53 protein-coding genes (2 of these 53 cut by a window edge) are annotated in these 57,671 nt (G+C 67.2%); 42 read left to right on the forward strand and 11 right to left on the reverse strand.

What is annotated here, in order from left to right:
* The 3 genes from HLA91_RS02930 to HLA91_RS02940 form a co-directional block, all read left to right on the forward strand.
* On the forward strand, positions 1-176 hold the final stretch of the coding sequence (locus HLA91_RS02930; RefSeq protein ID WP_170273418.1) for a YifB family Mg chelatase-like AAA ATPase. It extends 1,405 nt beyond the left edge of the window; the window shows 176 of its 1,581 coding nt (coding positions 1,406-1,581); the start codon falls outside the window, past its left edge; the stop codon is at positions 174-176.
* Positions 173-1,378 carry a DNA-processing protein DprA gene (dprA, locus tag HLA91_RS02935; protein ID WP_170273419.1) on the forward strand — a complete coding sequence of 402 codons (1,206 nt, stop codon included), beginning with the start codon at positions 173-175 and terminating at the stop codon, positions 1,376-1,378. The genes HLA91_RS02930 and dprA overlap by 4 nt, the downstream gene beginning before the upstream one ends.
* Before the next feature lie 183 nt (positions 1,379-1,561).
* Positions 1,562-2,569 (forward strand): tyrosine recombinase XerC, encoded by a 1,008-nt coding sequence (locus tag HLA91_RS02940; RefSeq protein WP_170273420.1) that lies wholly within the window; start codon positions 1,562-1,564, stop codon positions 2,567-2,569.
* Between the two features lie 15 nt (positions 2,570-2,584).
* On the opposite strand, the gene HLA91_RS02945 is transcribed toward HLA91_RS02940, so the two are convergent.
* Positions 2,585-3,253 carry an NAD(P)H-binding protein gene (locus HLA91_RS02945; protein ID WP_102162583.1) on the reverse strand — a complete coding sequence of 223 codons (669 nt, stop codon included), beginning with the start codon at positions 3,251-3,253 and terminating at the stop codon, positions 2,585-2,587.
* A gap of 71 nt (positions 3,254-3,324) precedes the next feature.
* A complete protein-coding gene (locus HLA91_RS02950; RefSeq protein ID WP_170273421.1) occupies positions 3,325-4,398 on the reverse strand; it encodes a D-alanyl-D-alanine carboxypeptidase family protein in 1,074 nt (357 codons plus the stop codon).
* A 398-nt stretch (positions 4,399-4,796) separates the two neighbouring features.
* On the opposite strand from HLA91_RS02950, the gene rpsB reads away from it, so the two are divergent.
* The 6 genes from rpsB (at position 4,797) to HLA91_RS02980 (ending at position 10,830) form a co-directional block, all read left to right on the forward strand.
* Positions 4,797-5,690, forward strand: a complete 894-nt coding sequence (gene rpsB / locus HLA91_RS02955; protein WP_170273422.1) for a 30S ribosomal protein S2 — start codon at positions 4,797-4,799, stop codon at positions 5,688-5,690.
* A gap of 51 nt (positions 5,691-5,741) precedes the next feature.
* A complete protein-coding gene (tsf, locus tag HLA91_RS02960; protein WP_170273423.1) occupies positions 5,742-6,569 on the forward strand; it encodes a translation elongation factor Ts in 828 nt (275 codons plus the stop codon).
* Positions 6,570-6,766: 197 nt separating this feature from the next.
* Positions 6,767-7,528, forward strand: a complete 762-nt coding sequence (gene pyrH, locus HLA91_RS02965; RefSeq protein ID WP_102162587.1) for a UMP kinase — start codon at positions 6,767-6,769, stop codon at positions 7,526-7,528.
* A 118-nt stretch (positions 7,529-7,646) separates the two neighbouring features.
* Positions 7,647-8,201 carry a ribosome recycling factor gene (gene frr, locus HLA91_RS02970; protein WP_170273424.1) on the forward strand — a complete coding sequence of 185 codons (555 nt, stop codon included), beginning with the start codon at positions 7,647-7,649 and terminating at the stop codon, positions 8,199-8,201.
* An 8-nt stretch (positions 8,202-8,209) separates the two neighbouring features.
* Complete coding sequence (locus HLA91_RS02975; protein ID WP_170273425.1) at positions 8,210-9,454, forward strand: phosphatidate cytidylyltransferase; 1,245 nt, start codon at positions 8,210-8,212, stop codon at positions 9,452-9,454.
* Positions 9,451-10,830, forward strand: coding sequence for an FAD-binding oxidoreductase (locus tag HLA91_RS02980; RefSeq protein WP_170273426.1), 1,380 nt, complete (start codon positions 9,451-9,453; stop codon positions 10,828-10,830). Before HLA91_RS02975 ends, HLA91_RS02980 begins: the two co-directional genes overlap by 4 nt.
* Here the strand turns inward: HLA91_RS02980 and HLA91_RS02985 are convergent.
* Both HLA91_RS02985 and HLA91_RS02990 read right to left on the reverse strand, forming a co-directional pair.
* Positions 10,814-11,038, reverse strand: coding sequence for a hypothetical protein (locus HLA91_RS02985; RefSeq protein WP_170273427.1), 225 nt, complete (start codon positions 11,036-11,038; stop codon positions 10,814-10,816). The two genes, HLA91_RS02980 and HLA91_RS02985, sit on opposite strands and share 17 nt — an antisense overlap.
* Positions 11,035-11,280: a hypothetical protein gene (locus HLA91_RS02990; protein ID WP_170273428.1), complete on the reverse strand. Its 246-nt coding sequence runs from the start codon at positions 11,278-11,280 to the stop codon at positions 11,035-11,037. The genes HLA91_RS02985 and HLA91_RS02990 overlap by 4 nt, the downstream gene beginning before the upstream one ends.
* A gap of 137 nt (positions 11,281-11,417) precedes the next feature.
* On the opposite strand from HLA91_RS02990, the gene rlmN reads away from it, so the two are divergent.
* The 4 genes from rlmN (at position 11,418) to HLA91_RS03010 (ending at position 15,317) form a co-directional block, all read left to right on the forward strand.
* Positions 11,418-12,767, forward strand: a complete 1,350-nt coding sequence (rlmN, locus tag HLA91_RS02995; RefSeq protein WP_170273429.1) for a 23S rRNA (adenine(2503)-C(2))-methyltransferase RlmN — start codon at positions 11,418-11,420, stop codon at positions 12,765-12,767.
* Between the two features lie 44 nt (positions 12,768-12,811).
* Positions 12,812-13,369: a DivIVA domain-containing protein gene (locus HLA91_RS03000; RefSeq protein WP_257995173.1), complete on the forward strand. Its 558-nt coding sequence runs from the start codon at positions 12,812-12,814 to the stop codon at positions 13,367-13,369.
* Positions 13,359-14,036 (forward strand): hypothetical protein, encoded by a 678-nt coding sequence (locus tag HLA91_RS03005; protein ID WP_170273430.1) that lies wholly within the window; start codon positions 13,359-13,361, stop codon positions 14,034-14,036. Before HLA91_RS03000 ends, HLA91_RS03005 begins: the two co-directional genes overlap by 11 nt.
* A gap of 105 nt (positions 14,037-14,141) precedes the next feature.
* Positions 14,142-15,317 carry a hypothetical protein gene (locus tag HLA91_RS03010; protein WP_170273431.1) on the forward strand — a complete coding sequence of 392 codons (1,176 nt, stop codon included), beginning with the start codon at positions 14,142-14,144 and terminating at the stop codon, positions 15,315-15,317.
* Positions 15,318-15,487: 170 nt separating this feature from the next.
* Here the strand turns inward: HLA91_RS03010 and HLA91_RS03015 are convergent, their stop codons facing one another.
* Positions 15,488-16,693: an acyl-CoA dehydrogenase family protein gene (locus HLA91_RS03015; protein WP_102162596.1), complete on the reverse strand. Its 1,206-nt coding sequence runs from the start codon at positions 16,691-16,693 to the stop codon at positions 15,488-15,490.
* Between the two features lie 81 nt (positions 16,694-16,774).
* Between HLA91_RS03015 and dxr the strand changes: the two genes are divergently transcribed.
* The 7 genes from dxr (at position 16,775) to HLA91_RS03050 (ending at position 26,638) form a co-directional block, all read left to right on the forward strand.
* Positions 16,775-18,013 (forward strand): 1-deoxy-D-xylulose-5-phosphate reductoisomerase, encoded by a 1,239-nt coding sequence (gene dxr / locus HLA91_RS03020; protein WP_170273432.1) that lies wholly within the window; start codon positions 16,775-16,777, stop codon positions 18,011-18,013.
* Positions 18,010-19,488 (forward strand): M50 family metallopeptidase, encoded by a 1,479-nt coding sequence (locus HLA91_RS03025; RefSeq protein ID WP_170273433.1) that lies wholly within the window; start codon positions 18,010-18,012, stop codon positions 19,486-19,488. Before dxr ends, HLA91_RS03025 begins: the two co-directional genes overlap by 4 nt.
* Before the next feature lie 137 nt (positions 19,489-19,625).
* Positions 19,626-20,930 carry a type III PLP-dependent enzyme domain-containing protein gene (locus HLA91_RS03030; RefSeq protein WP_170273434.1) on the forward strand — a complete coding sequence of 435 codons (1,305 nt, stop codon included), beginning with the start codon at positions 19,626-19,628 and terminating at the stop codon, positions 20,928-20,930.
* Positions 20,931-21,068: 138 nt separating this feature from the next.
* The gene (locus HLA91_RS03035) at positions 21,069-22,082 is read left to right on the forward strand and encodes a TAXI family TRAP transporter solute-binding subunit (RefSeq protein WP_170273435.1); all 1,014 of its coding nucleotides are present in this window, start codon (positions 21,069-21,071) and stop codon (positions 22,080-22,082) included.
* A 124-nt stretch (positions 22,083-22,206) separates the two neighbouring features.
* The gene (locus HLA91_RS03040; protein WP_239557023.1) at positions 22,207-24,411 is read left to right on the forward strand and encodes a TRAP transporter permease; all 2,205 of its coding nucleotides are present in this window, start codon (positions 22,207-22,209) and stop codon (positions 24,409-24,411) included.
* 145 nt (positions 24,412-24,556) lie between these two features.
* Positions 24,557-25,705 (forward strand): flavodoxin-dependent (E)-4-hydroxy-3-methylbut-2-enyl-diphosphate synthase, encoded by a 1,149-nt coding sequence (ispG, locus tag HLA91_RS03045; protein ID WP_102162601.1) that lies wholly within the window; start codon positions 24,557-24,559, stop codon positions 25,703-25,705.
* 57 nt (positions 25,706-25,762) lie between these two features.
* The gene (locus HLA91_RS03050; protein ID WP_259854630.1) at positions 25,763-26,638 is read left to right on the forward strand and encodes a GNAT family N-acetyltransferase; all 876 of its coding nucleotides are present in this window, start codon (positions 25,763-25,765) and stop codon (positions 26,636-26,638) included.
* A gap of 11 nt (positions 26,639-26,649) precedes the next feature.
* Here the strand turns inward: HLA91_RS03050 and HLA91_RS03055 are convergent, their stop codons facing one another.
* On the reverse strand, positions 26,650-27,051 hold the full coding sequence (locus tag HLA91_RS03055) for an RNA-binding S4 domain-containing protein (protein ID WP_311200209.1): 402 nt from the start codon (positions 27,049-27,051) through the stop codon (positions 26,650-26,652).
* A gap of 19 nt (positions 27,052-27,070) precedes the next feature.
* Positions 27,071-27,979, reverse strand: a complete 909-nt coding sequence (locus HLA91_RS03060; RefSeq protein WP_170273436.1) for an SDR family oxidoreductase — start codon at positions 27,977-27,979, stop codon at positions 27,071-27,073.
* 230 nt (positions 27,980-28,209) lie between these two features.
* Between HLA91_RS03060 and HLA91_RS03065 the strand changes: the two genes are divergently transcribed.
* Positions 28,210-30,039, forward strand: a complete 1,830-nt coding sequence (locus HLA91_RS03065; RefSeq protein ID WP_170273437.1) for a proline--tRNA ligase — start codon at positions 28,210-28,212, stop codon at positions 30,037-30,039.
* Positions 30,040-30,873: 834 nt separating this feature from the next.
* On the opposite strand, the gene HLA91_RS03070 is transcribed toward HLA91_RS03065, so the two are convergent.
* Both HLA91_RS03070 and HLA91_RS03075 read right to left on the reverse strand, forming a co-directional pair.
* On the reverse strand, positions 30,874-31,893 hold the full coding sequence (locus tag HLA91_RS03070; RefSeq protein ID WP_170273438.1) for an aminoglycoside phosphotransferase family protein: 1,020 nt from the start codon (positions 31,891-31,893) through the stop codon (positions 30,874-30,876).
* A gap of 2 nt (positions 31,894-31,895) precedes the next feature.
* Positions 31,896-32,873: a hypothetical protein gene (locus tag HLA91_RS03075; RefSeq protein ID WP_170273439.1), complete on the reverse strand. Its 978-nt coding sequence runs from the start codon at positions 32,871-32,873 to the stop codon at positions 31,896-31,898.
* A gap of 101 nt (positions 32,874-32,974) precedes the next feature.
* Here HLA91_RS03075 and HLA91_RS03080 point away from each other — a divergent pair, with 101 nt between their 5' ends.
* The 12 genes from HLA91_RS03080 to HLA91_RS03135 all read left to right on the forward strand — a co-directional run bounded on the left by HLA91_RS03080 (position 32,975) and on the right by HLA91_RS03135 (position 46,584).
* Positions 32,975-33,448: a ribosome maturation factor RimP gene (locus tag HLA91_RS03080; protein ID WP_170273440.1), complete on the forward strand. Its 474-nt coding sequence runs from the start codon at positions 32,975-32,977 to the stop codon at positions 33,446-33,448.
* A 155-nt stretch (positions 33,449-33,603) separates the two neighbouring features.
* Positions 33,604-34,587 carry a transcription termination factor NusA gene (gene nusA, locus HLA91_RS03085; protein WP_102162608.1) on the forward strand — a complete coding sequence of 328 codons (984 nt, stop codon included), beginning with the start codon at positions 33,604-33,606 and terminating at the stop codon, positions 34,585-34,587.
* Between the two features lie 66 nt (positions 34,588-34,653).
* Positions 34,654-34,905: a YlxR family protein gene (locus HLA91_RS03090; protein ID WP_165882585.1), complete on the forward strand. Its 252-nt coding sequence runs from the start codon at positions 34,654-34,656 to the stop codon at positions 34,903-34,905.
* A 131-nt stretch (positions 34,906-35,036) separates the two neighbouring features.
* Positions 35,037-37,793: a translation initiation factor IF-2 gene (gene infB, locus HLA91_RS03095; protein WP_170273441.1), complete on the forward strand. Its 2,757-nt coding sequence runs from the start codon at positions 35,037-35,039 to the stop codon at positions 37,791-37,793.
* A 93-nt stretch (positions 37,794-37,886) separates the two neighbouring features.
* Complete coding sequence (gene rbfA / locus HLA91_RS03100; RefSeq protein ID WP_102162611.1) at positions 37,887-38,327, forward strand: 30S ribosome-binding factor RbfA; 441 nt, start codon at positions 37,887-37,889, stop codon at positions 38,325-38,327.
* A gap of 142 nt (positions 38,328-38,469) precedes the next feature.
* Complete coding sequence (locus HLA91_RS03105; protein ID WP_170273442.1) at positions 38,470-39,270, forward strand: sulfite exporter TauE/SafE family protein; 801 nt, start codon at positions 38,470-38,472, stop codon at positions 39,268-39,270.
* A 174-nt stretch (positions 39,271-39,444) separates the two neighbouring features.
* Positions 39,445-40,338, forward strand: coding sequence for a VldE C-terminal domain-containing protein (locus tag HLA91_RS14025; protein ID WP_170273443.1), 894 nt, complete (start codon positions 39,445-39,447; stop codon positions 40,336-40,338).
* Between the two features lie 74 nt (positions 40,339-40,412).
* Positions 40,413-41,381: a tRNA pseudouridine(55) synthase TruB gene (truB, locus tag HLA91_RS03115; protein WP_170273444.1), complete on the forward strand. Its 969-nt coding sequence runs from the start codon at positions 40,413-40,415 to the stop codon at positions 41,379-41,381.
* Positions 41,382-41,468: 87 nt separating this feature from the next.
* Complete coding sequence (locus tag HLA91_RS03120; RefSeq protein WP_259797879.1) at positions 41,469-42,416, forward strand: bifunctional riboflavin kinase/FAD synthetase; 948 nt, start codon at positions 41,469-41,471, stop codon at positions 42,414-42,416.
* Positions 42,417-42,519: 103 nt separating this feature from the next.
* Positions 42,520-42,789 (forward strand): 30S ribosomal protein S15, encoded by a 270-nt coding sequence (rpsO, locus tag HLA91_RS03125; RefSeq protein WP_102162614.1) that lies wholly within the window; start codon positions 42,520-42,522, stop codon positions 42,787-42,789.
* Positions 42,790-43,073: 284 nt separating this feature from the next.
* The gene (locus tag HLA91_RS03130; RefSeq protein WP_170273446.1) at positions 43,074-45,299 is read left to right on the forward strand and encodes a polyribonucleotide nucleotidyltransferase; all 2,226 of its coding nucleotides are present in this window, start codon (positions 43,074-43,076) and stop codon (positions 45,297-45,299) included.
* A 76-nt stretch (positions 45,300-45,375) separates the two neighbouring features.
* Entirely contained in the window at positions 45,376-46,584 is a 1,209-nt protein-coding gene (locus tag HLA91_RS03135; protein ID WP_338076809.1) for a M16 family metallopeptidase, read from the forward strand.
* A gap of 31 nt (positions 46,585-46,615) precedes the next feature.
* Here the strand turns inward: HLA91_RS03135 and HLA91_RS03140 are convergent, their stop codons facing one another.
* On the reverse strand, positions 46,616-47,413 hold the full coding sequence (locus HLA91_RS03140) for an amidohydrolase family protein (RefSeq protein WP_170273447.1): 798 nt from the start codon (positions 47,411-47,413) through the stop codon (positions 46,616-46,618).
* 144 nt (positions 47,414-47,557) lie between these two features.
* Here HLA91_RS03140 and HLA91_RS03145 point away from each other — a divergent pair, with 144 nt between their 5' ends.
* The 5 genes from HLA91_RS03145 to HLA91_RS03165 all read left to right on the forward strand — a co-directional run bounded on the left by HLA91_RS03145 (position 47,558) and on the right by HLA91_RS03165 (position 50,490).
* Positions 47,558-47,782 carry a hypothetical protein gene (locus tag HLA91_RS03145; RefSeq protein WP_170273448.1) on the forward strand — a complete coding sequence of 75 codons (225 nt, stop codon included), beginning with the start codon at positions 47,558-47,560 and terminating at the stop codon, positions 47,780-47,782.
* A gap of 126 nt (positions 47,783-47,908) precedes the next feature.
* Complete coding sequence (locus HLA91_RS03150; RefSeq protein ID WP_102162619.1) at positions 47,909-48,535, forward strand: superoxide dismutase; 627 nt, start codon at positions 47,909-47,911, stop codon at positions 48,533-48,535.
* Positions 48,536-48,648: 113 nt separating this feature from the next.
* Entirely contained in the window at positions 48,649-49,242 is a 594-nt protein-coding gene (locus HLA91_RS03155) for a GNAT family N-acetyltransferase (RefSeq protein ID WP_170273449.1), read from the forward strand.
* A gap of 37 nt (positions 49,243-49,279) precedes the next feature.
* Positions 49,280-50,029: a 4-hydroxy-tetrahydrodipicolinate reductase gene (gene dapB / locus HLA91_RS03160; protein ID WP_170273450.1), complete on the forward strand. Its 750-nt coding sequence runs from the start codon at positions 49,280-49,282 to the stop codon at positions 50,027-50,029.
* Between the two features lie 14 nt (positions 50,030-50,043).
* Complete coding sequence (locus HLA91_RS03165; protein ID WP_170273451.1) at positions 50,044-50,490, forward strand: hypothetical protein; 447 nt, start codon at positions 50,044-50,046, stop codon at positions 50,488-50,490.
* Positions 50,491-50,513: 23 nt separating this feature from the next.
* Here the strand turns inward: HLA91_RS03165 and HLA91_RS03170 are convergent, their stop codons facing one another.
* Complete coding sequence (locus HLA91_RS03170) at positions 50,514-51,737, reverse strand: heparan-alpha-glucosaminide N-acetyltransferase domain-containing protein (RefSeq protein WP_170273452.1); 1,224 nt, start codon at positions 51,735-51,737, stop codon at positions 50,514-50,516.
* Between the two features lie 101 nt (positions 51,738-51,838).
* Between HLA91_RS03170 and dapA the strand changes: the two genes are divergently transcribed.
* The 4 genes from dapA to HLA91_RS03190 form a co-directional block, all read left to right on the forward strand.
* On the forward strand, positions 51,839-52,759 hold the full coding sequence (gene dapA, locus HLA91_RS03175; RefSeq protein WP_170273453.1) for a 4-hydroxy-tetrahydrodipicolinate synthase: 921 nt from the start codon (positions 51,839-51,841) through the stop codon (positions 52,757-52,759).
* A gap of 8 nt (positions 52,760-52,767) precedes the next feature.
* Positions 52,768-54,483: a ribonuclease J gene (locus HLA91_RS03180; protein WP_170273562.1), complete on the forward strand. Its 1,716-nt coding sequence runs from the start codon at positions 52,768-52,770 to the stop codon at positions 54,481-54,483.
* Between the two features lie 244 nt (positions 54,484-54,727).
* Positions 54,728-57,427: a DNA translocase FtsK gene (locus HLA91_RS03185; RefSeq protein ID WP_239557027.1), complete on the forward strand. Its 2,700-nt coding sequence runs from the start codon at positions 54,728-54,730 to the stop codon at positions 57,425-57,427.
* Positions 57,406-57,671, forward strand: partial view of an Ldh family oxidoreductase gene (locus HLA91_RS03190; RefSeq protein ID WP_338076722.1) — the 5' end (the start) only. It continues 847 nt past the right edge of the window; the window shows 266 of its 1,113 coding nt (coding positions 1-266); the start codon lies at positions 57,406-57,408; its stop codon lies beyond the right edge, outside the window. The genes HLA91_RS03185 and HLA91_RS03190 overlap by 22 nt, the downstream gene beginning before the upstream one ends.

Raw genomic sequence — 57,671 nt, forward strand, 5'->3', positions numbered from 1 at the left:
GATCCAGTGAGACTCACGTCCTCGACCAGGCACTCGAACGCGGTCTGCTGTCGATGCGCGGATATGACCGAGTGCTGCGGATCGCCGCGACCATCGCCGACCTCGCCGGCCGAACCCGCCCCGATGGCGACGATGTGCTCGCCGCGGCACTCCTGCGCATGCGGGAGGCACAATGACCACCGACACTCAGCGACTGGCCTGCGTCGACCTGCTGCGCCTAGCCGAACCAGGCGATGAGATCCTCAAAGCCGGCGTTCTCGCCCTTGGTGCCGAGCGGATGCTCGCGCTCATCCGCTCCCGGCAGTCCGAGGCCGTTCCGCAGCTGCATGAGGCATGCGAAGCCGTCGGTCTGCAGGTCCCGGGAGACAAGCTGTCGACGGTTCACGAGCGGTGGCGGATGCGCCTGCCCAGCCTCAATGCCGTCCAAGAGCAGCGGATCATGGCCCGGCTCGGAGCCCGCCTCATCCATCCGGAAGATGATGAGTGGCCGACACAGCTGACTGAGCTCGGCATCCACGAGCCCCTCGCGCTGTGGGTGCGCGGACCTGGGAACCTGCAGGAGCTGCTCACCGGTTCGATCGCACTCGTCGGAGCACGTGCCTCAACGCACTACGGTGAGCATGTCGCCGGCAGCATCGCCTACGAACTGGCCATGCGAGGACACACCATCGTCTCCGGCGGCGCCTACGGCATCGACGCAGCCTCCCACCAGGCGGCGCTCGCCGCCGCCGAGACACCCGAGGTTGGGACGGTCGCCTTCATGGCCGGGGGAGTGGATCGCTATTATCCGCGCGGCAACGCCGACATGCTCACCCGCATCGGCACTCGGTATGCCGTCGTGTCCGAAACGGCAGCCGGACAGACGGCTATGAGGCACCGGTTCCTCCTGCGCAATCGCCTGATTGCCGCCGCTGCCCAGGCCACCATCGTGGTGGAAGCCGGTTGGCGGTCCGGTGCACTGAATACTGCCAACCGGGCAGCTGAATTGCTGCGCACGGTCGGGGCGGTGCCCGGGCCGATCACCAGCCAGGCATCCGCCGGCTGCCACCGTCTCATCCGCGAGGGCCAGGCTGTGTGCGTTACGTCAGCCGATGACATCGCCGAACTCGTCGAACCGATCGACACCACCCGCAGCGAGACCGAGCATCAGCCAGCGCTGCGGATCACTGACGAGATGACCGCAGAACAGAGCAGGACCTACAACGTGCTGCCGACCTCTCGCGGGATCGAAGCGGCGACTGCCGCCGTCCGCTCGGGTCTCGACGCCCACACCGTCATGGCGGCGCTTGCCGCACTCGAACTGTCCGGGCACGTCGAACGCGAAGCCCACGGCTGGGTGAAGAAGCGCGCAGTCGTCACCCGAGGAGCGACCGGCTGACGCGGCTCGAATCCGGTGGCAGCGGTCAGCAGTCTGCCTGCAGATCAGTCGCCGGCACACGATGTCGCTCATACGACGTCATCTGGCCAGCCACTCCACGCTCAACGCTCGCGGCAGCGTCAGCTGCTCGTCGCCGGCGAGCCACCGGCTGGCCCGACAGCGTGGCTGGCTACACTGAGAAGCATGTCGACTTCCCCCGACACCGAGGCACAGCTGCCCGGAGAGTACGCTGAAGCGCTCGCCGCCTTCGCCGAAGAGCTGCGTGTGCACCGAAACGCGTCTGAGCACACCGTGCGCAATTACCTCAGCGATGTGCGCACCTTGCTGACCTTCCTCATCGACGACGATGGACACCTGCCGTTGGACGCCATTGAGCTGGGCAACTTGCGCCAATGGCTGCTCGCTCAGTCGCGCAGTGGAGCTGCGCCGGCGACCACTGCGCGGCGGATCGCAGCGGTGCGCGCCTTCTGCGCGTTCTGCACCCGCCACCAGCTCATGCGATCCAATCCCGCGCTGCGCTTGGCAAGCCCCCGCAAGGCCTCGCGGCTGCCGGCAGTCCTGCAGCAGCGCCACGTCGATGCCGTCATGCAGCACACTGAAACCGAACCCAGTGAGGTGACTGCTCGCACTGATCCCGAGGAAACCGGTGAGACCGAACGCTCCCCGAAAGACGAGGCGCTGCGGCTGCGCGATGCCGCACTGCTCGAACTGCTCTACGCCACCGGCGCACGCGTCTCAGAGATCGCGGCGCTGCACACGACGAGCATTGACACGGATCGCAGGCTCGTCACCGTCATGGGCAAGGGCAGCAAGGAACGCCGCGTGCCCTTCGGACTGCCTGCCCAGCGTGCACTGCGGGCGTGGCTGCAGCGCGGCCGGCCAGTGTTGGAGAACGACAGGACCGCTCGTGATGCTACAGCACTCTTCCTCGGTGCCCGCGGCGGGCGCATCGATGTCCGCCAGATCCGCTCAGTCGTCCACACAGCGACTGCCGGCCTGCCGGACTCACCGGAGCTCTCACCGCATGGGCTGCGGCACTCGGCGGCCACCCACATGATCGAAAACGGTGCTGACCTGCGCGAGGTGCAGGAGTTCCTCGGGCATGCCTCACTGAGCTCGACGCAGATCTACACCCACGTCTCCCTCGGACGGCTGGCCGAAAGCTACCGGCAGGCGCACCCCCGCGCCTGAACCGGCAGCAGCTTGTCAGGAGCCCAGCGTGGCCTTGAGGCTTTCGTGCATCGGGGTCTCACCGTCAATGATGTCGAACTCCCGGCCGATGGTGCGGCCGTCATCGAGGATCATCGCGATGAACTCCGCGACATCCTCACGCCGTGTCGTGGCCCCACGTTCGGTCCCGGTGGCGATGTCGAGGCAGCCGGTGCCAGGCTCATCGAGCAGCCGGCCCGGCTTGACGATCGTCCAGTCCAGGCCGCTGGCGCGCAGAGCATTGTCAGCCTCGCGCTTGGCATCCCAATAGGCGGCGAAGACCTCTTCGGTGCCTTCCGGCGTCGGACCGCCGGCGCCGATGAACGAGATCTGCACGAACCGGTCGATGCCTGCCGCGGCGGCTGCCTGCATCGCCGCGATCGAGGCGGCCAGGTCGACGGTGTACTTGCGGAAGATGCCAGAACCGCCACCGGCTCCGGCGGCGAAGATGACGGCATCGGCATTGCCGAACGCCTCCACCAGCTCAGCCTGCGAGGCCTTCTCCAGGTCGCAGACAACCGGCACAGCGCCGAGCTCTTCAAGTTCAGCAGCGTGCTCCGGGTTGCGGATGATCGAGCGGACTTCCATATCCGGGGTGACAATTTCAGTGAGGTGACGGGCGATCTTTCCGTGGCCGCCGACGACGGCGATGCTGTGAATGCTCATGCCAGCCACAACGACACACACCAGGCAGCTATTCCAGTTCTGACACGGCAGGGCAGTGGGTGGCAGCGACCCTAGTGCCGTCCCTTGTACTCCCAATGCCACGCTTCCGGCAGCGACCCGGACTGCCGGGCCCAGCTCGGGTGCACCCAGCCGAAGCGCGGGGCGTTGGAGCGCATCCACTCATGCTGCACAGTCCCGAATCGGTTGATCCCACCACCGAGGTCGACTGCCAGGCCCCAGCCGTGATTCGACTTGCCGGGCGTGGCGGCCATCCGGCCCTTGCGCCTTTTGAGGATCACCTGTGTCTGATAGTCCCGGTACGAGTCCGTCACCGAAATCAGCTGGCCGAAGCGCTGCCGGTAGGCATCGCTGAGCTCATCGAACGACCGCGCCGCGTCACAGCGCAGCCGATGCCCAGCGGCACGATCCAGCGGGCACAGCGCAACGGCTGGGATCCGGCCGTTTGAATGCCCTCCCCACGCACCAGCACCCGAGGTGCCGTCATCACCGGAAGCCTCCGGCATCTCCTCAGGGGCCTGCGCCTCAGGCAGCAGGATCGAGAAGTCCTGCGAGAAGAACGCAGCCGGATTCAGATAGTCCTTCGGCTTGCCGCTCGCCCACACCCCAACGTGCACGCACCCGTCATCACAATGACTCGGATCAGCAACTGTGCCGACCGGATGACCAGCCCACACCTCATCACCGGCTGTCAGATCCGTCTCGACCGGTTCGAACGACACGATGTGCCTACCGACATCCAGACTGAGCACCGGACGCCCGGCCACACTGCCAGCGAAGTGCACCGTTCCTGACCGCGGGGCGCGGATCGACTCACCCGGCAGCACCGCGACATCGATGCCGCGGTGGCCTGACTGCCAGTTCTGCTTCGGCTTGTCGAAGGCACGCACCACCTCAAACCCGGGCACCGGAGTCACCCAGTCACCGGAATCGGCTGCAGCTTCCGCCGCCTGTGCCGCCGCCGGGGCGATGATGACCACGGGCCGGCCGAACCTGTCAGGATCACCGGCCTGCTCTGCCGGCAGCCCGGCCGGCACGGCCACAACCCCGGCGAGGATCCCGCACACGGCGATCCACCCCAGCTGCTGCAGTCTGGCCCTGATCCCGGTGCGCTCACGTCCACTCATGCCCTCCACACTCATGCCGCGCACACACCCAGCCCACACCTCGGGCACGGCTGTGGAGGACGCCTCGCCATCCCCAGCACTCCTGGCACGCACGCCGGGACCATCCACACACCTCGGGCCCGGTGAGGGCAGGGGCGGCAGGTTTGGTCGCTGGCGGGGAAGATCGTAGACTACACATAGCAGAACTGTGTGCTCTTCAGCCCCGCGCCCGCGCGAGACTGATCAGGTGCAGATCTGACTACGCGCATCCGAGTACCCGCGGCGGGCCACCGGTGCAGATCCCATCCTCCGCGACACCGCACACACGTGTGCGGTGGCGTGCGGCTGAGCTGGGACTGTCGGCCCGACACGGCGGATGCCAGGCATCAACCGAATGACAATGAAAGGAGTGCGCCGGCATGGCCGTCGTCACTATTCGCCAGCTGCTTGACAGCGGCGTCCACTTTGGACACCAGACCCGTCGTTGGAACCCGAAGATGAAGCGCTTCATCTTCACCGAGCGCAACGGCATCTACATCATCGACCTGCAGCAGACGCTGGGCTACATCGACACCGCCTTCGAATTCATCAAGGAGACGGTCGCTCACGGTGGCTCGATCATGTTCGTCGGCACCAAGAAGCAGGCCCAGGAAGCCATCGAAGAGCAGGCCAAGCGCGTCGGCCAGCCGTACGTCAACCAGCGTTGGCTCGGCGGCATGCTGACGAACTTCCAGACCATCTCCGGTCGTCTGCGCCGCCTCAAGGAGCTTGAGGAGATCGACTTCGACGACGTCGCAGGCTCGATGTACACCAAGAAGGAACTCCTCATCCTGCGCCGCGAGAAGGACAAGCTCGAGAAGACCCTCGGCGGCATCCGCGACATGCAGCGCACCCCGTCGGCCGTCTGGATCGTCGACACCAAGAAGGAGCACCTGGCCGTCGACGAGGCGAAGAAGCTGGGCATCCCGGTCATCGCCATCCTCGACACCAACTGCGACCCCGACGAAGTCGACTACCCGATCCCGGGCAACGACGACTCGATCCGCTCGGTCGCCCTGCTCACCCGCATCGTCGCCGACGCTGTGGCAGAGGGCCTCATCAAGCGCCACTCCTCGGACGAGGGCGGCGAGAAGAACATCTCGGCCGTCTCCGTCGAGCCGATGCCGGAGTGGGAGCGCGAGCTCCTCGAGGGCAAGGGCGAGGACAAGGCTGAGGAGACCGAAGCCAAGGCCGAGGAGACTGCTGAAGCCCCGGCCGAGCAGCAGACCGAAGAGACCGCTGAGGCCGGCTCCACCGAGTCGACCGAAGCCTGAGCCGCATCCGCTCGTCTGACCCAGACCACCACGTCTCAACAAGGAGATCGCATGGCAAACTACACTGCCGCTGACATCAAGGCGCTGCGCGACCGCACCGGCGCCGGCATGATGGCTGTCAAGAAGGCTCTCGACGAAGCACAGGGAGATCAGGCCAAGGCCATTGAGATCCTGCGCGTCAAGGGACTGAAGTCCGCTTCGAAGCGCGAGGACCGCTCGACCTCTGACGGTCTCGTCGCCACCCACGTCGAGAACGGCGTCGGCACGATGATCGAGCTCAACTCGGAGACCGACTTCGTCGCCAAGTCCGACAAGTTCGGTCAGCTCGCCGACGAGGTCCTCAAGCTGGCAGTCGAGGCCAAGGCCGACAGCGCCGAGGCGCTGCTGGACTCCGAGGCCAACGGCAAGAAGGTCTCGGAATTCATCGCCGAGCAGGGCGCTGTCCTCGGTGAGAAGGTCGTGTTGCGTCGCGTCGGCCGTGTCGAAGGCAGCAAGGTCGACTCGTACCTGCACCGCACCAACCCGGACCTGCCCCCGCAGGTCGGCGTTCTCTTCGCCTACGAAGGCGATGACGACGAGGCAGCCCACGATGTCGCCGTGCACATCGCCGCTATGACCCCGACCTACTTCTCGCGTGAGGACGTCCCCGCCGACGTCGTCGAGAAGGAGCGCAGCATCGCACTGGAGACCTCGAAGAACGAGGGCAAGCCCGAGCAGGCGATCCCGAAGATCGTCGAGGGCCGCGTTAACGCGTTCTTCAAGGACAACTGCCTGCTCGATCAGCCCTTCGCCAAGGAGCCGAAGAAGAGCGTGCAGACCATCCTCGATGAGGCCAAGGTCAAGCCGCTGGGCTTCCAGCGCTTCCGCGTCGGCAGCTGAGCGACGCACTGATCGCTGACTGAAGGCGGCAGTCCCCACGTGGGGCTGCCGCCTTCGGCATGTCCGCACCCCGTGCCCGAGGTGGTGGTGACCTGCCGTGCCGCAGGTGGAACCGGGGGCGTGCGGACACGTTAGACTGATCGGTGGTGTGCCCTCAGAAAGGGCCGCCAGCCTGCCGCCTGACAAGGAAGAAAGCGATGTCGGAATCTCCAGTCCATTCCTCCAAGCACGACCAGATCTCCCCGGTGCGCACCGATCGCCGGCGCATCCTGCTGAAGCTCTCCGGTGAGGTGTTCGGCGGCGGCACCGTCGGCGTCGACCCCGACGTCGTGGCAGCGGTGGCCAAGGAGATCGCCACCTGTGTGCCGGAGGTCGAGATCAGCATCGTCGTCGGCGGCGGCAACTTCTTCCGCGGCGCCGAGCTCTCCCAGCGCGGCATGGACCGCACGCGCGCCGACTACATGGGCATGCTCGGCACCGTCATGAACTGCCTGGCCCTGCAGGACTTCCTCGAACAGCAGGGAGTCGACACCCGCGTGCAGTCGGCGATCCCGATGACGCAGGTCGCAGAGACCTACATTCCGCGCCGGGCGATGCGCCACATGGAGAAGGGTCGGGTAGTCATCTTCGGCGCCGGCGCCGGACTGCCGTTCTTCTCCACCGACACGGTCGCCGCCCAGCGCGCCCTGGAGATCCGCGCCGATGAGGTCCTCATCGCCAAGAAGGGCGTCGACGGCGTCTACACCGCCGACCCGAAGACCGACCCGACTGCTGAGCGGATCGACTCGATCACCTACCAGGAGGCGCTGCAGCGCGGCCTCAAGGTCGTCGACGCCACCGCCTTCAGCCTGTGCATGGACAACGCCCTGCCGATGCGGGTGTTCGGCATGCAGGGCGAGCACAACCTGCGCCGCGCGATCGCCGGTGAGCCGATCGGCACCACCGTGCGCGGCGCCTGAGCCGCCAGGCCCCCTATCACCCTGCCCGCCTGCCGTGCTGGTGGAGGCGGAGACAATAGAATAGACCTGAGGGACGACCAGCAGTTCCGCAACCGACCGAAGAAAAGAGTGCACCGCGATGCAAGCAACTCTCGCCGAAGCCGCAGAGAAGATGGACAAGACGATCGAGGCGACGAAGGACGACTTCGCCTCGGTGCGCACCGGACGCGCGAACCCCGCACTGTTCGCCCACATCGAAGTCGAGTACTACGGCACCCCGACCCCGCTGCAGCAGCTGGCGTCCTTCCAGGTGCCCGAGGCCCGCACTCTGCTCATCACCCCCTATGACCGCACCGCCCTCGGCAACATCGAGACCGCGTTGCGCAACTCCGACATCGGCGCCAACCCGGCCAACGACGGCAACGTCATCCGCGTGGTGCTCCCGGAGCTGACCGAGGATCGCCGCAAAGAATACGTCAAGATCGTCAAGGGCTACGCCGAACAGGGCCGCGTGTCGATCCGCAACATCCGCCGCACCGCCAAGGACGCCATCGAGAAGATGCAGAAGGACGGCGAGGTCGGTGAGGACGAAGCCAAGCGCGCCACCGGTGAGCTCGACGAGCTGACGAAGAAGAAAGTCGACTCCATCGACCGCCTCCTGGCAGCCAAGGAAGAAGAGCTGCTCGAAGTCTGAGCCCAGCGATGGCCCAGCAACCAGTCGACGGCGAGAAGTGGGAACTCTACACCCAGGAGTTCCCGCGTCGTCGTGATGCCATAAGAGCCGAGCGGGAAGCCGCCCGGACCGGGCAGCTGCCGGTCATCCAGCCGGCGCCCACACCGCCGGCTCAGCGGACGGGCAACACCGCCGCCGGGGCCGAAGCGCAACGGCAGGCGACTGAAGCGCAGCGGCAGGCTGCTGATGACGCGCAGCGCGTTGAGGAACAGTCCCAGGCGACCGAGACCCAGCCGCACGCAGTGGTCGGCTCCCCGCCGGCCTCGGCCTACGGACACGGGCTGGTCACCCCGACCCCGGAGGCGGAGAAGGCCGCCGAGGCCACCAGCGCAGATACCGCGACGGCAACCGACAATGCCCCGGGATCGGCCACCGCCGCCGAACCGGAGAAGAAGGACTACGGGCGCGCCGGGCGCAATCTGCCGGCGGCCATCGCCGTCGGCGCGGTGCTCGGCGGGGGAGTGCTGGCCTCGCTGCTGTTCTACCCGCCGTCCTTCGTCGTCATCGTGCTCATCGGCGTCATCGTGGCGATGTGGGAGCTGGCCAACGCGCTCTCACGCTCCGGCTCCGTTGTCGCCCGCGTACCGACCGTCACCGCCGCAGGCCTCATGATCCTAGCGACCTACCTGGCCGGCCGTGAGGCCCTGTGGGTGGCTTTCACCGTCGGGGCCGGAGCGATCCTGCTCTTCACACTCCTCGAACGCCGCCCCAATCCGGTCAAGGACGTCTGCTTAAGCCTCTTCGCACTCACCTATGTGGGGCTCATGGCCTCCTCGGTCGTCTTCATCCTCACCCAGCCGGACGGCAACCTGCTCGTCATCCTCTTCCTCGCCCTCGTCATCGCCAGCGACATCGGCGGCTACACCTTCGGCGTGCTATGGGGCAAACACCCGATCGCCCCGAAGATCAGCCCGAAGAAGTCCTGGGAGGGTTACGCCGGCTCCGCCGTGTTCTCCACCGCCGTGGGCATCTGCATGGCGCTGTGGGCCTTCGACGCCCCAATCTGGACCGGCGTCGTCCTCGGCACGATCATCCCGGCATTCGCCACCCTTGGTGACTTCTCCGAATCCATGATCAAACGCGACCTCGACCTCAAGGACATGGGCACCCTGCTGCCCGGCCACGGGGGAGTGATGGACCGCCTCGACTCGATACTCCCGACCGCCCCGGTCGCCCTCGTCCTGTTCACCTTCCTGCCTGGATTCATCACATGAGCCTTCTTGCCTCCCTGTCTCAGGTCCTCCCGACCGAGACGATCATCACCGATGCCGACATCATGGCCTCCTACCTGCACGACGAGGCCGAATGGGCGCCCTACGGCCAAGCCCTGGCGATTGTGCGCCCGCGCGAAACCGCCGAAGTGGTCGCCGCCGTGCGCTGGGCGATCGAGCACTCGGTCGCCGTCGTCGCCCGCGGGGCCGGCACCGGGCTGTCCGGCGGGGCGAACGCGCTGGAGGGATGCCTGGTCATCAGCTTCGACGCGATGAACCAGATCCTCGACGTCGACCCGGTCGAACGCACCGCCCGGGTGCAGCCCGGCGTCGTCAACAATGACCTGCGCGCCCGGGTGGCAGAAGACGGCCTGTGGTACCCGCCGGACCCGGCGAGCGCCCCCTGGTCGACGATCGGCGGCAACGTCGCCACCAACGCCGGCGGACTGTGCTGCGTCAAATACGGCGTCACGAGCGAATACGTCCTCAACCTCGAAGTCGTCACCGGCACCGGCAAGCTCGTGCGCGTCGGCAAGACGACAGCGAAGAACGCCGCCGGCTATGACCTGCGCGGCCTCATCATCGGCGCTGAGGGCACACTCGGCATCGTCACCGAGATCACCGTGCGTCTGCTGCCGCTGCCGCAGGACTCCCGGGCGATCGTCGGCTACTTCGACAGCCTCGTTGACGCCGGCCAAGCCGTCGCCAACGTCACGGCTGCCGGCATCATCCCCTCCGCGCTCGAACTCGTCGACTCCTACTGCCTCAAAGCAGTTGATGAGTGGAAGAACATGGGTCTTTCGGCCGAAGCCGAGGTGCTGCTGCTGGCTGCCACCGACGTTCCCGGTGCTGCCGGGCAGGCCGAAGCGGAGGGCATCGTCGCCGCCTTCGAATCCGCTGGCGCCACCTTTGCTGCCATCAGCGAGGACGCTGAGGAAGCCGATGCGTTCTTTGCCGCCCGCAGGCTCGCCTATCCGGCTCTTGAACGGCTCGGCCCGGTGCTGACCGAAGACGTCTGTGTGACCCGCTCGAAGGTGCCCGAGGTGCTCGGCAAGATCCAGGAGATCGGCCGCAAGCACGACACGGTGCTCGCCCAGATCGCCCACGCCGGCGACGGCAACCTGCACCCGCTGCTCGTCACCCCGATCGGCGACGACGCCGCCCGCGAACGCGCGCAGGCGGCATTCGAGGAGATCATCACTGTCGCCTTGGAAGCCGGCGGCACCGTCTCCGGTGAGCACGGGATCGGGCTGCTGAAGAAGCCGGGCCTGTCCCGGGAGCTGAGCGACGACGTCCTCGACATGCACCGGGCGATCAAGTCCGCGCTCGACCCGCACGGCATCATGAACCCCGGCAAGGTCTTCAGCCTCGAGGCGTAAGCAGACGGTCCTCAATCAGCGGCGGAGCGATCGGCGTCCCGCTGCGCCGGCGAGCACCCTGGAGCGTCTCGGCGAAGAGCCAGAGGCCGGCAACGATCTGCACGACGGAGAGCACGCGATTCCACGCAGCACCGTCGATGAACAGGTAGATGCCGACGGCGACCACGAGCAGGCAGGCGACCAGCCGGAGCTTCTCATGACCGGTCACCGCAGATCGCCTACGACCGGTTCACGCGAGGTTCGGCTCGCGGAGTCAGCAGCGGGATCGGCCGCTTCGTCCCGGCGCCGCCTGCGGATGCCCTGGATGAGGTCGATGAGGAGGATGATGCCGGCGATGACCGCCACCGCGCAGATGAGCGGAAGCCATCCAGCGGTTCTGAACACCAGATAGGCACTGGCGCCGATGACAACGAGCGCAGCGACGAACCGGACGATCTCGTTGCCCGTCATGGGGATCACAGCTTTCGTGTGGGGGGGTCTTCCATCGTGCCAGATGAGATCGCCTGCCACCAGCATCTGAGGGTTCTTCGCTAGGAGAGTGCCGCTCTCACACATCGCCCAGCCTGCACATGCGATACTGGGAGGACATGACTGAGAAGACCTCCTCCACACCGACCAACAGGCCGCCCCGCCGACAGGTGCGGCCCATCGTCGAGCACGCAGACGGCACCACCTCGCGCACCCCGACGCGTGACGGCCGGCCGCTGCTGAACTTCAAGTCCCCGCGCGTCACCCAGCCGCCGACCCACCTGGCCGATATGTCGATGGACGAGCGGATCGCCGCCGTCACCGAGATAGGACTGCCAGCGTTTCGCGCCAAGCAGCTCTCGACCCACTACTTCGTCCACCACACCACCGACCCCGAGGCAATGACCGACCTGCCGAAGGAGCGGCGTGCCGAACTGGCCGAGAGGTTCTTCCCACCGCTTTTGACCGAGGTGCGCCGGCTGCGCACCTCCAACGGCGACACCATCAAGTTCCTGTGGCGGCTCTTCGACGGCGCCCTCGTCGAATCGGTGCTCATGCGCTACCGCAACCGCATCACCCTGTGCGTGTCCTCGCAGTGCGGCTGCGGCATGAACTGCCCGTTCTGCGCCACCGGCCAGCAGGGCCTGACGAGGAACATGTCGACAGCTGAGATCGTCGAGCAGGTCATCCGCGCCAACCAGGTCATCGCCGCTGGCGAACTGGCCGACGACACCTCGGGTGACACCGACATGCTCGGCAACCCAGCCGCCGCCGTCGGCTCCGAAGCCGACGAAGACCAAGGCGAGGCCCCAGCCCAGGCGAGCGAACATGCTGAGGGCACCACCGCCTCGGGCGCGGGGCAGGCCGAACGCGTGACCAACATCGTCTTCATGGGCATGGGCGAGCCGCTGGCCAACCACAAGCGCGTCATGAACGCCGTGCGCCGCTTCGTCGACCCGGCCCCGGCCGGCCTGGGCATGGGTGCGCGCCGCATCACCGTCTCGACAGTCGGGCTGGTGCCCGGAATCAACAAGCTCGCCGCCGAGGACATCCCGGTCACCTTCGCACTCAGCCTCCACGCCCCAGACGACGGCCTGCGCGATGAGATGATCCCGGTCAACACCCGCTGGAAGGTCGACGAGGCCATCGACGCCGCCTACAACTACTACAAGGTCACCGGCCGGCGCGTGAGCATCGAATACGCTCTCATCAAGGACATGAACGACCACGCCTGGCGCGCCGAACTGCTGGGCAAGAAGCTCAACGCACGCGGCCGCGGCTGGGTGCACGTCAACCCGATCCCGCTCAACCCGACCCCCGGTTCGGTGTGGACGGCATCCGAGCCCGAGGTGGCAGCTGAGTTCGTGCGCCGCCTCCAGGACGCCGGGATCCCGACGACGATCCGCGACACCCGAGGTCAGGACATCGACGGGGCATGCGGCCAGCTTGCCACGGCCGAAGAGGACTGAGCGCTACACTTTAAGCACCGCACAGCATTCACAAGGAGAGCGACGTGGAGACGAACTTCCCCAGGATGTCGGGTTGGAAGAACGGATACGACCCCGCACAGGTCGACAGCTTCTTCAAGCGGGCCCGCGAATCCTTCGAATCCGACACGCCGCAGCCCGGCGATCTCGACGCGCGTGCGGTGCGCACCGTCGGCTTCGACCTGGTGCGCAACGGCTACCACGTCGGCGTCGTCGACGCCGCCCTCGACCGTCTCGAAGACGCCTTCGCCAAGCGCAGCCGCGACCGGCTCATCTCCAGCTCCGGTGAGGACGCCTGGGTCAAGGAGCTCACCCGTGCCGCCAGCTCGCTGCGCGGACGCCTCGCCCGCGAATACGGCGAACGGTTCAACCACCCGGAGAAGGGCCAGATCGGCTATGACGTCGAAGAGGTCGACGATCTGTGCGACCGCATCAACGGCTACTTCACCCAGGGCAAGCCGATGAGTGTTGACGAAGTCCGTCGCGTGCTCTTCCGCACCCGCAAGGGCAACCGCGCCTACGACGAGGACCAGGTCGATGCGTTCATCGACCGGGTCGTCGAGGTCATGGCCAGTGTCGACTGATCAGCTGCACTGGTTCCGCAAGCCGGGCACGAACTCACCGAAGGACAAGGGTACTTTCAACCCCGTCTTCGAGCTGCTCGACTACCCGATCGTCACCGGGCGGGCTGACGAGATCTTCTTCGCCGACGCCGAGGTGTCGCTGACGTACGAGGACGCACTCGACCGGGTGGCGAAGTTCGCCGGCATCCTGCGCGTGGTCCACGAACCGGCCCCGCCGTTCCTCGTCATCGACGACGGGCTGCGCCCGGTCACCCTCATCCTCGCGATGCTCGCTGCGCTGCGGCTGGGCAGCTGCGTGGTCCTCGGATCCAAGAGCCTGAAGCCGGGGGAGAAGAAGACAGCCCCCGTGCTCCGCCCGGCCGAAGGCGCGCAGGCGGAAGCCGGCGAGCACGCCAGCAGAAACGGCGACGCCGCCGCTCAGACTGCAGCGAAGGCCGGCATGCACACGGAGACCCGCAAGATCTGGTCGCACTTCGAAGGCACCGAGCTGCTCGCCGACGGACCGGAGAGCAAACCGCTCGACGCCGGAGCGCTGATGAAGGAATCGGCGTTCAAGCATGCCGCGGCGGCAGAGATCGGACCCGGCCGCGAAGTCCTGCGCCTCGACGGGGTGAGCCTGAGTGCTGCCGAGAGTCTCAACGCTGTGGAGATGTTCCTCAGCCGCTGAGCGATCTGAGCCAGCCAGACAGCCCGTGGAAAGGCCGCGATCGGCTCTGTGCCGCCGATCACAGACGTCCGAAACGGCCTTGATCCCGGTGTTACCGTAAGCCTCATGGCGATCGACAGACGGAAGCTGGCGCGGCGGGCGCGCCGCTATTGGGCGATCGTCATCGTCATCTGCACGTACTTCGGCTTCCACTCCTTCATGCTCACCGGCCTGGCCGTCATGGCCCCGAACCTCGGGCTGGCCTCGTTAACGGTGACGATCTACATGGGCCTGGGCATCCTGCTCGACTCACCGGCCGCCTCGGCGATCGAGCGCTACGGACTGCGGCGGGTCATCGGCACCTCCGGCATCCTCATCCTGCTCATCACCATCGGGCTGCTCATCGCCGGCTCCGGCTGGTGGATCGTCATCTTCGGAACCCTCTACGCCTGCTGCTCCAGTCTCATCTACATCCCCGCCCTCGCGCACTACGCCTCGATGCTCGGGGAACGGCAGGCCGACGGCCAGCGCATCAACGTCTTCATCCAGCGCGGCGGCGCACTGGCAGCAGGCCTGTTCATCACCTGGGCCCTGGCAGCCGAGCAGCCCCGCGTGCTGTTCGTCATCGTCGCCACCACCGGGCTCGGAATCCTCGTCGCCGCCTGGTGGCTGCCCGGGCCCAGCCGCGACCGGCACGTCACCCAGCGGGTGCCGCTGCTGAGCACCATCGTCTATTCGGTCGCAGCGATCGGCCGGTCATCAGTCATGGCCCGCGGGGCACTGTCGGCCTCAGCACTGCCGGTCATCTTCATCACGACGAGCTCGATCTTCCCGCTCGCCCTGCCGGAGTTCGGCGCTGCGATCGGTGTCGGACTCGTCATGCGCGAACTCATTGCCATGGCCACAGCGACCGCTTTCGGTCACGGCTCGATGCGCCGAACCAACCGCGAGTTCGCGGCTGCGGTGCTGCTCGCCCTGATCGGAATCTCCGGGGCACTGTGGATCGAGCAGAACTGGGCCGTCATCACCGGCATCATCCTCACGGGCCCACTCATCAGCTCCGCGATCGTCACGTCATCGCTCAACACCCGCATGGCAAGCCTGAGTGCAGCGCACCCGTGGGCCTGCTTCGCCGGTATGGGCATCGCATCACGGACCAGCGGCCTGCTCGTCCCGCTTGTGCTCAGCGCGGCACTGTCAACCAGCCGGCAGGCGCTGGAGGTCGTGCTCGTCATCGTGCTCATGCTCATCGCTTGCGGCATGCTCATCGGTCGGCAGCGTCAGGACGGGCTGCCGGGCTGAGACCTACCGAGCGCATTGTTGAAGACCGCCTCTGAATTCCCGAGATCGCTGCCCAGAATCCGGCACGCATTGGAGGTGCTCCTGTGAGCTCGTCGGCGAATCCGAGGGCGAACGGCAACGGCCCCTGTGACTTGCGCAGAGTCACCGGGGCCGTGATGTCGGTCGGCCGATTAGCCCTCGTAGTTGGCGAAGGCGTTGATGCCGGTCATCGCGCGGCCGAGGGTCAGCTGGTGCACCTCGTGGGTGCCCTCGTAGGTGAGGACGGTCTCGAGGTTGATGGCGTGGCGCAGCGGAGAGTACTCACTCGTGATGCCCGAACCGCCGAAGGTGGCGCGCAGGTCGCGGGCGATGTTCATCGCGGTGTCGACGTTGACCATCTTGCCCAGGGAGATCTGCTCCGGGCGCACACCGACGGTGTCCTTGAGCTTGCCGAGGTGGGCGGCCAGCAGGGTGATCGACGAGTACTGGCCGAAGGCCTTCGCCAGCTTCTGCTGTGTGATCTGGAACGACGACAGCGGACGGTTGAACTGGATGCGAGTGCCGGTGTACTCCAGTGCGGAGAGGAGCGAGTCACGGGCAGCACCGGTGACGCCGAAGACGATGCCGTAGCGGGCCTCGGACAGGCAGGACAGCGGTCCCTTGAGCCCCTTGGCCTTCGGCAGCATCGCCGATTCCGGCAGACGGACGTTGTCGAGCACGATCTCACCGGTGATCGAGGCGCGCAGCGACAGCTTGCGCTTGACCTCGGGCACCTCGACACCGGGGGTGTCGGTGGGGACGACGAAGCCGCGGACAACTGGGCGGCCCTTCTCGTCCTCTTCTTCGGTCTTGGCCCACACGACGCAGACATCGGAGACCGGGGAGTTGGTGATCCACATCTTCGCGCCGTTGAGGATCCAATCGGAGCCGTCCTTGGTCGCGCGGGTCTTCATGCCAGCCGGGTCCGAACCGACATCCGGTTCGGTCAGGCCGAAGCAGCCGAGCTTCTTGCCGGCGGCCATCTGCGGCAGCCATTCTTCCTTCTGCTCCTCGGAGCCCCAGTTGTGGATGGCGAACATCGCCAGCGATCCCTGCACGCTCACCAGCGAACGCAGACCCGAATCGATGGCTTCGAGCTCACGGCATGCCAGGCCGTACTGGGTGGCGGTCGCTCCGCCGCAACCGTATCCTTCCAGATGCATGCCGAGCACGCCGAGCTCACCGAGCTGCTCTGCCAGCTCACGAGCCGGGATCGTGCCTTCGAGGTACCAGTCGCCGATCTTCTCCCGGACATTCTCGTCCAGCCACTTGCGGACGATGCCCGCCCATTCGAGGTCTTCCTTCTCGAAGACCGAATCGATCGCCAGAATCTCGTCAGGGGTCATGGTTTTGCTCATCGTCGAGTTCCTCTCCTCGTGGGGCAGCAGTGAGCGCACGTGTCATCGCGTTCTAAGAAATCAATGAGATGATCTGTCACCGTGAAGGTACGTAACGTCATTGTACTGGGGGCCACTGGCTCGGTCGGCACCCAGGCTCTCGAAGTCATCGCCGCCAACCCCGCCAGATTCGCCGTCACCGGCGTCGGAGCGGGGTCGAATATCGACACCGCAGTCGACCAGGCGATCCGCGCCGGGGCCCGCGCACTAGCCATCGCCACCCCGCCTGCCGGGGGAGAAGCCCAGGTCAGGCAGCTGCTGGAGGAACGCGCCGTCCAGCTCGGCGCGCAGGTGGCAGTCGAGACGATCTTCACCGGTCCCGAGGCGTCGGCCCGGTTGGCAGCCGAACCCGCCGACGTCGTGCTCAACGCTGTCACCGGTGCCGCCGGTCTGACCTCGACGCTGGCAGCCCTCGAATCAGGCACCGATGTCGCGCTGGCGAACAAGGAGTCCCTCATCATCGGCGGTGAGCTCGTGCTGCGCACCGCTGAGGAGAACGCAGCCCAGCTCATCCCCGTCGACAGCGAGCATTCGGCGATCGCCCAGGCGCTGCGCGCCGGCCGCCGCGAGGAGGTCTCCCGGCTCATCATCACCGCCTCCGGAGGTCCCTTCCGCGGCATGAGCGCAGACGAGCTGGCAGCCGTCACCCCCGAACAAGCGCTGGCCCACCCGACGTGGAACATGGGCACCGTCATCACGACGAACTCCGCGACCCTGGTGAACAAGGGCCTGGAGGTCATCGAAGCGCATCTGCTCTTCGGCATCGACTACGACCGCATCACCGCCGTCGTCCACCCGCAGAGCCGCATCCACTCGATGGTCGAGTTCGTCGACGGCTCGACGATCGCCCAGGTCTCCCCACCTGACATGAAGCTGCCGATCGCCTACGCCCTCGGCACCGATCGCGACGGCACCACCACCCGTATCGCAGGTGCCACCGCACCCGAACCCTTCGACGCCGCGAGCTCCTGGACCTTCGAGCCGGTCGATGACGCGAACTTCCCGGCCCTCGGTCTGGCGATCCGGGCCGGCAGGGCCGGCGGGACCGCACCAGCGGTATACAACGCCGCCAACGAAGAGCTCGTCGCCGCCTTCCACGCAGGCACGATCACCTTCCCGCAGATCTCCGAGGGCATCGCCGCAGCCCTCGACCAGCACCTCGGGAACGGGGGAGAGGCCACCGAGCTGACCCTGGAGACCGTGCTGGCAGCAGACCGCAGTGCCCGCGAGTTCATCGCCGGCTGGCTTGAGCCGGCTGCCGCGGAGGGGGCCCGCGCATGACCAGTCTGCTCTACGCCCTGGGCATCGTCCTCATCCTCATCGGGGTCTCCATCTCGATCGCCCTGCACGAACTCGGCCACCTCATTCCGGCCAAGAAGTTCGGCGTCAAAGTCACCCACTACATGGTCGGCTTCGGCCCGACCCTGTTTTCCCGCCGCCGCGGGGAGACCGAATACGGCATCAAGGCGCTCCCACTCGGCGGGTTCATCGCGATGCCGGGCATGTACCCGCCCAAGCACGCCACCCACGCCACCGTCGACCAGTCGCACGGGGCCACCGACGCCTCGGGCATCGTCACCGAAGCCGTCGAAGGCCACGAGGACAGGGAGCTGGCCGGAGTCGGTGCGAGCGCCGAAGCTGCAGGCGGGTCCACAGAGATCCCGACGGAGTCCCGGAAGCCGCGGATGTTCGAGCGCACCATGGACGACGCCCGCGAATACTCCAACCAGTTCATCGAGCCCGGCGAGGAGCACCGCACTTTCTACGCCCTCTCGGTGCCAAAGCGGCTCGTCGTCATGTTCGGCGGCCCGCTGGTCAACCTGCTGCTGGGCATCCTGATCCTCGGGATCATGCTGCTCGGCGTTGGTGTTCCGACCCTGAACACCACCGTGGCCACCGTCTCCGAATGCGCGGTTCCGGCCACCGAAATGGCCAAACGCGCACCAGCCGACCAGAATCGCTGCCTGCCCGGCGACCAGCCGACCCCTGCAGCCGAGGTCGGCATCGCGCCGGGCAACACGATCATCTCCATCGACGGCAAGCCGATGCACTCCTGGAACGACATCACCCGCGAAGTCCGCGGCCTGGCCGGCAAAGAGGTCGACATCGTCGTCGAGGACGGCGGAGCGCAGAAGACCATCCCGACGACGATCATCGCCGCCGAGCGCCCCGTCTACGAGAAAGGCGAGCTCACACGCGACGGCAACGGCGAGCTCGTCACCGAGACCGTCGGCTTCCTCGGCGTCGGCCCGGACAAGGAGTACACGCCGATCCCGCTGAGCGAGTTCCCCGGCCAGATCGGCCAGGCCCTCGGCCGGACCTTTACAGCACTGGCGACGCTGCCGGTCAAGCTCGTCGACATCGTCCAGGTTGCCACGACGAACAAGGAGCGCGACCCTGAGGGCATCATGGGCATGGTCGGCGTCGGCCGGGTTGCCGGTGAGATCGTCTCGACCGACCAGATCGACGTCACCGGCAAAGTCGTTACCGGCCTCGGGCTGCTCGGCTCGCTCAACCTGTTCCTCTTCGCCTTCAACATGATCCCGCTCCTGCCGCTCGACGGCGGGCACATCGCCGTCGCCCTGTACGAAGGCGCCCGACGGCGGATCAACCTCGCCCGCGGTCGCGGGATCATCGGGCCCTTCGACACCGCCCGGCTGCTGCCGCTGACCTACGTCGTCGTCGGGCTGATGCTGTGCATGACCGTGCTGCTCGTCTACGTCGACATCGTCAAACCCGTCGTCCTGTTCCAGTAGCGACGGCAATCGTTAGCGAACTGTAGCCACCGGAAATCCTGAACCGCAGCTGAGCGCTGTGTGAGAGGTTACGATGATTCCACCAGCGGCCGGTCACCGGCCGCCGGGACCACCACCTCCGACGTACAGGGAGCCCAGTGCACCACGCTCAGCGGCGCGCGACCGCGATGTCCGACGCCTTGGCCCGGGAGATGCTCCCGGCCGACTACCCGATCATCGGCATGGTCGACCTCGACACCCTCGATGAGCTGTTCCGCGCCGCCGAGGCGGCCTTCGACTCCCCATCACCGGTCACCCACGCAGTCGCTGCGAAGGCCGTGACCCTCGTGCCGATGATGCGCCACCTCGCCGAGCTCGGCGCCGGCTGCGAGGTCGCCAGCCCCGGTGAGCTCAGGATGGCGCAGCTGGCCGGGTTCACCCCCGACCGGATCGTCTTCGACTCCCCGGCCAAAACTCGCCACGACATCGACACCGCCTTAGACCTCGGCGTGGCGATGAACCTCGACAACTTCACCGAACTCTCCCGCATCGACGAGCATTTGGCCGCCGCGACCCCCAAGGGCCGGATCGGCGTGCGCATCAACCCGCAGCTGGGCGCCGGCAAGATCGAGGAGATGTCGACCGCGACCCCGACGTCGAAGTTCGGCATCCCGCTGCGCGACGAGGGATCCCGGCAGGCGATCATCGACGCCTACGCCGCCCGCCCGTGGCTCAACCAGATCCACGTGCACTCCGGCTCCCAGGGCATGGCCCTGTCCTCGATGGCCGCCGGTGTGCGCGCCGTCGTCGACCTCGTCGCCGACATCCACGCAACGATCGGCCACCAGCAGATCACGCACATCGACATCGGCGGCGGGCTGCCGGTCAACTTCGACTCCGACGCCCACACCCCGAGCTTCGCCGACTACCGAGCCGCGCTCGAGGCGGAGGTCCCCGAGCTCTTCGACGGCACCTACGGCATCATCACCGAGTTCGGCCGCTCCCTGCTGGCCAAGTCGGGCACGATGCTCACCCGCGTCGAATCGACCAAGGTCGTCGGCGGCCGGCCGATCGCCGTCTGCCACGCCGGCGCGCAGGTTGCTGCCCGCACGATCTTCATGCCCAATGCCTGGCCGCTGCGCGTCAGCGTCCTCGACCCGACAGGCGAGGAGCGCGAAGACGACGTCTGCGTCCAGGACGTTGCAGGGCCCTGCTGCTTCTCCGGCGACATCATCGCCCACCAGCGTGCGCTGCCGCTCATCCGCGAAGGCGATGTCATCGCCATCCACGACGTCGGCGCGTATTACTTTTCCAACTCATTTTCCTACAACGCCTTGCCACGGCCTGCCGTCTACGGATACAGAGAGAAGGACGGCGCAGTGGCCTGGGTCACCCTCAGGCGACAGCAGACCATCGACGAGGTGGTCGCTGAGGCAGGAGGCGACGTTGACTCCAGCTGGTAGCAGCCGGTCCGGCAGCCACTGGCATCCGGCGGTCGCAGCACAGGGCTGCACCGCCGCCTGACAGCTCATGCGGCCCACCAGCCGCAGCGGTAACCACCGCAGGTGAGAAACGGAAACCACAAAAGGAGCGAACCCGGTATGAAGATCGGACTCGTAGGACGCGCGGCGGCAATCATGTCCGCTGCAGCACTTGTACTGAGCGCATGCGGCGGCGGCACCGGAGGCGGTGGCGGCAATGGCGGCGGCGAACCGGCAGAGGACTTCACGCAGGACCTCACCTTCGCCACCGGCGGCACTGCAGGCGTGTACTACCCGCTGGGAAATGAGTACTCCCGCATCTTCCAGAACGAAGTCGACGGCCTCACGGTCAACGCTGTGGAGACCGACGGCTCGGTGGACAACCTCGGCCGCATCGCCAAGGGCGAAGCCCAGCTGGCGTTCACCCAGAACAACACCGCCCACGATGCTGTGAGCGGCTCCGGTGAGTTCGAAGAGCTTGGACAGCCGCTGGAGAACATCGGCTGGATCGGCCAGCTGTACCCCGAGGCTGCACAGGTCATCACGCTGGAGGACAGCGGCTTCGAGTCGATCGAAGACCTCAAGGGCAAGAAGATCGCCGTCGGCGCCCCCGGTTCGGGCACCGCGGCTGTTGCCAAGCTCATCCTCGATGCCTACGGCTTCGAAGACGGCGACTACGAGCCCTTCGAGGAGAGCTTCGCCGATGCCCGCTCGAAGCTCCAGGACGGCAACATCGACGCTTCGATCGAGATCCTCGGCGTCCCGGCGGCATCGCTGTCGGAGCTGGCAGCCAACGCTGATGTCAAGCTGCTGCCGCTGGACAAGGACAAGGCCGACCAGATCGCCGGCGAATCGCAGTACGAAAGCTACGTCATCCCGGGCGGCTCGTATGACTTCGCCCCTGACGACGTGCAGACCGTGACGGTGTTCGCCACGATCGTCGCCTCGACCAACCAGGTCAGCGAAGAGGACGCCTACGGCATCACGAAGGCGATCTACGAGAAGGCCGGAGACATCTCCCTGGCGCAGGGCAAGCTCATCAAGACTGAAGACGCTCTGCTCGGCCGCGGTGATGTGGAACTGCACCCGGGTGCTAAGAAGTACTTCGACGAACAGGGCATCAGCACCGAATGATGATCGGGCCCGGTCGGCCTACGCCGGCCGGTGATCATCGCCTAGCTCAACTGAGGCCCTGTGAGGTGTGCGCAGGCCGCCGCCTGCGGCCTGCGCACACACTCCTGAACACCGGAGAACCCCGATGAACTCGACGAGAACCCCGCGCGACGACGAGAAGCCTGAGGGCGGCAGCACCGCCGCAGGCCGCGCAGCTGACCGCAATGACGCCGGCGATCCCGGCGCTGCTGCCACCGACGCCTACCGCGATGCCAAGCACCACGGCGCCGCGTCAGAGACCGCCGGCGATCCGGACGTCGACGCCAGCAACGTCGCCGTCATGAGCTCGGCCGAAGCCGAGGAGAAAGCTCAGGAGGTGCTGCGCGAGCACGACACCGCCTCCCGCCACCGTGTGGACTCCGAACTCGGTCCGTGGCGCTGGCTCATCTTCGTCCTTGCGCTCGGCCTCACCGGGTTCCAGCTGTACACCGCCTTCGCCGGCTCCCGCCCGACCCTCATCCAGGGTGCGATCCACGTCGGCGGCGCGATGGGTCTCATCTTCCTGCTCTACCCCCTGCACCGCAGCCTGAGCCTGCGCGAGGACACCAAACCGGGACTGTACTGGGGCTCCCTCGTTCTCGACACGATCCTCGCGTTCGCCGCGATGGGCTGCTCGGCCTACATGGTCCTCAACTACGACTACCTCACCGGCGTACAGGTCCAGATGTTCGGCTACAGCGACTTCGACACGACCGTCGCCCTCGTCGGCATCCTCCTCATCCTCGAAGGCACCCGCCGCTGCGTCGGCCTGCCGATCGTCATCATCGCCACCCTGGCGCTGCTGTACTTCTGGCTCGGTAAGTACTCGCCGATCCTGCCGTACCACGGCACCACCTGGCAGAACATGGTCCAGCAGACCTGGTACTCCTCGCGCTCGATCTTCGGCATCCCGATCCAGGTGTCCTCGACCTTCGTGTTCCTCTTCCTGCTCTTCGGTGTCGTGCTCGTGCGCACCAACATCGGCGCCTACTTCAACGGCCTGGCCTTCCGGCTGACCGGTAAGTTCGCCGGCGGGCCGGCCAAGGCAGCCGTCGTCGCCTCGGCGATGCAGGGCACCGTCACCGGCTCTTCGGTCGCCAACGCCGTCGCATCGGGATCCTTCACCATCCCGATGATGAAGAAGGTCGGCTTCAAGGCGAAGTTCGCCGCCGCCACCGAGGCGACCGCCTCGACCGGCGGGCAGATCATGCCCCCGATCATGGGTGCGGCTGTGTTCATCATGGCCGAGTACACCGGCATCGCCTACTCGACGATCATCCTCGTGGCGGTCATCCCGGCATTCATGTACTTCGCCGGCGTCATGCTCGCTGTGCACTTCGAAGCCAAGCGCAACCGCATCCACGGCATGCGCAAGGACCAGCTGCCGAGCTGGAAATACCTGCTCACCCGCATCGACCAGTTGCTGCCGCTGGCCGTCATCATCTACATGCTCATGACCGGCACCACTCCGGCAAAGGCCGCACTGTGGGGCATCGGCACCGCACTTGTGCTCAGCTTTCTGCGCGAGTCGACCCGCCTGAGCATCCGCGGCATCTTCGAGGTCCTCGAATCCGGTGCCCGTGTGGCCCTGCCGGTCATCGCCGCCTGTGCGACCGCCGGCATGGTCGCAGGCATCGTCACCGCCACCGGCCTCGGCGGCCGCCTGGCCGACGGCATCCTCACCGCAGCCGGGGAGAACTTCTTCCTCGTCATGTTCTTCACCATGGTCGCCTGCCTGGTGCTGGGCATGGGACTGCCGACCACCGCGAACTATGTCGTCACCGCCACGGTGGCCGCGCCGATCCTCGTCAGCAACTTCGACGTCCCGATCCTGGCCGCCCACCTGTTCGTGTTCTACTTCGGCCTGCTCGCCGACATCACCCCGCCGGTGTGTCTGGCCGCCTACGCCGCTTCCGGCATCGCCGGATCGAATCCGCTCAAGTCCGGTGTCACCGCCTTCCGGGTGGCGATCGCCGGATTCATCGTGCCCTACGTCTTCGTCTCCGCACCGGGCCTGATCTTCCAGACCGACGACACCGTCATGCATTTCCTGCAGGTGTTCATCACCGCGCTGCTGGGTATGACGGCGATCTCCGCAGCAACAGCCGGGTACTTCTTCGACCACCTGCACTGGTGGGAGCGGATCGTGCTCATCGCCGCCGGCATCGCGATGGTCATCCCAGCACTGTGGGTCTCGCTCATCGGTATCGCCGTCGCCGTGCTCATGGCGCTCCTGCAGCGCATGCGCGCCAAACGCCGCGACGGTTCGACACCGCCTGCCGAGCGGCCAGCTGCCGCCGGCGAGGCGTAGGCTGGGTCTGGGTGCCGACCGCTCGTGTGTGCTCGAACACACGAGCGGTTCAGCAATCATTCACATGCCCCGCCTAGAATGGGGAGCAACGACCACCGGCCCCACAGGCCGGATAGCCATCTGCTGTCGAACTGAAGGGACGTCTGTGACCGCGATCAGCCTGGGAATGCCCGCTCCGCCGCCGCCGGTTCTCACCCCCCGGCGCAAGACCCGCCAGATCAAGGTCGGCAAAGTCGGAGTCGGCTCGGATTCCCCGATCAGCGTCCAGTCGATGACGACGACGAAGACCACCGACATCAACTCCACCCTGCAGCAGATCGCCGAGCTCACCGCAGCCGGCTGCGACATCGTGCGCGTGGCCTGCCCTTCGGCCGATGATGCCGAGGCGCTGCCGGCGATCGCGCAGAAGAGCCAGATTCCGGTCATCGCCGACATCCACTTCCAGCCCAAGTACGTCTTCGCCGCCATCGACGCCGGATGCGCCGGTGTGCGCGTCAACCCCGGCAACATCCGCAAGTTCGACGACCAAGTCAAGGAGATCTCCAAGGCCGCCGCCGACGCCGGCGTCTCGATCCGCATCGGCGTCAACGCCGGATCGCTGGACAAGCGGATCATGGAGAAGTACGGCAAAGCCACCCCCGAGGCGCTCGTCGAGTCGGCTGTGTGGGAGGCCTCCCTGTTCGAAGAGCACGGCTTCAACGACTTCAAGATCTCCGTCAAGCACCACGACCCGGTCGTCATGGTCCGCGCCTATGAGCTGCTCGCCGAGGCCGGCGACTGGCCGCTGCACCTCGGTGTCACCGAGGCAGGCCCGGCCTTCCAGGGCACCATCAAGTCCGCCACCGCCTTCGGGGCGCTGCTGAGCCAGGGCATCGGCGACACCATCCGCGTGTCCCTGTCCGCCCCGCCGGTCGAGGAGATCAAGGTCGGCAACCAGATCCTCGAATCCCTCAACCTCAAGCCGCGCACACTCGAAATCGTCTCCTGCCCGTCCTGCGGACGCGCCCAGGTCGACGTCTACGAACTGGCCGACAAGGTCACCGCCGGACTCGAAGGTCTCGAGGTGCCGCTGCGCGTGGCCGTCATGGGCTGCATCGTCAACGGCCCCGGCGAGGCCCGCGAGGCCGATCTCGGCGTGGCCAGCGGCAACGGCAAGGGACAGATCTTCGTCAAGGGCGAGGTCATCAAGACCGTGCCGGAGGCCAAGATCGTCGAGACCCTCATCGAAGAGGCCATGCGGATCGCCGAGGAGAACGGCGACCCGGCCGGCCCACCGGAGGTTGTCGTCGGCTGACCGGCGCAGCCCTGCGAAAGGCTGTCCGGTCGCCCCACCAGGGAAGGACGTGGAGGCGTGACACTGGCACCGCTGCGCGCCATGGACACCCAGTGGCTGCGCGACATCATCGCAGCTGATCCCGCCGGTTACGCCTATATCGCACGACTGTTCGAACACACCGGCAGCGCTGAGATCGACACGCCTGCCGGACGGCTGTGGGGCTGGTTCATCCACGGCCGGCCGGTGAGCGCCTACTACATCGGCGGCACCATCATGCCGGTCGCCGCGACCACCGGCGGCAATGCCGCTGTCGCCCGGATGCTCAATGCCCGCGGCCGCTACATGTGCTCATTCGTCGGCCCCGCCAACGCCGTCCTCGACCTGCACCACCGGCTGACCTGGGGTGTGCCCAGAGTGCTGCGGTCCAAGCAGCCGTTGCTGATCGCCGACCGCCAACCCGACACTGCCGCTGACCGTCGGGTGCGCCTCGGCCGGCCTGAGGAGATCGACATCGTCTTTGAGGCTGCGGTGCACATGTTCACCGAAGAAGTCGGCTTCTCACCCATCGAAATGGGCAAATCCGGCTACCTCCACCGGGTGCGCGGACTGCTGAGTGCCGGGGAGACCTTCCTCATCACGAGTGGCCACAGCCCTGACGGCGGGCCGATCCGCCGCTACCCGGCACCGGAGTCCGCCGAGCAGGTGGTGTTCAAAGCCGATATCGGCATCCGATCCGAGCAGGTCGCCCAGATCCAGGGCGTATGGGTGCACCCGGACTTCCGCGGCCGCGGTCTGGCCGCCCCGGCTGTCGCGGCTGTGACCGAGCAGGTCAAGGCGACGATGAGCCCGCTCGTGAGCCTGTACGTCAACGCTTTCAACGAACCGGCCCTGCGCACCTACCGGCGGGCCGGCTACCGGCAGATCGGCACCTACGCCACCGTCATCTACTGACCCGAGGGCGTCTACTGACCGGAGGACCGGTAGCCGCGCAGCCGGTCGAGCTCACGGCGATCCTTCTTCGTCGGCCGGCCCAGACCCTTGTCACGGCGCGGCGTGAACCCGCGCAGCGCAGGATCCGGTGCCGGCGTGTGATCCTCATACAGCTGCTGGGCCAGCGACGCCGGCCCGCGCCGGTCGACGAAGCCGCGGATGACGAGGATCTGCTCGAAGCCGGCCTTGCGCACCCGGACCGTATCGCCGATCCGCACCTTCTGCGCAGCCTTCACCCGCTGCCCGTCGACGTGGACGTGCCCGCCGCGGCAGGCCGTTGTCGCCGCCGAGCGGGTCTTGAAGATCCGGGCCGTCCACAGCCACAGATCGATGCGCTGACTGCGCTCAGGCGAGAAGTCGGGGCTCATGTCCATCGTCCCCACAGCCTAGCGCCTACGGGGTCGGCTGACCGCCGTTGACATTGAGCGTCTCACCGATGACATAGCTCGACTCCGGGGAGGTGAGGAACACATACGCCGGTGCGAGCTCAGTCGGCTGACCGGCCCGGCCGAGCGGAGTGTTCTTCCCGAACTCCGGCAGCGCCTCCTTCGGCTGGCCGTCCGAGACCTGCAGCGGCGTCCAGATCGGGCCCGGCGCCACCGCGTTGACGCGGATGCCGCGCGGGGCCAGCTGCTGGGCGAGTCCCTTGGTGAAGTTGTTGATCGCCGCCTTCGTCGAGGCGTAGTCGAGCAGGTGCGGGGAGGGATCGTAGGCCTGCACCGAGGTCGAATTCACGATCGTCGACCCAGCCGGCATGACCTTGATCGCCTCCTGGGTGATGCGGTAGATCGCGTGGATGTTCGTGGCGAACGTCGTCGTCCACTGCTCATCGGCCAGCTCACCGAAGTCCTCGATCGCGATCTGCTTGCCAGCGTTGTTCACCAGCGCATTGAGCCCGCCGAGAGCCTGCTCGGCCTCAGTGACGAGCCGGCGGCAGAAGTCAGCGTCGGTCAGATCGCCGGGGAACAGGAACGCCCGCTGCCCGGACTCCTCGATCCAGCCCTTGATCTCCTGCGCATCAGCCTCCTCATCGGGCAGATACGACAGCGCGACATCGGCACCCTCACGGGCGAAGGCGATCGCCACAGCCGCTCCGATCCCGGAGTCAGCCCCGGTGATGAGGGCCTTGCGGCCGACGAGCCGGCCGGTGCCGCGATAGGAGTGCTGCCCGCGATCGGTCTGCGGGCTCAGGTCCTGATCGAGACCGGGCTCAGGCTGATGCTGCTTCGGCGGGCTGATCTCGGGGAAGCGGGTGACGGGGTTCTGGAAGCTCAGCTGATCGCGCTGCTCTGCTGCATTCATGTCTCAAGCCTAGTCTGCGTCAACTGCCGGGACAATGGTCTCAATGCACAACCTGCCTTGCCGGAAAGGCGACCGGTCCCGAGGCGGTGGTCACCACCACCTCGGCGCCGGTGTCCCAGCGGTCTCCTGGAGCCGTGCGACAGGGCCTGCTGCGCGGCGCGGGGGCGGGGTTCGGCAGTGATAGAGTCCGAGGTGACCGTCCTGAGAACGAACTAGGGGAGAACACCTTCATGGCCCTGCGGATGTCGACGCTGTTTGCGCGCACCCTGAAAGAAGACCCGGTCGATGCCGAGGTCGCCAGCCATAAGCTGCTGCACCGCGGCTCCTACATCCGCCGTGCCGCCCCAGGGATCTACACGTGGCTGCCGCTCGGGCTCGAGGTGCTGCGCCGCATCGAGAGCATCGTCCGCCAGGAGATGGTGGCCGCCGGTTCCCAGGAAGTCCACTTCCCAGCCCTCCTGCCGGCCGGTCCCTATGAGGCCTCGGGCCGCTGGGAGACCTACGGTGACGGAATCTTCAGGCTCAAGGACCGCAAGGAAGCCGACTACCTGCTTGCACCGACCCACGAGGAGCTGTTCACGCTGCTCGTCAAGGACCTGTACTCCTCGTACAAGGACCTGCCGCTGAGCATCTTCCAGATCCAGACGAAGTACCGCGACGAGGCCCGCCCGCGGGCTGGCCTGCTGCGCGGACGCGAATTCATCATGAAGGACGCCTACTCCTTCAACATCGACGACGCCGGCCTCGACGACTCCTACCAGATCATGCGCGATGCCTACATCCGCATCTACGAGCGCCTCGGCCTGCCCTATGTCATCGTCGAGGCCACCTCCGGCGCGATGGGCGGATCGGGCACCGAGGAGTTCCTCTACCCCTCCGAGGTCGGTGAGGACACCTACGTGCGCACCGCCGGCGGATACGCCGCCAACGTCGAAGCCGTCACCACCCTCATCGGGGAGCCGCTCGACGCCTCAGATGCGCCTGCCGCACACAAGGAGACGACCCCGGGAGCGAACACCATCGCCTCCCTGGTCGACGTCTCCAACGAGCTCTTCGCCCGCGAAGACCGCCCATGGGAGGCCGCAGACATGATGAAGCTCGTCATGTGCACCCTCGTCCACCCCGATGGGCGGCGCGAGGTCATCGCCATCGGCCTGCCCGGCGACCGGGAAGTCGACCTCGACCGGGCCGCCGGCTCCGGGATGCTCTCCAGCGGCGAGATCGACCTCGAACCGGCCAGCGCGGAGGACCTGGCCAAGCACCCGGACATCGTCGCCGGCTACATCGGCCCCGGCACCTCGCTGAAAGACCAGGTGCTCGGCGCCGAAGGCAGCTCCGGTGTGCGGTTCTTCGTCGACCCGCGCATCACCCGCGAGGGCTCGCGCTGGGTGGCCGGCGGCAACGAGGCCGGCACCCACGTCTACGACCTCATCCTCGGCCGCGACTTCACCGTCGACGGTGTGCTCGAAGTCGCCGAGGTCCGCGAAGGCGACCCGGCACCGGACGGCTCCGGCCCGCTGGAGCTGGCCCGCGGAGTGGAGATCGGCCAGATCTTCAAGCTCGGCACCCGCTACGCCGAGGCGCTCGACCTCAAGGTGCTCGATGAGAACGGCAAGACCCAGGTTGTGACGATGGGCTCCTACGGCGTCGGCGTCACCCGCGCGATGGCCTGCATCGCCGAGGAGAACCACGACGACAAGGGCCTCATCTGGCCCCAGCACCTGGCACCGGCCGATGTGCACATCGTCGCCACCGGCAAGGGCGCAGAGCCCATCGAAGCGGCTGAGAAGATCACCGCCGAACTCGAGTCGATGGGCGTGCGCGTCCTCCTCGACGACCGCCCGAAGGCCTCACCGGGCGTGAAGTTCGGCGACGCCGAACTGCTCGGGGTGCCGACGATTCTCGTCGTCGGCCGCGGTCTGGCCGAGGGCAGACTGGAGCTGCGCGACCGACGCACCGGCGAAGCGACCAACGTGCCGGTCGAAGACGCTGTCGCCCGCACCGTCGAGGCGATCGACGCGAAGTATGCGGAACTCGGAGCCAAGCGCGGCGAACTCTGAGCTGAGCCTCCGCAGTGGCTGGGAGACGCATCCGTGTCCCGGCCGCTGCGCTGTGTCTGCTGCTGTGCCCCAGCGCCTGCTGTCACGGTTCAACCGTTGTTAGGGTTGAACAGCAGTCGGGGTTGAATTGCGGTAACGGCTCATCTGCTGTCAATGTTCATGACGAACAACGGCGCTACACGACCACAGGTGACACCAGACGTCGGCGAATGACATCACCGGCGCCTCGGGAACGGGCCAGCCGTCAGGCTGGGCGTGTCGCATCGACACCCAACTGTTCTGGAGGGCCCTTGACCGAGGCTCCCGTCTCCCCAGGAACTACACCTAGAGGGCTCAGCGACAGCATCGCAGGCGTCCTCGCGGCAGCGGCATCTGGTCAACGGTGCGCAGCCGCTGCGGCCCGGTTCGGTCTCAACGGCACCCCGGTTGCGATCGAGTACGTCGGCCGCGAGAGATCATCCCGCGGGTGCGTGCGCTCGAAGCCGACCTCGCCCGAGCCCGTGGCGTCGAGCTGCAGGCAGGCCCGCAGCCGGCGGCGGCGATTGCGTGGGGTGATGCGACAGACAGCAGACCGAAATCCGGCGCGCAGGGGCCGGAACCGTAGAGGTTTCGGTCCCTAAAGCTTCGCTGCTCTCCGGCGTCAGCCGACGGGTACGCGCACCGGCGGTTCGAGGGGCTGCCGTTGAGGAGGACAATGCGCGGCATGGGATTCCGACCTTTCGCCACGGGGACGGGCTGACCGTTCACACGCTCAAGCGCACCGCGGGCAGGCGCGCTTCTGACCGTCACGTCATCGCCTGTCATATGACGTCACGTCCAGGCAGCCGGCAGCCCTCAGCCGAGGCGCTTGAGGTCGTGGGCGCTGACGCCGCCGACGCTGACCCCGCACATCGCCCGGCACACCCACAGCGAGCGGGCGGCGTCGCCGAAAGCCTTCTGCGTGCCCTTATAGGCAGAGCGCAGGTACCAGAACATGTTCTCCAGCTCGCGGACGACCGTTGCGCCCATGCCGTAGGCGGCTTCGATTTCGGCGTGATGACACAGCCGGTGGGCGAACTCGCGCAGCCACTGTGCCTGCTCTTCACCGGTGGGCCGGGGGATCTCATACAGCCGGTTCCACAGGACCGGGGCGACCATATAGGCCGTCGGGCCGGTCAGCGGCTGCGGGTCGATCGCCTTCCAGGTGGCTACCCCGCTGAGGTCCGGGTGGCCGGCGAGGATGTTGTAGTAGTGCAGGTCGGCGTGCAGCAGCCAGTGCTCATCGGAGGATGCCAGCTTCTCCATCCACATCCGGGCGCTGTCGAGCACCTGATAGTCCTGGGCGGAGAATTCCGGGAAGTCGCGCACGAGCGCGCAGTCGGCCTGGAAGGTCTCCAGCCATTTCGCGGCGATGTCCTGCACGCGCACGAACCCCGGCACGCCGGGGACCTTGAGCGCGCGGACGAGCTGGCCCCAGATCGGCGGCACGCTGCCCAGCGGCTCGGTCGAGAGGTTGACGGTGGTGCGCAGCCGCTCCTGCAGCGTCGCCCGGAACGAGCTGTCCTGTTCGAACACGCGCACCGCACCGTGGCCCTGCCAGGCCTGCAGGGCCTCGAGGACCTGCCGGTGGACCTGCGGGTTGGCGGTGTTGGGGGCGGCGAAGCGGATGATCGCCTGATAGTTCTCCTGTGTCAGCACGGGGATGACAAGGCTCTCAGCTCCGGCCCATGGCGAACCGGGCACCGGGTCGCGGGTGAGATTCCACCGGTCGAGCAGCTCGATGAGCATGAAGTCCAGCGCCTGCGCCCACGCGCCGGCGTATTCGGCGCCGATCACCTCAGCAGCCGAATTGAACAGCACAGCAGGTACGCGCATCGTCATCCTTCCGTTGTCGGCGTGGCGGTGGCAGGATCGGTGATGTCGAAGCGCAGCGTCTGCAGTTGCCCGAGCTGTGCGCGGGCTGAAGCTGACTGCCACAGGCTCGCCAGCCCCAAGCGCGGGGCCTGCACATCGTCACCGAAGAGCGGCTGGATCCGCGTGATGAGCGCATCCTCATAGGCGGCGCCGGCCGTCTCTGCTCCGGCGCTGGCCGGATCCGGGTCGATCTGCCAGGCCGGCCGATTCTCCGCTGCCGGGTGGCCGGCATCGGCCAGCCGCTCATTGGCCAGGTCGGCTGCGACATCGAGTTCGGTGATCCGGGTGCGCATCATCTGGCGGGCGGGCGCGTCAGCGGGGACGAGCACGGCGGTGCGCTCGTAGGCGTACGAGCCCTGATAGCAGGCCTCGGCGAAGGCGGTCAGCGCCTGCTGCTGCGGATCGGCGTCCTCGTCCTCGTCGGCCGGGGTATCGCTGCCGTCGCTCGGCGAGGCGTCGGCGTCGGTGTCCGGCCGGTCGGCCGGCACAGCGCGGATCGTCTCCAGCAGCGTCTCAGCCCGGTCATCGCCGGCCTGCTGCAGGTGCAGCACCGCACCGACAGCGACATCGGCCAGCACCGCGCGCATCGAGTCGAGGTCATCGAAGCGGGTCACGATCGCCTCGGCGGCGGCATGCAGCCCGTCGGCATAGGTATAGGAATCCGCGCCCGAGGTGGGGGTCGGGGTGACGAGTTCTCTCGGCGGCGCCCACTCGGGCCCGACCGCCGCAGCCAGGGTGTCCACGACCTCGGCGTCGGTGCCATCAGCCTCGGTGCGGGCGAGGATCCGGGCGACGGTGTTGCGCACCTCATCAGCGGTCGAGAGCGCAGGGACCTCCGGGTCGCGGTCGAGGCGCAGGCCGCAGCCGGAGAGCGCGAGCACCAGCGCTGCCGCCCCGCCGATGAGCGTCCGGCGGCTGATCCTCTTCCCCTGCAATGCCATGCTGACAATCCTAACGGCATGGACCTCCCCGCCGGCCCACCGCGTGCGGCCCGTCGGCAAAGGTCAGCCCATGTTCAGAGACCGCCCGTAGGGTGTGGGACATGGACAAGCACACAGCCCCCGTCAGGGACGCCATCGTCGAACCGCTGGCCGCCCGCGGCATCGTCGTCGAGGACATCACCGCCCATGTCGCCGGCCGCTTCCGCACGCTGACCGTCGTCATCGACCTCGACGGCACGACCACCGATCCGGTCTCGCTTGACCACATCACCGAGGCCACCCGCATCATCTCCGAGACCATCGACGACCTGCCGCTGTTCAACGACCACGCCTACGACCTGCAGGTCACCTCGCCGGGCGCGACTCGCCCGCTGCGCGAGATCCGTCACTTCCAGCGTGTGATCGGCCGCACCCTGGCCGTGCGCACTACTTCGGACGAGGAGTTCGAAGGCGTGCTGCTGACCGTCAGCGATGGTGACGCTCCCGAGGCGGCCTTCCGGCTTGCCGACGGATCGGAACGGGCCCTGACGCTTGCCGGGATCGCCCACGCCGAGGCGGTCCTCCAGTTCAAATAGGCTCGCGCCTCGGCCCTGGGCAGGCGGCAGCAGACGACGATCGGATGCTTCCCTGGCCCAGGCAACTCCGCTAGGCTCAAGGGCACATCGCCCATACCGACAACTCAACAGCCGGCACGACCCGCACGGGTCCTGGTGCCGAGAAGGACTCAGCAATGGACATCGACCTCTCAGCGCTCCGTCTGATCGAGCACGAAAGGGAGATCCCGTTCGAAACGCTCGTCGAGCTCATCGAGCAGGCCCTCCTGACCGCCTACCAGCGCACTGAGGGCGCCTACCCGGACGCCCGTGCGGAACTCGACACCAAGACCGGCACCGCCACCATCTGGGCGGTGGAGTTCGACAACGACGACAACCCGATCGGCGAGTTCGACGACACGCCTGACGGATTCGGGCGGATCGCGGCGATGACCGCACGCAACATCATCCACCAGCGGCTGCGCGACGTTGAGGACGCCTCGGTGCTGGGGACCTTCAAGAACCGCGAAGGCGAGATCGTCTCCGGGCTCATCCAGCAGGGCCGCGATGAGCACATGATCCAGGTCGACCTCGGCGAGGTCGAGGCCGTGCTGCCGCCGCACGAACAGGTGCCCGGCGAGGAATACAGCCACGGCAACCGGATCCGCGTCTACGTCACCGATGTGCACAAGGGCCTCAAAGGGCCCTCGATCACGGTGTCGCGCTCGCACCCGAACCTCGTGCGCAAGCTGTTTGCGCATGAGTCCCCGGAGATCGCCGACGGCACCGTCGAGATCGTCTCGCTCTCCCGCGAGGCCGGCCACCGCACGAAGATGGCCGTGCGGGCCACGGTGCCCGGTGTCAACGCCAAGGGCGCGTGCATCGGCGAGCTCGGCTCCCGGGTGCGTGCGGTGATGGCCGAGCTGGGGGAGGAGAAGATCGACATCGTCGACTACTCCGACTCGCCGGCGAAGTTCGTCGCCAACGCGCTCTCCCCAGCACGGGCGATGCGCGTCGATGTGCTCAACGAAGCCCAGAAGCTCGCTCGCGCCGTCGTCCCGGCCGACCAGCTGTCGCTGGCGATCGGCAAGGAGGGGCAGAACGCCCGCCTGGCCGCCAAGCTCACCGGTTGGAAGATCGACATCGTCACCCCCGAGGACGACGCCGCCGGCGAGGGCTGAGTGACGGCAGCGCCTGCGGGCAGTGTTAGACTGGCAGACGTGGTATGTGCTGGTGAACCTCTGCGCATGTGTCTGGCATGCCGGAAGCGGGAGCCGATGAGTCGGCTCGTCAGGCTCGCAGTGGTTGACGAGAGCACACCGCACATTGCGGTTGACGCCCAGCGCAGGCTGCCCGGAAGGGGAGCCTGGATCCATCCCGATCAGCGCTGCGTCGACTCAGCAGTGAAGAGAAGCGCGTTCAGGCGAGCGCTGCGCACCCAGGCCCCGGCCGGTGCACAGCTGCTCGATGACATCCGTCGGATTACGGAAAGCAGATGAACCGAATGGAAACCCAGCAGTGAGTGCTCAGAAATGACACCCGACGCATACGGTCGTGAGCAGTGAAATGAGAACTGTTCACTCACGATGAGGTTCCTTCCTGTCCGGGAAGGAACCCGGACAGGAGAAAAGTGGCAAAGCCCCGTGTCCATGAGCTCGCGAAGGAGCTCGGCACAACAAGCAAAGACGTGCTGGCGAAGCTGCAGGAGATGGGCGAATTCGTCCGCACTGCATCCTCGACAGTCGAAGCACCGGTGGTGCGCAAGCTGAAGGAAGCCTACGGCGATTCCGGCAGCGCAGGTGCGAAGAAGGACAAGGCTGCACAGAAGCCTGCCGCCCCGAAGCCGGGCGCGAAGTCCGCCCCCAAGCCCGGAGCCTCCGGCAGCGCCAAGCCTGCCGGCCCGGCAGCCGAGGAGAAGAAGGCAGCTGCCCCGAAGCCGGCCGCCAAGCCCGGCCAGTCAGCCCCGATGCCGGGCGCGCAGCCCGCTCCCAAGCCGGCCCCCAGGCCCGGTGCTGCCGGAGCCAAGCCCGGACCGCGCCCCGGAGGCGTTCGCGGCGGCGCACGCCCTGGCAACAACCCGTTCGCACCCTCGCAGGGGATGCCCAAGCCCGGACCGCGCCCTGGTGGCGGCGGCCGCGGCGGTGCACGTCCTGGCAACAACCCGTTCGCGCCCTCGCAGGGGATGCCCAAGCCCGGACCGCGCCCCGGTGGCAGCGGCGACGCCGCCCGCACCGGCGGTGGCCCGAAGCCGCGCGGCGGCAAGCCAACCCCGCGTCCGGGCGCACCGCGCCCGAACCCGGCGATGCTGAAGAACTCCGCCCTGGCCAAGCCCGCGCCTTCGCGCGGCGGCGGCCGGGGACCCGGCGGCCCGGGCGGCCCCGGCGGCGGTCCCGGTGGACCTCCGCGCGGCGGACGTCCGGGTGGTCCGCGCGGCTCCGGTCGCGGTCGCGGCGCCACCCAGGGTGCCTTCGGCCGCGGCGGCGGTCGTGCACGGAACAAGAAGTCCAAGCGCGCAAAGCGCCAGGAGATGGAGCAGATGCAGGCTCCGTCGATCGGCGGCGTCACCGTTCCGCGCGGCGACGGCAGCACCCCGCTGCGCCTGCGCCGCGGATCCTCGCTGGCCGACTTCGCCGAGAAGATCAACACCGATCCGACGAACCTCGTCACGGTGCTCTTCCACCTCGGTGAGATGGCCACGATCACCCAGTCGCTGGACGAGGAGACCTTCCAGATCCTCGGCGAGGAGCTCGGCTACAAGATTCAGATCGTCTCGCCTGAGGACGAGGACCGCGAGCTGCTCGAGAGCTTCGACATCGACCTCGAGGCCGAAGCCGAGGCTGAGGACGATGAGGATCTGCAGGCCCGTCCGCCGGTCGTGACCGTCATGGGTCACGTCGATCACGGTAAGACGAAGCTGCTTGATGCGATCCGCTCGGCTGACGTCACAGCCAAGGAGGCCGGCGGCATCACCCAGCACATCGGCGCCTACCAGGTGTCGATGGAGCACGAGGGCGAGAACCGCCGCATCACCTTCCTCGACACCCCCGGTCACGAGGCGTTCACCGCCATGCGTGCCCGCGGTGCCAAGGCCACCGACGTCGCGATCCTCGTCGTCGCTGCCGATGACGGTGTCATGCCGCAGACCATTGAGGCGCTCAACCACGCCCAGGCTGCCGGTGTGCCGGTCGTCGTGGCGGTCAACAAGATCGATAAGGACACCGCGAACCCGCAGAAGGTCATGTCGCAGTTGACCGAATACGATCTCATCGCCGAGGAGTTCGGCGGCGAGACGATGTTCGTGCCGATCTCGGCGCTGCAGCGCAAGGGCATCGACGACCTGCTCGAGGCCGTGCTGCTGACCACTGATGCGGCACTGGACCTCAAGGCCAACCCGGACAAGTCCGCCCGCGGCATCGCCATCGAAGCCAAGCTCGACAAGGGCCGCGGTGCCGTTGCCACCGTGCTCGTCGAGTCCGGCACCCTCAAGCAGGGCGATGCGATTGTCTGCGGCACTGCCTACGGTCGTGTGCGTGCGCTGTTCGACGAGAACGGCCAGTCGGTCGAAGAGGCCGGACCCTCGCGTCCGGTGCAGGTGCTGGGACTGTCATCGGTGCCGCGCGCCGGTGACACGTTCCTGGCCACCGATGACGACCGCACTGCCCGCCAGATCGCGGAGAAGCGCGATGCCATCGAACGCAATGCCGCTCAGGCACGCGGACGCAAGCGCATCAGCCTCGAGGACTTCACCAAGGCGCTCGAAGAGGGCAAGGTCGACATGCTCAACCTCATCCTCAAGGGCGACGTCTCCGGTGCAGTCGAAGCACTCGAGGATTCGCTGCTCAAGATCGATGTGGGCGAGGAAGTCGACCTGCGGATCATCCACCGCGGCGTCGGTGCGATCACCGAGAACGACATCAACCTCGCCACCGTCGACAACGCGATCGTCATCGGCTTCAACGTCCGGCCCGAAGCCAAGGCCCGCGACCTGGCGGAGTCCGAGGGCGTCGATGTCCGGTACTACTCGGTCATCTACGACGCGATCGACGACATCGAGAACTCGCTCAAGGGCATGCTCAAGCCCGAGTTCGAGGAAGTCCACACCGGTTCGGCCGAGATCCGCGAAGTGTTCCGCTCCTCGAAGTGGGGCAACATCGCCGGCTGCATGGTCAAGGACGGCGTCATCAAGCGCAACTCCAAGGCCCGCATCACCCGCGATGGAGTCGTCGTCGGCGACAACCTCACAGTGGAGTCGCTGCGCCGCTTCAAGGACGACGCCACCGAGGTCCGCGAGGGCTTCGAGTGCGGTGTCGGACTCGGCAGCTTCAACGACATCCGCGAAGGCGACCTCATCGAGACCTTCGAGATGCAGGAGAAGCCGCGCGACTGACGCGACAGCATGACTGCCCGGCGCCTGCCCGTGACCTGCGGGCAGGCGCCGGTTCCACCGAAGAGGCCCGGCACACGAAGAGAAGGAACCACCATGGCTGATGCCACCCGCGCCAGGAAGATCGCCGACCGCATCAAGGTCATCGTCGCGCAGACGCTCGAGAAGCGTATCAAGGACCCGCGCCTGGGCTTTGTCACCGTCACCGACGTCCGCGTCACCGGCGACCTGCAGCACGCCTCGATCTTCTACACCGTCTACGGTGACGAGGATCAGCTCGTCTCCACGCAGGCAGCGCTGAATTCGGCCAAGGGGCTGATCCGCTCCGAGGTCGGCAAGGGACTGCAGATCCGGCTGACCCCGTCGCTGGAGTTCATCGCCGACTCGGTGCCGGCCGCAGCAGCCGAGCTCGAAGAGCTGCTCGCCCAGGCGGCAGCCCGCGATGCCGAGGTCGCAGCACTTGCCAAGGACGCCGCCCCGGCAGGGGAGGCCGATCCGTACCGCAAGCCGCACGAGGACGACGAGTCCCGCGACTGAGGCACCGGTCAGCATGACTGACTGCGCGCCGAGCAAACAGAACTGAACAGCTGCAGGCAGGCACTGGAACCCCTCCGGTGCCTGCCTGACTGTCTGCACGAGACACACCTGTGTCACCGGAACCAGGGGAGGAGCAGCCTGCATGGACTTGCTGATGAACACCGGTAGCATCGACGTGACGATGACTCTCGTGATGCTGCTCCTGGCCGCCGGCCTGCTCGCCGGATGGATCGACGCCGTCGTCGGCGGCGGAGGCCTCATCCAGCTGCCGGCCCTGCTCATGATCCCCGGCATCACCCCAGTCCAGGCGCTGGCGACGAACAAGGTCGGGTCCATCGCCGGGACCACCGCATCGGCACTGACCTATCTTTCCCGGGTCAGACCGGACAAGTCAGCGACGATCCCCGCCTCGGTCACCGCGCTCCTCGGGGCGATCCTCGGCGCCCGCGTCGCCACCCTGCTGCCGACGGCCGTGTTCGAACCCGTGATCCTCACTGCGCTTGTCGCCGTGGCCGTCTTCACCATGCTCAAACCCCAGCTCGGTCTGGTCGCCCAGCTGCGCTTCGGCGAGCACTCCAAACGACACCACGCGATCTCCTGGCTCATCGGACTGCTCATCGGGTTCTACGACGGTCTGCTCGGCCCGGGCACCGGCTCCTTCCTCGTCATCGCCTTCGTCTCCATCATCGGCTTCGACTTCCTCCACGCCTCGGCCATGGCGAAGATCGTCAACTGGGCGACCAACCTCGGGGCGCTGCTGTACTTCGTCCCCAACGGCCACGTCATCTGGGCACTCGGGTTGGCAGTGGCGACCGGCAACGTCGTCGGCGGGTTCATCGGCGCCCGCACCGCGATCCGGCTCGGCAGCGGGTTCGTGCGCGTCGTGTTCCTCGTCGTCGTCACCGCGCTCATCCTCAAACTCGGGTTCGACTTCCTCTTCTGACACCGCGTTAACCCTGGTGAGCGGCAGTCCTGCCGGCTGGTGGAAACGTCCGGTGCCGAGGTGTGACAGAGCTCGCAGAGATGGGCTTCCGTCATTGTTTTGTTATCGCCTGGGATGCCGTTACACTTTTACGAGATCACAGAACGATTACAGCTTTGTTAAGGGATAGTCGAATTGGGTAAGCACTCTGATCCGAACCAGTCGTCCTGGGCCTCCAGCGCCCGCACGCTCGTCCGCGATCTCAGCCGCCTCGGACGCTCCGGCAGCGGACGGCACTCTGCCGAGCATGCCTCGACGGCCACCGGCGTCATCAAGACCATCAAGCGCAAGCCGATGGTGGCCGCCATCGCCATTCCGGCCGCTGCCACCACTGCGATCGTCGCCTCCTCCTTCGCGCTCGGACCCAACAGCGAGTCCGGCGTCGTCAAGACCGAGCAGCAGGCAGCCTCCTCGCCGGAGCCCGAAGAGGACATCAGTCTCGTTGACGAAGACGCGCTCAACCAGCAGCGCGAGGAAGCCGCCAAGGCCTACGAAGAGGGTCTGAAGGACAACAAGGACTACCAGAGCAAGTCCGGTGCCGTCAGCGCAACCACCCCGAAGCCGAAGCCGGAGCCGAAGTCGGCCGCCGCGCCGAGCAGCTCCTCGAAGTCGACGACCCAGCGCGGCGGCGATGACACCGCCTCCCGCTCCAAGGGACGCGACACCAACGTCTCCTACGAAGCCTGCAGCGTGTCCTCGAGCATCGAATCCGGTCTGCAGCCGGCGGCCGTCAACGGCTACCGTGCGATCTGCGCGAACTTCCCCGAGGTCAAGACCTACGGTGGACACCGCAACCAGGCCGGCTCGGACCACAACAGCGGCATGGCCGTCGACGCGATGATCCGCGGTTCGGTCGGCGACCAGATCACGAAGTTCCTCATCGACAACCGCCAGGAGCTCAACGTCAAGTACGTCATCTGGGAGCAGAAGTACTACGCTTCGACCAACGGCTGGAAGGGCAAGCCGATGGAGAACCGCGGCGGCGACACCGCCAACCACTACGACCACGTGCACGTGTCCTTCAAGTGACGTGACCGGCGGGCCGCCCACCCGCACCCGACTCTCCCACAGCAGGCTCAAGCGCTAGGCTTGAGCCTGCTGTCATGTCCGCCGAGCGACCGGAGACACCCTTCATGGCCAAGCGCACCGACTCGCCGGTCAACGGCATCCTCATCATCGACAAGCCCACCGGCATGTCCTCCCATGCCGTGGTCTCCCGGCTGCGCCGCTGGTACGGCACCCGGCGGGTCGGCCACGCCGGCACGCTCGACCCGATGGCCACCGGGGTGCTCGTGGCAGGCCTGGGCCGCGGCACCAAGCTGCTGACCTACCTCATCGGACTCGACAAGACCTACACCGCCACCATCCGGCTCGGCGCCTCCACCCCATCCGATGACGCCGACTCAGCAGCCGACCGGTTCGCCGACCCTGCCGCCCTGGCCGCCGTCACCGACGAGCAGATCCACGCCGGCGTCGACTCGATGCGCGGGCCGATCGAACAGGTGCCCAGCGCCGTCTCGGCGATCAAGGTCGACGGCAAACGCGCCTACCAGCTCGTCCGCGCCGGTACCGACGTGCAGCTCGCAGCCCGGCCGGTGACGATCACCGGCTTCGACATCCACGACATCCGCCGGCACCTCGACACCGACCCGCCGGCCATCGACCTCGACGTCACCGTCTCCTGCACCTCGGGCACCTACATCCGGGCACTGGCCCGCGACCTCGGCGCAGGCCTCGGTGTCTACGGCCACCTCACCGCACTGCGCCGCACCCACGTCGGTCCCTTCGAACTGCCCGGCCACCAGCTGCCAGACGACCTCACCACTCCCGAGGCGGTGCAGCCTCCCGTACCGATCGACCTCGCCACCGCTGCCGCGCAGGTCCTGCCGGTGCGCGATCTCACAGCCGAGGAGTCACGAGCCCTGCTCAGCGGCCAGTTCATCGACCCGGCCACCGCCTCGGGACCGGGGCCCTGGGCCGGCATCTGCTCCGGTGAGCTCATCGCCGTCATCGAACGCCGCGGCGAGAAGCTCAAGACCGCCGCCGGCATCGCCCAGCAGCCCCCGGCATGAGCAGAGCAGGGCTGAGCGTGCGGTAACGTTGTGGCGGTATTCGACACCAGCGATATGAGACCAGCGACGCCTGGGAAGGGGCGAGAAGTGGAAGTTCTCTGGGACATCGACCAGATCCCACCCGATTTCGGTCACACCGCCGTCACGCTCGGCAACTTCGACGGCGTGCACCGCGGCCACCAGGCCGTGCTCGGCCAGCTCGCCGAGCTCGCCCGCGCACGCGGCCTGCGGTCCCTGGCGATCACCTTCGACCCCCACCCGCGCAGCGTCCACGCCCCCGACTCGGCACCCGAGCAGATCACCGGGCTGACCGAGCGGCTGGCCCGGATGTCGGAGACCGGCATCGACGCAGTGCTCGTGCAGCGCTACTCACTCGACTTCGCCGACCAGACCGCTGAGGACTTCGTCAACGACTACCTCGTCGGCCGGCTGCGCGCCAAGCTCGTCGCCGTCGGCCGCGACGTGCGCTTCGGCCGCGGCAACCACGGCACCATCGAGACCCTCAAACGGCTCGGCGCCGACAACGGCCTGGAGATCGTCACCATCGACGACGTCGGCCACGCCCCTGATACGACCGGCCGGGACTCCTCGACTCTCGTGCGCGAACTGCTGGCCGAAGGCCGCGTTGACGCCGCCGCCGAGGTGCTCGGCTCCCCGCACACCGTCGTCGGCACCGTCGTCCACGGCGATGCCCGCGGCCGTGAGCTCGGTTTCCCGACCGCCAACCTCGGCGAGGACAGCGAGGGAATGGTGCCCGCCGATGGCGTCTACGCCGGCATCGCCCACTTCGATTCCGACCCCGAGGGTTACCCGGCGGCGATCTCCGTGGGCACCAATCCGACCTTCGACGGCGTCTGCCGGCGGGTCGAGGCCTATGTGCTCGACAAGGAGTTCGCCGACTTCGACGTCTACGGATCGACCATGAGCCTGGAGTTCGTCAAGCTCATCCGCGGCCAAATCACCTTCGACGGAATGGAGGACCTCATCGCCCAGATGCACGAGGATGTCTCCGAAGTCCGCAGTGTGCTAAGCTGATCGACGCTGTCTTTTCAGCATGCCGTCACGCCGGCCGCGGTCTGACAGGGCCGGAGCAGAAGGCTCCGGCGCCGCGCAACGACGTGGAAGAAGGAGAGATCTCATGGCACTTGATCCGAAGGTCAAGCAGGACATCATCAAGGAATATGCAACTCACGAAGGCGACACGGGATCTCCCGAGGTCCAGGTCGCAATCCTGACCAAGCGCATCACCGACCTGACCGAGCACTTCAAGGAGCACAAGCACGACCACCACTCGCGTCGTGGCCTCCTGCTGCTCGTCGGTCAGCGCCGCCGCATGCTCAAGTACCTGCAGCAGATCGACATCGAGCGCTACCGCTCGCTCATCGCTCGCCTCGGCCTGCGCCGCTGAGCGAAAGCGATCTGCACGACGCGACAGGGAATCGCCCGACACGGCGGTTCCCTCTCGCGTTTTCAGTGCAGGAGACCTGCTTGTTACACTGACCATGAGCCTGGAACCGGCAGCTGACGAAGCTCCGGTGGTCGGTAGTGGCCTCCGCACCTCGTGCGTGGGTCTCGATCGATGACCGGATCCCTTGCAGCCGGCTCGCGTGTGCGCAGTCCTGCCCACCCGCCGCAGATCTTTCAGCGCAGGCGATCCGCGCGCCGGGCAGAGAGCCCGAGCGCAGAACCCGAATGGAGAAACACTTGGGAATCAATCCCGAATCTGCAGTTGCCCACATTGACAACGGGCGCTTCGGCTCCCACACCGTCCGCTTCGAAACCGGCCGCCTGGCCCAGCAGGCCGCAGGCTGTGCTGTCGCCTACCTCGACGACGAGACGATGCTGCTCTCGGCGACCGCCGTGAGCAAGAACCCGAAGGAGCACCTCGACTTCTTCCCGCTCACCGTCGACGTCGAAGAGCGCATGTACGCCGCCGGCCGCATCCCCGGCTCGTTTTTCCGCCGCGAGGGACGCCCCTCGACCGATGCGATCCTCGCCTGCCGCCTCATCGACCGGCCGCTGCGCCCGTCGTTCGTCAAGGGCCTGCGCAACGAGGTGCAGATCGTCGTCAACGTCATGGCGATCCACCCCGACCACATCTACGACACCCTGGCCATCAACGCCGCCTCGATGTCGACCCAGCTCTCCGGTCTGCCGTTCTCCGGCCCGATCGGCGGCGTGCGCGTCGCCCTCATCGACGACCAGTGGGTTGCGTTCCCGAACCACTCGCAGCTGGAGAACGCCGTGTTCGACATGGCGGTTGCCGGCCGTGTCGTCGGTGACGACGTCGCCATCATGATGGTCGAGGCCGAAGCGTCGGAGAACGCCTGGAACACCATGCGCACCGGCGGCACCGTCCCGACCGAGGAGATCGTCGCCGAAGGCCTCGAAGCCGCCAAGCCGTTCATTCAGGAGCTGTGCCGCGCCCAGCAGGAGCTGGCCGACAAGGCCGCCAAGCCCGTCGCCGAGTTCCCGGTGTTCAAGCCCTACGAGGACGACGTCTACGCCGCCGTCGAGTCCGCTGCCCGCGAGCAGCAGACGAAGAACTTCCAGATCGCTGACAAGAAGGAGCGCGAAGCCGCCGGTGACGAACTCCTCGCAAAGGTGCTCACCGACCTCGGCGAGCAGTTCGAAGGCCGCGAGCAGGAGATCGTCGCAGCCCTCGATGCTCTGACCAAGGACATCGTGCGCAAGCGCATCCTCACCGACCAGATCCGCATCGACGGCCGCGGTCTCAAGGACATCCGCCCGCTGACCGCCGAGACCGGCGTCATCCCGCGGGTGCACGGCTCGGCGCTGTTCGAGCGCGGCGAGACCCAGATCCTCGGCGTCACCACGCTCAACATGCTCAAGCTCGAGCAGCAGATCGACTCGCTGTCGCCGGTCACCTCGAAGCGCTACCTGCACCACTACAACTTCCCGCCGTATTCGACCGGTGAGACCGGCCGTGTCGGCAGCCCCAAGCGCCGCGAGATCGGCCACGGCGCACTCGCCGAGCGCGCGCTCGTGCCGGTGCTGCCCAGCCGCGAGGAGTTCCCGTACGCGATCCGCCAGGTCTCCGAGGCCCTCGGTTCGAACGGTTCGACCTCGATGGGCTCGGTGTGCGCTTCGACCCTGTCGATGCTCGAAGCCGGTGTGCCGCTGCGCGCCCCGGTCGCCGGCATCGCCATGGGCCTGGTCTCCGACGTCATCGACACCGCTGACGGACCGCAGACCGCCTACGCCGCCCTGACCGACATCCTCGGTGCCGAGGACGCCTTCGGCGACATGGACTTCAAGGTCGCAGGCACCAAGGACTTCATCACCGCCATCCAGCTCGACACCAAGCTCGACGGCATCCCGGCCTCGGTTTTGGCCGCAGCGCTCAAGCAGGCCAAGGACGCCCGCCTCGTGATCCTCGATGTCATGAACGAGACCATCTCCGCACCGGCGGAGATGAACCCGACCGCACCGCGGATCATCTCGGTTAACATCCCGGTCGACAAGATCGGCGAGGTCATCGGCCCCAAGGGCAAGATGATCAACCAGATCCAGGAGGACACCGGCGCTGAGATCAGCATCGAAGACGACGGCACGGTGCTCATCGGCGCCACCGACGGCACCTCGGCTGAAGCGGCGCGCTCGGCGATCAACGCGATCGCCAACCCGCAGGTCCCCGAGGTCGGTGAGCGCTACCTCGGCACCGTCGTCAAGTGCATGTCCTTCGGTGCCTTCGTCTCGCTGACCCCGGGCAAGGACGGCCTGCTGCACATCTCCGAGCTCAAGAAGCTCAACGGCGGCAAGCGCGTCGAAGACGTCGAAGACGTCCTCGGTGTCGGGCAGAAGATCCAGGTCGAGATCACCAAGGTCGACGACCGTGGCAAGCTCTCGCTCGTCCCGGTCGCAGGCGAAGAGGAAGAAGCAGGCGAACAGGAGTAATCCTCTGCACACCGAACAGCTCCTGGGGGAGGACAGCAGCGTCTGGCGCTCTGTCCTCCCTTCGGGTATCCGTGTCATCACCGAGACCATGCCCTCGCTGGCATCGGAGACCGTCGGCGTGTGGGTCGACTCCGGCTCCCGCGACGAAACCGACCTGACGGCAGGCTCGACCCACTTCCTCGAGCACATGCTGTTCAAGGGCACCACCAGCCGGTCAGCCAAGCAGATCGCGCAGATTTTCGACCGCACCGGCGGCGAGTCCAACGCCGTGACCTCGAAGGAGTACACCTGCTACTTCTCCCGCTGCCTGGTCGACGATCTGCCGCCGGTCACCGACCTGCTGTGGGACATGGTGCTGCACGCCACGCTCGATGCCGGCGAGTTCGAACGCGAACGCGGCGTCATCGTCGAAGAGCTCGCGATGGCCGCCGACGACCCGACCGATGTGCTGTACGAGAAGTTCGACACCCTCGTCTACCCAGGCCACCCGCTCGGCCGGCCGGTCGGGGCGACGAAGGAGCAGATCCGCACCCTTGCCCACACGGTGCTGCGCGAGCACTACGAGACCGCCTACATCGGCCCGCGGCTGGTGTTCACCGCAGCAGGCGGGGCCACCCATGAGCAGATCGTCGCGCTCGTCATCAAAGCGACTGCTCATCTGCCGGATGCCGCGCCCGAGGTGGTCCGCCCGTCGCGTGTCGCGCCTGAGTTCGCCTCGGAAACCGCATGCATCGGCAAGGACACCGAACAGCAGGGCATCATCATCGGCATGCCCGGGCTGAGCGAAGGCGATGAGCGCCGGTTCGCGTTCTCCGTCATGTTCTCGCTGCTCGGCGGCGGGATGTCCTCACGGCTGTTCCAGTCCGTGCGCGAAGACCGCGGACTGGCCTATTCCGTCCACAGCATCGCCTCCCGGTACTCGGATTCCGGCCAGTTCGGCATGTACGCCGGCTGCGCCCCGCAGGCCGCCCAAGACGTCATCGACCTGTGTGTTGCTGAGTTCGAGCGCCTCGCTGCCGAACTGCCCGGCGAGGAGGAGGTCGCCGACATCGTCGCTCAGGCAGCCGGGTCGATGATGCTGAGCCTGGAGAGCTCTGCGGTCCGGATGAACCGGCTGGCCCGCTCCGAACTCGCAGGTCTTCCGCTGGAGTCCCCGCAGAACCTGCTCGACACCGTCCGCAAGGTCACCCCAGCCGATGTCTCGGCAATCGCTGCCGACCTCGCTGCCGGACCGCGTGCGCTCGTCACCCTCGGCCCGCGCGGGGACCTGCGCCTGCCGCAGTGACACACGCACCTGCCGCAGTGACCCGGGCTGTTCAGCTGACGCTGTCGTCCGTGCCGGGGTGGCGTGTGCGCAGGTAGAGCTCGGCGGCATTGCCCCACAGTGCCGCCTGCGTCTGTGCAGGAGTCAGCACGTCGCGGACGAGGGTGAGGTCGTCATCGGCGAAGGGCCGATCTGCCCGCGTCGAGGGCAGATCGGTACCAGCCATGAGCGCCTGCGGGTTCGCCTCGGCGATCCGCCGCAGGGCACCGGTTGGGTCGAATTCGATCCGGCCGAAACCGGTGGCCTTGATCTTGGCACCGGCTTCAGCGAGGCGCAGCAGCTGCGGAAACCCAGCCTGTGAGAGTCCGAGGTGGTCGATGCTCACCTGCGGCAGCCGGGTCAGCAGCGGGCTGAGCTGGCTGAGATCGCGGGCATCGAGATAGAACTCGGCATGCCAGCCGGAACGATCCCAGACCCGCCGCGCGAGCAGTTCGGCATCCTCGATGCCGGCGGAGCCTCCGCGGCGCAGATTGAACCGCACCGCCCGAACTCCTGCGGCATCGAGCGCATCGATCTCAGCATCCGTGACACTGACCGGCACCTGCGTGACCCCGACGAAGCCCGGACCGAGAGCTGCAAGCGCTGCGACAAGATGCGTCCGGTCGAAGCCCTGGAACGACCCGGACACGACCGCACCGCCGACGACCTCCATGCCGGCAGAAGCTGGCAGGCCTGCGATGCGCTGCCGGTAGTCAGCGACGGTGAAGGGATCGGGCAGATACCCGTCATTGGCCGTGAGCGGAAAGCCCGGATCGATGATGTGCAGGTGCGCGTCGAAGACCGGCTGCATGACGACTCCTCATCTCAGGTGATCCGCTTGCCGGCCATCCTAACCGTCGGCAGGCGCGCGGCAGAGCTGCGCGCAGGGGAGAGCGATAGGACCGGAGACCGCACCCCGCCTCCCCGAGACGAATGAGACTCCCAAGACCCCTTCGTGAACCCAGCAGACCCGTACCACGGACACCACCGCCTCGGGCCCGGTGACCGGCATCCGCCTCCCGCCCCGTCCGCCATCGGCACTATCGGCGCCGTCTGCGCGCCGTTCCACCACCGGCTGGAGGGGGCTGCGCGGATCGCCTGGGGATTCATCTCGCTCATCGGCGGCGTGTGCTGCGCGCCGACTGCCATGTACGTCGGCACCTTCCTCTTCGGACTATGACGAGATATTCACTTCCTCACTTCTGAAACCGATTGAGCGATGGAATAAGGTGGGTAGCGAGCCCGTTATGCCGGACAGAGCCTGGCACAACCGACGGGCCGTCATCCACGTATGAGGAGGATTCTCATGGTTGAGCAGTACACGCTCCCGGACCTGCCCTATGACTACGCAGCACTTGAGCCGCATATCTCGGCCAAGATCATGGAGCTGCACCACGATAAGCACCACGCCACCTACGTCAAGGGTGCCAACACCGCCCTGGAGCAGCTGGCCGAGGCCCGTGAGTCCGGCGACCTGTCGAACCTGCCGAAGCTCACCCGCGACCTGCAGTTCAACCTCGGCGGCCATGTCAACCACTCGATCTTCTGGAACAACATGTCCCCGGACGGCGGCGACAAGCCGGTCGGCGAACTCGCAGCAGCCATCGACGACGCCTTCGGCTCGTTCGACAAGTTCCGCGAGCAGTTCACCACCGCCGCGACCACCATCCAGGGTTCGGGCTGGGCTGTGCTGTACTACGACGCACTCGGCGGAAACCTGCTCATCGGCCAGCTGAAGGACCAGCAGTCCGATATCCAGCTCGGCGGTGTGCCGGTTCTGCAGCTCGACATGTGGGAGCACGCCTTCTACCTCGACTATCAGAACGTCAAGCCCGACTACGTCAAGGCCTGGTGGAACGTCGTCAACTGGGAGGACGCCGGAGCCCGCTTCGAGCGTGCCCGCCAGCAGACCAAGGGCATGCTGCTCGGCTGAACCGCCGCGTACTGAACCCCCGGCGGCTCGGATCCACCCGGATCCGGGCCGCCACTGCTTTCACCGCCCACTCCATTCACCTCAAGGCACCCTGTCTCCGATAGGCTGGCACGATGACCGATTCCCTGTTCCGCCTCGCGCACTGGCAGCCGGAGACTGCCGTGCAGCTCATCGAGATCCACCAGGCTGCGCTGCGCGATGACGATCTCGACCTGCAGCGCAACACCCCGGAGCTTGCCGACGCTGTGGCAGCCGCGCGCTTCGCCCAGAAGCTCGCCGCCACCGAGGCCGAGGGCACCATGTGCGCGCGGGTGATCCTCGGCACCGGGGAGACAGAGGGGCGGGTGCTCGGGCAGGTGATGGCATCCCAGATCGAGCGGACCCATTCGACCGCATGGATCTCCTACTGGCTGCGCCCAGAAGCCCGCGGACGCGGGATCGCGTCTGCGGCACTGCGCCAGTGCGTCGACATCCTGCACGACGAGTGTGGCATCTACCGGCTCGAACTCGGCCACCGGGTCGACAACTCGGCATCCGGCCACGTCGCTGCGGCTGCCGGCTTCCTGCTCGAGGGCACCGAACGGCAGCGGCTGGCCTACGGCACACAGCGCTATGACGTCCACCGGTGGGCCCGGCTCGCCGGCGACCCCAGGCCATGGCAGCGAAGTCGCCAAGGCCACACCGCCTCGGGTGCGGCCGGGCACTAGACTGAAACCCACGCACCCGCGACCTGAAAAGAGGAACATGAGCGCAATCCGCGTCGCCGTTATCGGAGCTCACGGACGCATGGGCAGCCACGCCGTCGAAGCGATCGAAGCCGCAGACGGACTCGAACTCGCCGCAGCCCTCGGCAGCTCCGACTCCCTTGACTCCCTCACCGATGCCGGCATCGACGTCGCCGTCGAACTCACCGTGCCCAAGGCGACCGCCGACAACGTCTCCTTCCTCGTCTCCCACGGCATCGACACCGTCGTCGGCACCACCGGCTGGGACGCCGCACGCCTCGATGCGCTGGAGAAGCAGCTGGCCGGCCAGCCGGGCACCGGCGTGCTCATCGCCCCGAACTTCTCGATCGGTGCGGTGCTGGCGATGCACTTCGCTGAGATCGCCGCCGCCTACTTCGACTCAGCCGAAGTGCTCGAGATCCACCACCCGCGCAAACTCGACGCGCCGTCCGGCACCGCCGCCCACACCGCCCAGCGGATCGCTGCCGCCCGCAAGGCTGCTGGCCTGGGACCGGCACCGGATGCCACCGAATCCGATCCCGGCGGCGCCCGCGGCGCGGTCATCGATGGCATCCACGTCCACGCCGTCAGGCAGGCCGGCATGAACGCTAGCGAGGAGATCATGTTCGGTTCTCAGGGCGAGGCTCTCACCATCCGCACCGACACCTTCGACACGCAGGCCTTTATGCCCGGAATCATCACCGCCGTGCGCGCCATCGGCGACAAGCCCGGCCTGACCGTCGGGCTCGAGCACTTCCTGTCGATCTGAGCACCGTCGCACGCATGTCGAAAGCGAAGCTCGGCGCGCTCATCATCTCAGCGCTGCTGGTCCTGTACTTCTTCTTCATGCTCCAGCGCGCCTGGATCATGCTGAGCGACCCCAACCTCATCGCCAAGGGACTCGGGCTCGCCCTCCTCGTCCTGCCGATCGTCGGGGCGTGGGCGCTCATCCGCGAACTGCTCTTCGGCACCGCCATGGAGCGGCTGGCCCGGATCCTCGGCAAGGAGGGCGGACTGCCGCCGGATACGCTGCCGCGCACCCCGGGCGGGAAGATCATCCGCGCAGCCGCCGAGGAGGAGTTCGAGAAGTACCGCGCCGAAACCGAGGCCGCCCCAGAGGACTGGCGCAGCTGGTTCCGTCTCTCATGCGCCTACGATGCCGCCGGCGACCGGCGCCGGGCACGCTCGGCGATGCGGCATGCGATCAAGCTGGAGAAGACAACAGCCTGAGACCGGCTGATAGCCCTGCCGGTTCACGCCCTCCCAGCAGGCGGGCCCGGCAGCAGGCCGGCACGGACCCGGGAGACCAAGCGGCTGAGGGGCCACTCCAAGGGCCCCCGCGGACTGACGAAGCGCACCCACAGGCTGGCGAAGACCAGGGCGGCGAGGATGTGCAGTGCGAGTCCTGCCAGCGGCGGGAGGAGCGCATCGGTGATCTCCACGCCGACGACGTGGACGGTGTAGATGCTCAGCGGCATCGCACCGGCTGCGATGAACGGGGCCAGCCAGCGCAGCGCCGGCCCGCGGGCGGCGAGCATGCACACCGCCAGCACCGCAACTGCCACCCCGGAGGTGTGCAGCAGGTCCAGGGGAGTGGCCGCGTGAGGACCAGCCGTTGCCAGCCACCACCACGACCCCGGCGGGGTCGTGCCGTAGTTGCCGACCGTGAGCAGATACTCCAGGTCGTAGCCGAACGGATCCACGCCCGAGGCGAGCTCGGCCTCGAGCACAGCCCGCCCGCCCATCGTCAGCAGCAGGGAGGACGCGAACAGCGACAGCGCCGCCACCGCCGAGCCGATGAACGCCAGTCCGGTCCACAGACTGCGGGAAGTCCAGTCGAGCCGGGCGATGAACATGCCCAGCAGCACGAACCCCATCCACTGCAGCACCGGGTAGTAGCCGGTGAACGCCAGCTCTTGAAAAAGCAGCCCCGGATCGGCGAGCATGAACACATCCGGAACGTCGTAGCTGGTGTACAGACCCTGCTCGGTGCGCAGCGCATGGCTGAGGAACGGGGTGGCGATGAGCCACAGCGGCGCCAGGATGCCCAGTGCGAGCCTCGGCAGGCGCAGCAGGAACGAGGCGATGATGAACATCAGCCCGTAATTGGCCAGGATCACCGCCACCGACGACCCGAGTGTGGCCAGCAACAGACCGAGAACGAAGATCACCGCCCCGCGCACCCACAGCCCAGAGGCAGCCGCCAGCAAGGCGCGCGGACCGGGCACAGAGAGCAGGGTGCGCGTCGAGAGCACCACCGAGACACCGGCGAGCACCGCGAACAGGGCAGAGGACCGGCCTGCGAAGAGCGTCGCCCACGTCGGATCCGGATCATCGAGCGGGATGATATGTGTGATCATCATCCCGAACAGCGCGATCGACCGCGCCAGGTCCACACCCAGCAGGCGCATCCCGGCAGCCGCGCCCGAGGCGGTGGCCGGCCTGGCAGCAGGCGGGCTGGCAGGCGTGTCGGTCATGGTCCCTCCCGGTGGTGCGAGGCGCAGAATATCGCCCCCGATTCTTCCACAGCCGCCGTGCCTGTCCTCTCAGCCGCGACCGGCGGCGGTAGGATGAGACCATGGCTATGGTGAACTCTGCGCAGGCACACGACGCTGCCGCGGCCTTCGGCACGGTCGGCACCGCAATGGTGACTCCCTTCTCCGCCTCGGGCGAGGTCGACTACGACACCGCCGAGGCGCTCGCCGCCCACCTCGTCGACCTCGGCAACAACATGCTCGTCATCTCCGGAACCACCGGCGAATCACCGACGACGACCGATGCTGAGAAGTCCGAACTGCTCACCGCCGCCCGCCGCGGCGCCGGTGACCGCGCCAAGCTCGTCGCCGGGATCGGCACGAACAACACCACCCACTCGATCGAACTCGCCTTACAGGCCCGCGATGCCGGCGCTGACGGGCTGCTGCTCGTCACCCCGTACTACTCGAAGCCGCCGCAGGACGCCATCGTCACCCATATGCGCGCCGTCGCCGATGCCACCGACCTGCCGGTGATGCTCTACGACATTCCCGGCCGCTCCAGCGTGCCGCTCGAACCGGCCACCCTGGCCGCACTCGACGCGCATCCGAACATCCTCGCCGTCAAGGACGCCAAGGGCGACATCGCCACCGCCCTGCAGGTGATGAGCGAGACCGGCCTGGCCTACTACTCCGGTGAGGACGCACTCAACCTGCCGCTCATGAGCTGCGGGGCGATCGGCGTCGTCTCCGTCGCCGGGCACGTCTGCGCCGACCGGCTCGCCCAGATGACCGACCATGTCGGTGCCAACGATCTCAACGCTGCCCGCGACGTGGCAGCGGGCCTCGTCAGCCTCATCGACGCCATCATGAACCACATGCCGGGAGTGATCTCCGCCAAGGCGGCGCTTGAACTCCAGGGTGTGCTTCCCACCCGCGCAACCCGCCTGCCGCTGCTTGAGGCATCGGAGGACCAGGTGGAGTTCCTGCGCCGCGAAATGACAAGGAGCGGTTACCTCACGTGACCAACCAGATGACGAACTACGCGATCGATCCCGGCGACCCACCGAAGGCAGACCCCGAGGCGATGCGCATCGTCGCCCTCGGCGGCCTCGGCGAGGTCGGCCGGAACATGACCGTGTTCGAGTACCACGGCAAGCTGCTCATCGTCGACTGCGGTGTGCTCTTCCCCGAAGAGGAGCAGCCCGGCGTCGACCTCATCCTGCCCGACTTCAGCTACCTTGATGACCGGATGGACGACATCGTCGGACTCGTCCTCACCCACGGTCACGAAGACCACATTGGTGCCGTGCCCTACCTGCTCAAGCGCCGTGAGGACATCCCCGTCCTCGGCTCCTCGCTGACCCTGGCGCTGGTGGAGGCAAAGCTCAAGGCGCACCGCCTGCGCAAGACCGTCACCCGCGTGGTGCGCGAGAACGAAACCGACCAGCTCGGCCCCTTCGACCTCGAGTTCGTCGCCGTCAACCACTCGATCCCCGACGCGCTGGCCGTGTTCATCCGCACCGGTGCCGGCACCGTGCTGCACACTGGCGACTTCAAGATGGACCAGCTGCCGCTCGACCGGCGGATCACCGACCTGCGCGCCTTCGCCCGCCTCGGCGAAGAGGGCGTCGACCTGTTCCTCACTGACTCGACCAACGCCGAGGTCCCCGGCTTCACCGCCCCGGAGAAGGAGATCGGCCCGGTCCTCGACTCCGTCATCGCGACGGCGACCAACCGGGTCATCGTCGCCTCCTTCGCCTCCCACGTCCACCGCGTCCAGCAGGTGCTGGAAGCCGCTCAGGCCCACGGCCGCAAGGTCGTGCTCGTCGGCCGGTCGATGGTGCGCAACATGAAGATCGCCCAGGACCTCGGGTTCCTGCACGCCCCGCGCGGGGTCATCATCGACATGAAGGACCTCGACAAGTACCCCGACGACCAGATCGTGCTCATGTGCACCGGTTCGCAGGGCGAGCCGATGGCCGCACTGTCGCGGATGGCCAACGGCTCGCACCCGAAGGTCGAGGTCAGCGCCGATGACACGATCATCCTCGCCTCCTCGCTCATCCCCGGCAACGAGACCTCCGTCTACCGCGTCATCAACGGGCTCATGAAGCTCGGCGCCCGCGTCGTGCACAAGGGCAACGCGAAGGTCCACGTCTCCGGCCACGCCTCGGCAGGGGAGCTGCTGTACTGCTACAACATCGTCAAGCCCAAGGGCGTGATGCCGGTGCACGGCGAATGGCGGCACATGCTCGCCAACGGCAAGCTCGCCGCCCAGACCGGCGTGCCGGAGGAGAACATCGTCATCGCCGATGACGGCTGGGTCGTCGACCTCAAGGACGGCCGCGCCCGCGTCGTCGGCGCCGTCGACTGCGAATACGTCTTCGTCGACGGCTCGTCGGTCGGCGAGATCACCGAAGCCGACCTCAAGGACCGCCGCATCCTCGCCGGCGAAGGCTTCGTCTCCATCTTCATGACCGTCGACACGAAGGCGCAGAAGGTCATCACCGGGCCGGTCATCAACTCCCGCGGCATGGCCGAGGACGACGACGTGTTCGACCACATCAAACCCAAGATCGCCGACGCTGTCGCCGAAGCGCTCACCGACGGAGTCAAAGACCAGCACAAGCTCCAGCAGATCATCCGCCGCACCATCGGCCGCTGGATCTCCTCACGCCTGCGCCGCCGGCCGATGATCGTCCCGATGGTCGTCGTCGTGCCCGGCGCCGACGCCGCAGTGAACTGACCGCTCACGGCTGCCGTGCAGGCGGCAGCCGTGCGGCCATTTCCCTACACGCCGAGCCAAATTCGGCCCGGCCTGCCGCCGCACCCCTACGATAGGCACCATGGCGACCAGTACGACTTCCCCCACTGGTACCGGACGCAAGAGGCGCGGCAAGCAGGCCGCTCCCGCTGCGCGCGGCCCCAAGGGGAATCACGACACCCAGGGACCCAGCGTGTTCACTGGGGCATGGATGGGAGTGGCACACATGGCAGGCAACCGCGCCCGCAACGTGTTCACCGAGACACCCGACGACGACAATCCCAACCGCCGCGACGGCACGGCCTTCTTCCTCGTCGGCCTCGCCATCGTCTTCGCCGCCTTCGAATGGTGGCACATCCCCGGCCCGTTCGGTGACGGCGTGCGCGCCGTCGTCGAAGGCACCTTCGGCCGCGTCGCCCTCGCCCTGCCGGTGCTGCTGCTCGGCTATGCGCTGCGCCTGTTCCTGCGAGGCCGCGAAACCCGCGGCAACAACCGCATCCTCATCGGCCTCATCGGCTTCATCTTCGCCGCAGCAGGCCTGGCGCACATCGCCGTGGGCACCCCGACGTTCGCCAACTCGCACGCTGCGCTCATCAACGGCGGCGGTGCACTCGGCTTCATCATCTCCTCACCGCTGGTCGCCGCCACCACCTCGTACGTCGCGGTGCCGCTGCTCGTGCTGCTCGGACTCTTCTCCGTCCTCGTCATCACCGCCACCCCGGTCAATCGGATCCCGCAGCGCATCTACGACGCCTACTGCGCCCTGACCGGCCACACCCAGCCGGCCCACGCCGACGAAGACGAGGCACCTGCCTCCGATGACCTCGTCAGCGAAGGCCGGCAGACGAACACGCTCAAGCCGATGGGCTCCAAGCGCCGGTCGAAGAAGAAGAAGCTCGACGTCGAAGCCGAACTCGCCAAGGCCGCCGCCGACCCGGATGTCGACCCCGCCTACGACAAGGCCTACATCCATGAGAACGACGTCACCGGCGACAAGCCCGCGCAAGATGAGCTCTACGACGTCGATGCACCCGGCCCCAAGCCCGGTGAGCGCCGGCCGACCAAGGCCGAGCAGGACGCCGCGAAGATCAAGGAGGACGCCGCCACCCGCGTGCTCGGCGCCTCGGGAGCGGGCAGCACGGCCGCCGGCGCTGTCGAGGGCAAGGTGCCCAACGTCTCGACCCCGGCCCCGCAGGCCACCGGCGAGCTGCCTGAACGCACCGAGCAGCTGACCCTGGCCGGTGACGTCACCTACACGCTGCCCTCGTCCGACGCACTCGTCGCTGGGCCGCCGGCCAAGGAGCGCTCCGAGGCCAACGACCGGGTCGTCGAATCCCTGCGCGAGGTGTTCGACCAGTTCGGCATCGACGCCCACGTCACCGGCTTCTCCCGCGGCCCGACCGTCACCCGCTACATCGTCGAGCTCGGCACCGGTGTCAAGGTCGAGAAGGTCACCGCGCTGTCGAAGAACATCGCCTACGCCGTCGCCAGCCCGGATGTCCGCATCATCTCGCCGATCCCGGGCAAGCGGGCGATCGGCATCGAGATCCCCAACACCGACCGCGAAACCGTCGCGCTCGGCGATGTGCTGCGCTCGCAGGCCGCCCGCCAGACAGAGAACCCGATGGTCGTCGGCCTCGGCAAGGACGTCGAAGGCGGCTTCGTCGTCGCCGATCTCGCCAAGATGCCGCACCTGCTGGTGGCCGGTGCGACCGGCTCGGGCAAGTCGAGCTTCGTCAATTCGATGATCACCTCGATCATGATGCGCGCGACCCCCGACGAGGTGCGCATGATCCTCGTCGACCCCAAACGCGTCGAGCTCACCATCTACGCCGGCATCCCGCACCTCATCACCCCGATCATCACCGACCCGAAGAAGGCCGCCGAGGCACTCGACTGGGTGGTGCGGGAGATGGACACCCGCTATGACGACCTGGCCCATTTCGGGTTCAAGCACGTCAAGGAGTTCAACAAGGCCGTCCGCGAGGGCTCTGTCACCGCGCCTCCCGGCTCGGAGCGCGAACTCCACCCGTACCCGTACCTGCTCGTCGTCATCGACGAGCTCGCCGACCTCATGATGGTCGCCCCGCGCGATGTCGAGGCCTCCGTCCAGCGCATCACGCAGCTGGCCCGTGCTGCCGGCATCCATCTGGTGCTCGCCACCCAGCGGCCCTCGGTCGACGTCGTCACCGGCCTCATCAAGGCCAATGTGCCCTCCCGCCTGGCCTTCGCGACCTCGTCGCTGGCCGACTCCCGCGTCGTGCTCGACCAGCCGGGAGCCGAAAAGCTCATCGGCCAGGGCGATGCCCTGTTCCTGCCGATGGGCGCGGCCAAGCCGATGCGCGTGCAGGGTGCGTGGGTCAACGAATCGGAGATCGAGACCGTCGTTGAGCACGTCAAGGGCGAGCTCACCCCCGTCTACCGCGAAGACGTCGCCGTCGATGAGCCGCAGAAGGTCATCGACGAGGAGATCGGCGATGACCTCGAACTGCTCATCCAGGCCGCCGAACAGGTCGTCACCACCCAGTTCGGCTCCACGTCGATGCTCCAGCGCAAGCTGCGTGTCGGCTTCGCCAAGGGCGGCCGCCTCATGGACCTGCTCGAATCCCGTGGCATCGTCGGTCCCTCGGAGGGACCGAAGGCCCGCGATGTGCTCATCACCCCCGAACAGCTGCCCGAGGTCATCGCCCGTCTGCGGGGCGAGGACCCGCCTGCCGCACCCGAGGCGCCGGCCGCCTCGGGCGCGGATGACGCAGCCGGCATACCGGAGACCGACCAGGCCTACGACTCGCCGCTGGCCACGGACTACGACGCCGCCGGCAATCACGACGCCGCCGGCTTCCAGCCCGGCGACATCGACCCGGACACCGGCCTGGAGATCGCCGAGGCCTCCGGTGAAGACGCGTGGCAGCTGACGAACCGGTGAGCGAACCGCGGTTCACCGCCGCCTCGACCCGGGAGCAGATCCTGGAGATCATGCGCGCGTTCGGGGCTGATGCGCAGGCCGCTGAGATCTGCACCGAGGTGATGTTCCACACCGACCTCTCCGGCATCGACTCCCACGGCATCTCGATGCTGCCGATCTACCACCAGGAGATCGCCGAGGGCTCCATCGACCCGGCCGCCGCACCGGTCGTCGAACACGACCACGGGGCCAGCGTCCTCATCGA

Source organism: Brevibacterium luteolum (assembly GCF_013004595.1).
Lineage (GTDB): Bacteria > Actinomycetota > Actinomycetes > Actinomycetales > Brevibacteriaceae > Brevibacterium > Brevibacterium luteolum.

Coding starts and splice junctions, on each gene's coding strand:
- HLA91_RS03040 (WP_239557023.1), top strand. CDS start 22,207: ATGAACTCGACGAGAACCCCGCGCGACGACGAGAAGCCTGAGGGCGGC.
- HLA91_RS02975 (WP_170273425.1), top strand. CDS start 8,210: ATGGCCCAGCAACCAGTCGACGGCGAGAAGTGGGAACTCTACACCCAG.
- pyrH (WP_102162587.1), top strand. CDS start 6,767: ATGTCGGAATCTCCAGTCCATTCCTCCAAGCACGACCAGATCTCCCCG.
- HLA91_RS03060 (WP_170273436.1), bottom strand. CDS start 27,979: ATGAATGCAGCAGAGCAGCGCGATCAGCTGAGCTTCCAGAACCCCGTC.
- rlmN (WP_170273429.1), top strand. CDS start 11,418: ATGACTGAGAAGACCTCCTCCACACCGACCAACAGGCCGCCCCGCCGA.
- HLA91_RS03025 (WP_170273433.1), top strand. CDS start 18,010: ATGACCAGTCTGCTCTACGCCCTGGGCATCGTCCTCATCCTCATCGGG.
- HLA91_RS02950 (WP_170273421.1), bottom strand. CDS start 4,398: ATGAGTGGACGTGAGCGCACCGGGATCAGGGCCAGACTGCAGCAGCTG.
- HLA91_RS03010 (WP_170273431.1), top strand. CDS start 14,142: ATGGCGATCGACAGACGGAAGCTGGCGCGGCGGGCGCGCCGCTATTGG.
- dprA (WP_170273419.1), top strand. CDS start 173: ATGACCACCGACACTCAGCGACTGGCCTGCGTCGACCTGCTGCGCCTA.
- HLA91_RS03080 (WP_170273440.1), top strand. CDS start 32,975: ATGGACAAGCACACAGCCCCCGTCAGGGACGCCATCGTCGAACCGCTG.
- HLA91_RS03185 (WP_239557027.1), top strand. CDS start 54,728: ATGGCAGGCAACCGCGCCCGCAACGTGTTCACCGAGACACCCGACGAC.
- HLA91_RS03155 (WP_170273449.1), top strand. CDS start 48,649: ATGACCGATTCCCTGTTCCGCCTCGCGCACTGGCAGCCGGAGACTGCC.
- HLA91_RS03140 (WP_170273447.1), bottom strand. CDS start 47,413: ATGCAGCCGGTCTTCGACGCGCACCTGCACATCATCGATCCGGGCTTT.
- rpsO (WP_102162614.1), top strand. CDS start 42,520: ATGGCACTTGATCCGAAGGTCAAGCAGGACATCATCAAGGAATATGCA.
- frr (WP_170273424.1), top strand. CDS start 7,647: ATGCAAGCAACTCTCGCCGAAGCCGCAGAGAAGATGGACAAGACGATC.
- tsf (WP_170273423.1), top strand. CDS start 5,742: ATGGCAAACTACACTGCCGCTGACATCAAGGCGCTGCGCGACCGCACC.
- nusA (WP_102162608.1), top strand. CDS start 33,604: ATGGACATCGACCTCTCAGCGCTCCGTCTGATCGAGCACGAAAGGGAG.
- HLA91_RS03165 (WP_170273451.1), top strand. CDS start 50,044: ATGTCGAAAGCGAAGCTCGGCGCGCTCATCATCTCAGCGCTGCTGGTC.
- HLA91_RS02980 (WP_170273426.1), top strand. CDS start 9,451: ATGAGCCTTCTTGCCTCCCTGTCTCAGGTCCTCCCGACCGAGACGATC.
- HLA91_RS03035 (WP_170273435.1), top strand. CDS start 21,069: ATGAAGATCGGACTCGTAGGACGCGCGGCGGCAATCATGTCCGCTGCA.
- HLA91_RS02945 (WP_102162583.1), bottom strand. CDS start 3,253: ATGAGCATTCACAGCATCGCCGTCGTCGGCGGCCACGGAAAGATCGCC.
- HLA91_RS03015 (WP_102162596.1), bottom strand. CDS start 16,693: ATGAGCAAAACCATGACCCCTGACGAGATTCTGGCGATCGATTCGGTC.
- truB (WP_170273444.1), top strand. CDS start 40,413: ATGTCCGCCGAGCGACCGGAGACACCCTTCATGGCCAAGCGCACCGAC.
- HLA91_RS02990 (WP_170273428.1), bottom strand. CDS start 11,280: ATGACGGGCAACGAGATCGTCCGGTTCGTCGCTGCGCTCGTTGTCATC.
- HLA91_RS03075 (WP_170273439.1), bottom strand. CDS start 32,873: ATGGCATTGCAGGGGAAGAGGATCAGCCGCCGGACGCTCATCGGCGGG.
- HLA91_RS02940 (WP_170273420.1), top strand. CDS start 1,562: ATGTCGACTTCCCCCGACACCGAGGCACAGCTGCCCGGAGAGTACGCT.
- dapB (WP_170273450.1), top strand. CDS start 49,280: ATGAGCGCAATCCGCGTCGCCGTTATCGGAGCTCACGGACGCATGGGC.
- HLA91_RS03070 (WP_170273438.1), bottom strand. CDS start 31,893: ATGCGCGTACCTGCTGTGCTGTTCAATTCGGCTGCTGAGGTGATCGGC.
- HLA91_RS03105 (WP_170273442.1), top strand. CDS start 38,470: ATGGACTTGCTGATGAACACCGGTAGCATCGACGTGACGATGACTCTC.
- rbfA (WP_102162611.1), top strand. CDS start 37,887: ATGGCTGATGCCACCCGCGCCAGGAAGATCGCCGACCGCATCAAGGTC.
- HLA91_RS03090 (WP_165882585.1), top strand. CDS start 34,654: ATGTGTCTGGCATGCCGGAAGCGGGAGCCGATGAGTCGGCTCGTCAGG.
- HLA91_RS03130 (WP_170273446.1), top strand. CDS start 43,074: ATGGAGAAACACTTGGGAATCAATCCCGAATCTGCAGTTGCCCACATT.
- dapA (WP_170273453.1), top strand. CDS start 51,839: ATGGCTATGGTGAACTCTGCGCAGGCACACGACGCTGCCGCGGCCTTC.
- rpsB (WP_170273422.1), top strand. CDS start 4,797: ATGGCCGTCGTCACTATTCGCCAGCTGCTTGACAGCGGCGTCCACTTT.
- HLA91_RS03055 (WP_311200209.1), bottom strand. CDS start 27,051: ATGGACATGAGCCCCGACTTCTCGCCTGAGCGCAGTCAGCGCATCGAT.
- HLA91_RS03065 (WP_170273437.1), top strand. CDS start 28,210: ATGGCCCTGCGGATGTCGACGCTGTTTGCGCGCACCCTGAAAGAAGAC.
- HLA91_RS03170 (WP_170273452.1), bottom strand. CDS start 51,737: ATGACCGACACGCCTGCCAGCCCGCCTGCTGCCAGGCCGGCCACCGCC.
- HLA91_RS03180 (WP_170273562.1), top strand. CDS start 52,768: ATGACGAACTACGCGATCGATCCCGGCGACCCACCGAAGGCAGACCCC.
- HLA91_RS03150 (WP_102162619.1), top strand. CDS start 47,909: ATGGTTGAGCAGTACACGCTCCCGGACCTGCCCTATGACTACGCAGCA.